This window comes from Leucobacter sp. 7(1) (assembly GCF_900163635.1).
GTDB lineage: Bacteria > Actinomycetota > Actinomycetes > Actinomycetales > Microbacteriaceae > Leucobacter.
Genome location: NZ_FUID01000028.1, coordinates 1 through 57,091, shown reverse-complemented (window position 1 = coordinate 57,091; position 57,091 = coordinate 1). Strand labels below are relative to the sequence as shown.

Here is a 57,091-nt window from a genome sequence, read left to right as displayed (position 1 = left end):
GGGTTTGGGAGTCTTTCGCGAGGCGCGTTAACCGGTCATAAATCTCATACGCCTCCTCCGCAGGCAACACCGCCCGAAGCTCAGCCATCCCATCATCAAGCTCCACGACCCGCACATGCCGACGCTTGAGGGCTTCTTGATGTCTTTGGGCGAGGGTTTTCACCGCGTACATCGCGGCAAGCCTGCGCGCGATCGGACGAAACCTGCTCGGCGTCTCACGGGCCCCGATCCGCACCGCGTCTTGCTCATACGCGCCCCGCCGCAGGGCAGCGTCTGCGAGCTGCTCTTCCACAGTGAGAGCATCCGGGGAGTCCGGGACAGAAACATCGGTGAAGATCGTGGCGTATTCCGCGATGATGCGCACATGCGGCAACGCAAGACTTCCACCATGCAGGGCGTCATGGGTTGCGGGGAGCGTATGCCGGGTTTGATAGGCCAGATCTAGGTCCCGGGCTGCGGTGTGTTCGCTGTGCTGGCATACCATCGCGACTTGAGCGCGGAGGGATCGGAACGAGAGCTCACTCTCCCCACCCCGGAACGCAGGCCGCGGGGTGGGGGTGCTGCCAGGGCAGGGTGCGGGTGATGCGGGACCCACGAGTGCGGGCGACGCGGGACCCGCGGGTGCGGGTGCTGCGGGTGTGGCACAGTCTGCTGGCGTGTCAATTTCGGCGAGAGATGGGGTCTCGGATGCGGTGTTCTCGGCGGCGGGCTCTGCACTGCAGTTCTCAACTCCCGGGATCACTGCTGCGCTACCCGTGCCTTCATCAGCGCTAGCTGCGGGTTCTGGCCCGAGCGCTGTCTCGTGAAGATCAGCGAGGAGACTGAGCCGTTCCGCGTCTCGGCGACGCTGCTGCGCTTCCCACTCCTCAAGGGCCGTGAGGAGCGCGTCCACTCGCACCAGGCGAGGCGGGAGCGTGGAACCGAAACTCGACCCGGCACCAGACTCACAACCAGAACCAGAACCAGACCCGGAATCAGAACCAGACCCGGAACCGGCACCGGACCCAGAACTGCCCCCAGAACCAGAACCAGAACCAGAACCAGCACCAGAATCGGAACCAGACCCGGACCCGGACCCGGACCCGGAATCACCAGTCCCGCCAGAACGAGATCCGGCACCGTTCGCAGCACCAGAACCACCTGCACCAAAACGGCCCGCACCCTCACCGGAACCGCGCAGACCTTTCCCGGGACCACCCGCATCGGGGGTCTCGGGGAAGGGTGCGTCTCCGGTGAGCGTCATGCGTCTATTCCAACACATGCCGCTGACAATCAGGCCTCGAAAACCGTTGAAAACACGCGGAAGTCGGGCCAGAAAGTGGGGCCGCGGAAAGAACCCCTGATGGACATACTACGTTTTGAGGAGGCCACATTTTAATAACAGTTCGAAAGTATGTTCGAGGGCCTTTTGTCAAATCCAGGGAAGCCTCGCACCCCCACACCCCGCATCCCCACACGGCAGCAGCCGCTAGAACAGCGCGGTGTCCCGCCAGACCCGGTGCGCCTCGATTCCAGGCTCAGAGAGCAAGGCCCCCGCACACGCCGCGCTGCATGCCACGAGCGTCGAATCGAAGTCGATCTCGCTCACGAGCACCCACTCGCGCCCTTCGGGCCACACGATGTTGGGGCTCTGCGGATCACCACGCTCGACCTCGGGAATCCACGGTGCCCGGGCTGACCAATCAGCTGCGGCGAGCGCTCGCGGTCCTACCGCAAAGCACACGTACTCGCGGTAGGGCAGCGACAGGCGCTCGCCGCGCGCAGCCTGCCGGGAAAGCACGCCGGACCCGGGCGGCTGGCTCACACAGGGAAAGAACAGCGCGCGCACCGCGGACGGGAACCCAAAATGACGCCGGCGTTCGCGGAAACTCAGGACGTGACTCATGACCCGCAATCCGAGGCCCAGCAGCGGGCGCGGGATCCAGCGTGGCGGATCCGGCACCCCAAAGAACCAGCCCACGCCCTGCGCGCTCACCAGACCGCCGTAGCCCTCCCACACGCCCGCAACCCCGGTGTCGGGAGTCGAGGTCTGCCGCGCAAGCACGCCGAGCACCCGCGTAAACAGCTCCGGTGGCAGCGTGCCCTCGCGCGGGGCCGAGTACCGCCAGCCGTCGGCGGCGAGCGCGTCGTTGGCCTCACCGTATGCGGCACCCAGCAGATCCCACGAGCGAGGAACGTCCTCAAGATCGCGACCCAGCGCAGCAGCAGTATCCGCCCAGCTCACCGACTCGGTCAGCAGCTCCGGGGCCGAATCCCAGTCGGCGGAAGCCACCTGTGTCTCCCAGTCAGCGAACGTCCCGGTCTCGGGCCGGTCCCGACTGAACGGCGGCAGGATCCGGATCACGACGTCGAAACCATCCGGCACGGTGTCGCGCAGGCCATCTGGCCCGTCGCCCAGTCGGCCGGCGAGCCATGCTCCGACGCGACCCGGCACCCACGGGAACGCCTCGGTCACGGGAGCAGGATCACCTTGCCCGTGGTGGCCCGCCCCTCAAGCGCGCGATGAGCGGCAGCGGCCTCGGCAAGCGGGAAGCGTGCGCCGATACGCAGGTGCAGCTGGCCCGCGGCGATCGCGGCAAAGAGTTCCCCGTACCGCCAGGCCCGCTCCTCGGGGCTCTGCAAGAAGTGTCCGAGCGAGGGTCGGGTCACGGAAAGCGAGCCCCCTGAATTGAGTCGCTGCAGGTCGAACGGCGGGACCGGTCCGCTGGCCGCCCCGAAGAGCACGAGCTCGCCACGCACGCGAAGCGCCCGGAGCGAGTCGTCGAAGGTGTCCTTGCCGACCCCGTCGTATACAACTGCTGCCCCGACGCCGTCGGTGAGATCCCGCACCGCATCGGCGAAGCCCGCGTACGGGAGCACCTCTGCCGCGCCGGCACCACGGCTCAGCTCCTGTTTCTCGGGCGTCGACGCGGTCGTGATGACCCGAACCCCGCGCGCGGTGAGGAGCTGAGTGAGGAGGAGCCCCACGCCGCCCGCGCCCGCGTGCACAAGCACCGTGTCTCCGGGCTGCGGGTGCGCCGCAGAGGTTGCAAGATAGTGCGCGGTGAGACCCTGCAGCGGGATTGCGGCCGCGGTCTCCGCGTCGATCCCCGCGGGCACGGGCACTGCACGTGCGGCCTCGACAACAAACCGCTCCGCGTACGTTGCCTGAGCCTCGGTGGTTGTCACGAGATCACCCACCGTAAAGCCGGCGACCTCCGTGCCGACGGCGAGCACCCGACCCGCGGCCTCCTCTCCCGGGGTAAAGGGGAATGGGACGGCGTAGATCCCGGAGCGCTGGTAGGTCTCGATGAAGTTGACCCCGACCGCCGCGGTTTCGACGAGCAGTTCTCCCGGTCCAGCTGCAAGTTCTGCGGCCTCGCCGATCTGCAACACGTCGGGGCCGCCGGTGGTCTGGGCAATGATTGCGCGAGTCATGTTCTGAGCCTACGCGGCGCGACGTCCAGTTCCCAGTGGGGTGCGGGCGGCCGTGCGGGAACGGCAACGCCCCGTGGGGGCCGCTCGGGGAGAGCAGCCCCCACGGGGCGAGGGTGTCGTGGCTACGCGGCGGCGCGCACCTTCCGTACGGCGAGCCCGGTGAGCACCAGACCGAGCGCCCCCCACAGCACCAGCAGCACGGCGGCTCCCCCCGCTCCGGCGCCACCGGTCGCGACGGCTTGGAACCCGGCGAGCGCCGCACCGACGGGGCTCGCGTCGCCGAGCGCCGCGAGGGGGCCCGGCACTGTCGACACGATTCCCACGGCGAACGCCACGACAAGCAACACGAAAGCGATGAAGCGTCCGACTCCGCCGAGGAGCGCAGACAGGCCCTGCACGAGCAGCGTGAACGCGATGCCGGCGAGCAATGCCAGCCCGAAGAATCCTGCGGCCTGAGCGAAGTCGTAGCCGAGCGCGATCGGCAGCGCGATCCCGGCGATCGCGCCCTGCGCGGCACCGAGACCGATCGCGGGCAGTGCGCTTCGGAAGGTGATCGCACCGATTCCCCGCGCCGCGTTGCGCGTGCGTCGCCACAGCGGCGCGAGCACGAGGAACGCCGCGAGTGCGCCCGCCCACAGGGCGATACCCGCGAAGAGCGGCACCCCGGAGGCGTTGAACAGCTCATCGCTGCCGCCCTCGGACTTCACCGGAGTCAAGGCGGTTTCGGCGATCTTGTCGCGCTGAGCTTCGGTGTAGTTCGGGATCCCGCTCACCGCGGTTCCGAGCCCCTGGGCGAGCTCGGACGCCCCGGAAGCGGACTGGCCCACGCCGTCGGCGAGCTTCGCGGCCCCGTCGGCAAGTTCCGGGGTGTTCGCGGCGAGCTCCGCCGTGCCCGAGGCGAGCTCCGCCGTGCCGGATGCCAGGCCGGACGCGCCCTGGGCGATGCCTGACGCACCGCTTGCGACCCCGGACACACCGGTGGCCAACTCGGAGGCACCAGCGGCGAGCTGCGAGGTCCCCGCGGACACCCCGCCGACCCCGGCGGCGAGCTCCGCAGCGCCCCCAGCGAGACCCTCGGCACCGGCCGCGAGCTCTGCGGCACCCCCGGCAAGATCCTGCGCCCCGGACGCGAGGCCCGCAGCGCCCCCAGCGGACAGCTGGGCGCCTGTCGCAAGCTCGCTCCCCGCCTGCTGCAGCAGCGTGAGGTTTCCGCCGATCCCGGCGAGCTCACCCCGTGTCTTCGCGATCGCGTCGAGCGCTTGCTTCTTCGTTGCCTCGTCCGGCATCGGAATGGTGCCGTCGGAAATCGCGTTCTGCACCTGGAGCAGGGTGGCGTCCAGCTGCCCACCACCAGCCAAGACCTGACCGACGATCGCATTCACGTTCCCGGTGTACTCCCCGACCCCCGCGGCGAGCGTCTCGGCACCCGCGGCATACTCCTGGGCTCCGGCGGCGTAGCCAGCGATTCCCGGATTATCCGCCCCGTCACCGCTCGCGAACACCCGCAGCCCGCCGGCGAGCCCGGCGGCACCGGATGAGAGCTCGTTCGCCCCACCGGCAAGCGCCCCGGTTCCCGCCGCGAGCTCGGAGATCCCGCCTGAGAGCGCGCTCGCACCCGCGGACAGCTGCGCGGCACCGCTCGACAGTTGCCCGGCACCGTCCGACAGCTGCCCCGCGCCACTCGACAACTGTCCGGCACCCGCGGAAAGCTGCTGTGTGCCATCCGCAAGCTGCTGCGTGCCATCCGCAAGTTGGGTTGCCCCGTCGGAAAGCTGGGTCCCGCCATCGGCGAGTTTCGTCGCGCCGTCGGCGGCGTCGCTGAGGCCACCGTGCAGCTCGGTCATGCCGACGAACACGCTGCCAACAAACTGCTCGCCGAGCTGCTGGTTGAGCACCGAGGTCGCAGTCTGCGTCACGATGCCGGAGAGCGCGGTGTCGATGAGCCGACCGCGGTCGCTCTCCTGAATGTCGATGTTCGCCTGGGTGGCCTTGTCGGGGTCGCCAGAAAGCGAGGTCGCGGCGGCCGAGAAGTTCTTCGGAATCGTCACGACGGTGGCGTAACGGCCGTCTTTCAAGCCCGCGTCGGCGTCGTCTTCGTCGGTGAGAACCCAGGTGAAGTTGGTGTCTGCGTCGTCGGCGGCCTTCCCGGCCTCACCGATGAGCTCGCCCGCGAGCACACGACCGAGCGGCACCAACTGGCCGTCGATCTCCACGGCCTTGTCGTGGTTGACGACGGCGGCTGTCACGGAATCCAGCCGTTCGGTCGGGTTCCACAGCCCCCACAACAGCACGCCCGCGACGGTGAGTGGGACGAGGATCAGGCCAAGCAGCGTGGTCCAGCGCACGGGCTTGCGGCTCGAGATGCGGATCAGTGCGGCGCTCATCGGGCACCTCCTTCGGAAATCAGCGTGGTGCCAGGGCGCCCGATAGCGGGTTCGGATGCCGGATCAGGTGCCGGATCGGAACCGGCGTGTGTCGCCGCGACGGGCACCCCGGGGCGCACGTACTGCGTGCCCGCGGGGAGCACCCGATCCGCGATCTCCCGCGATCCCAGCACGACCACGGTGAGCTCAGGGGCTGCTCCCCGGTCCGCGAGTGCGAACTGTGCGGCAAGCGCGGAGCGCATCCCGTCGACCTGGGCGAGCGGCAGCGGACCCTCGGCGGCGGAGCGGAGGTCAAGGAGGAGCACGGCGGGACGATCCTGCAGTGCGTCACGCAGCGATGCCGGATCGGCCCAGCCGGCGCGAGCGCGCAGTGAGGAGGCCCGCTCGGGCAGCAGGAGTCCCGCGACCTTCAGCGTGCCACGCGTCACGGGGGCACGACCCGCGACCGCGGTCGCGAGCGCCAGGCTTGCGGGGTCCTGCGGATCCAGCAGCAAGGTCTCCCCGGCGGCCACCCGGAGGTCCGGCAGGCGTACGCTCCCGGCCACCTGGAGGGCGTCGGACGCCATCACAGCCTCGGGCATGTCGGCGGGCCATTCGGCGTGCGCGATCTCCCGCGCCAGTCCCTCACCCTCGACATCAAACGAGGGCAGGATCCGGCTCAGCCAGCGCGGCATCCGCCACGCGCGATCACCGAGCAGCGCGAGCACCGCTGGCACGAGAGTCATACGCACGATGAACGCGTCGACAAACACGCCAACGGCGAGCCCCAGCGCAATCACCTTGATGCTCGGGTCGCCCTCAGGCACAAAGGCGGCGAACACGGCGAACATGATGAGGGCCGCGGCCGTGACAACCTTCGCGCTGCCCACAAAACCACGCTGGATCGCGGTCTGCGCGTCTGCCCCGTGCACATACTCCTCCCGAATGCGGGCGACGAGGAATACCTCGTAGTCCATCGCGAGTCCGAACAGCACGCCCATCAAGATGATCGGCATGAAGCTGAGCACTGGGCCGGCGGAGTGCACGTTGAGCAGATCCCCCAACCAGCCCCACTGGAACACGGCGACGACCGCGCCGAACGCGGCACCCACCGAGAGCAGGTAGCCAAGCGTCGCCTTAATGGGCACCCACACGGAGCGGAACACCATGGCGAGCAGGATCAGGGACAAGCCGACAACCAGGATGCCGAACGGCAGGAGCGCTTCGCCCAGGAGGTGCGACACGTCGATACCCACGGCCGTAAAGCCGGTGACCGCAAGGCTCACGCCGTAGCGGTCGAGCCATTCGTCATGGTGCGCCCGCAAGTCCGAGACAAGCTTCTCGGTGCTGAGCGACTGCGGACCGTCCTCCGGCACCACCTGGATGATGCCGGTGTCGGCGTTCTGGTTCGGGGTCGCGAGCGGTACGTCGGCGACGCCCGGGATCGCGCGCACCTCGTCCGCGAGATCTTCCATGAGGCCCAGCGGATCCGTGCTCGTGATGATCGAGCCGGTCAGGATCAGGGGACCATTCGCGCCCTCCCCGAAATGCTCGCCGGTGAGCTCGTAGGTGACGCGCGCCGGATCCTCTTTCTCGAGGGTTTCCGCGCCAGGGAGGGCGAGTCGCAGGTCCATCGCGGGAATCGCGGCCGCGCCGAGGCCGACGAGCACAACAAGGATCGTGATGATCGGCTTCACCGTGGCGATACGGACCCAACGGGCGAAGAACCTGTCCGCGCGGCTCTGGGTGGGCACCGGGGCCGCGGCCGCGGCGGGTGCCGGATCGCTGCCTGGCGCGGTGCCCAAGGCCCCAGCACCCGCCGCACGCAGTGCCCGCTGCTTCTTGGGCAGGATCTTTTCGCCCGCCATCGCGAGCACCGCGGGCGTGAGCGTGACGCCGATCAATACCGCAATGGCCACACCGGCGGCGGCGGCAACACCGAGCGCGGTGAGGAACGGGATTCCCGCGACGGCGAGGCCGAGCAGCGCGATGATCACTGTCAACCCCGCGAAGACAACCGCGGAGCCGCTTGTCGCGGTCGCGCGCGCGATGGACTCGGTCATGCCGAGCCCCGAGCGCAGCTGTTCCTGGTGACGGCTCACGATGAAGAGCGTGTAGTCGATTCCCACTGCGAGGCCCAGCATCAGCGCCAGCATGGGGGTCGTCGACGTCATGTCCGCGAAGGCTGTCGTCACGAAGAGTCCCGCGATTGTCACGCCCACGCCGAGAATCGCGATGAGCAGCGGCATGCCTGCCGCGACGAGCGAGCCGAGGGTGAACAACAGCACGATGAACGCGATCACCACGCCGATTGCCTCAGTAATCGTGAAGCCCGGGATCGCGACCGAGAACAGGTCACCGCCGTAGGAGACCTCTGAGCCGGCGGGCAGCGTCTCGTCGAGTTCCGCTGCAACGGCGATAATGCCGTCGCTCGTTTCGACGGGGGCGTCGCTCTGGGTCGCGTCGATCTGAATGGTGAGCAGGGCGGCCCGACCGTCGTCGCTGAGGCCACTCGCGCCCTGCTCCGCAAAGGGGTAGGAGATTCCGTTGACCTTTGGGAGGTCCGCGAGCTCGTCTGCCGCCGCGACGATGTCCTGCTTCACGTCTCCCGCGTCGACTCGCTCACCCTTCGGGGCCACGACGATAATTGTGGCGCTCGTGCCGCTCACCTCAGGGAAGGTGCGGCCCAGGGTGTCGATCGCTTCCTGGGATTCGGTGCCCGGGATCGTGATCGGCGCGTTTGCCCCCTGGGAGAAGAGGGCGGCGCCCACGCCCAGCAGCGCGAGTACGGCGATCCACAGGATCAACACGAGCTTTCGTGCGCGCGCGGCCCACAGGCCGAGCGAGTAGAGCAGGGTCGACATGCGGTGAGGCCTTCCGGTCGCGGACAGATCGCGGAACACGCGGAAATGGCGACGCGAGCGCATCGCCGGCCCCCATGCACAGCGTCGATACACCAGTGTATCCGACTCGATACAGTAGTGTATTCAGGAGACGCTCAGCGACCGCGCGCTGACCCCGCTCCCGCGCGAAAGGCAGGTGATTCGGTGACAACACCACCCCCCGAGACACCCGTGAGTTCGCGCCGCCAGGAAACCCGCACCCGGCTCCTCGACGCCGCCGTTGAGGTGTTCGCGGAGGACGGCCTCCAGGGTGCCGCCGTCGAAACCATCAGTGCGCGGGCCGGGTTTACGCGCGGAGCGTTCTACTCAAATTTCGAGAGCAAAGAAGAACTGTTCCTCGAACTGTTGCGGCGCGAGTTCGACCGCCGTGCTGCGGACCTCGCCGAAAAGGCGCTCGCACTCGAACCCACGCTGCGGGAAAACGTGGGCTGCGTCTCCCCCGATCAAGCCGCAAGCTACATCGTTGAGTTTTTCGCCCCCGCGCCCGACGCCACCGCCTGGTTCGTGCTCGAGGCCGAGTTTCTGCTCCTCGCGATGCGGGATCCGTCGATCGCGCCGGGGCACCACGAGTTCATGGACCGGTTCTACCAGAGCATTGCCGGCAACGTGGAGCGCGTGCTCGCGGCGGCCGGCCGCCGCTTCGTGATACCAGTCGAGCACACAATGCCCGTGCTCAGCAGCGTCTACGAACACGCACTGCGCACGAACGCCCTCTCGGGCTCGACGTCCTCGACGCCGTTCGAGCAGCTGGGCGGCCGCCTCGCTGAGCTTATCTTCGCCTTGACCGAGGAGATTTAGCCTCAACCCTCAATTTGCGCGCTCGCACGAATCTTGCGATACAGCGTAGCCCGGGAGATCCCGAGCAGCTCCGCAGCCCTGGATCGGTTTCCCTCCGCAACCAGCAGCGCCCTGCGGATCGCGTCCTGCTCGGCACGCTCCATCAGACCCTGCTGGGGCCGGCCGGGCAGGTAGGAAGGAAGGTCCGCGCGCTGAACGCACGCCTGATGCTTCTGCGAGACCGCATGAATCGCTGCGGCTCGGAGCTCCGGGAGGTTCCCTGGCCAGGTGTGATGTCGCAGGGCAGTCAGTGCAGAAGTAGAGAGGGTGGCACCTGGTGCTGCCCCGACCCGAAGAGCGAAACTCGCCCAGAGCTCAGCCAGGTCCGCTCCGCGCGTGCGGAGCGCGGGAACCTTCACCGCGTGCGCATCGAGCATAAACCCGATGAATGCGGCGGCCTCTGACTGGCCGGCTGCGATAGTGAGCGCGATCCTGTGTGGAAAATCTGCCGCTCTCACCAGCGACCGGAGTCCGCCGAGCTGCCGCGATTCAAGTGCATCAATTCGAGTCACGATCACGCGCTTTCCTGATCTCACGAGGGCACCTGCCTGCTCAAACCAACGCGCGGGGCCCAACGTGACCAACGCTTGCGCATCGATCACCCCCAACGCCGTCCCCACGCGTGATTCGTTCAGTGCCTCGCCGGCTGCGAGCGAAGCCTTCCCCACCCCGGCTTCCCCAACCAGCAGCAGTGGGCGGATCCCCGCTTGGGCGCGCCGAACCGTGTCGACTAGTGTCCGCCAGGACGGCGAGCTCCCAGCGAGCGGGATGGGCTGCCCCGGTGAGCTTGCGGGAGTACCGCCGCCCGCATCAACGGGGAGACCGATCCGAATCAACCGGTTCTCCTGCCCCAGGTGCTGCTCTACGCGCAGTTCCACGACGCCAAGACTCGTCTCGGCCCGTGCTCTGCCCCTACTGTCAACGTGCCGTGAGGCGAGCTGAATCGTGAGCAGATCGTCCGAGCTGAAGCGACGCGCGGCGCTGTTTTGCATAACGGTCCCGTGCGAGGTAAACCCGATAACGGGTTCATCCCTGAGGCCTGAGCGGCGAAGGAACTCATAAATGAGATGGTCCGCGCCTGGCTGTAGCTGAGCATTCATCGCCCAAGCCAGCCTTCTGGTGGGAAGCGCGACGTTCTAGCGCTCCGCACTTCCAGCCCACAACACACGCCCACGTCCGCCACGGCGCCCTCTCTGCCCGCTACTCGCCCGGCGTCGCTTCGGTCCGGTCGAAGACGCGTCTGAATCGCATGAGTTGCCGGTCTCGCCATCCCACTCGGTCAGACCACTCATGTTCCGGGAGGAGTTCACGACGCTGAGCGACCACGTGCTCGACGAGCTCAGACGTCCACGGGTCGTCTTGGCCACGCTCTGCCCCCATACGGGCGTACGCCTGGCCCATTTTGCTGACGTGCGAGGCGATTCCGCCACGTGTGTTCAGGTCGGCTGTCTCGAACGGGCCGATAAACGCCCACCGTCGGCCGAGGCCCTGACTCATCACGGTGTCGATGTCTGCGACGTTCGCCACTCCGTCCCTCACCAAACAGTATGCCTCCCTGAGGACGGCACCCTGCAGCCGGTTGAAGATGAAGCCCTCAGCTTCCCGCTGCACACGCACCGGAAAGAGTGACGCCCCGCGGTACAGGGCTTCAGCACTGGCTACAATTTCCGCTCGCGTGCCGGAGGCCGGCACCACCTCGATAACCGGGATGAGATAGGGGGGATTCCCCGGATGCCCCACGATGACCTGCTCCGCGCGGTCGAGGCCCTCTGCGATCAGAGACGGCAGGATCGCGGAGCTGGAGCTTGCAAGCACCGTTGTGTCGCTCACGGCGGTTGAGATTGACGCGAAGAGGGCACGCTTCACTTCCAGCTGCTCAGGGACACACTCCTGGACGAGCTCGGCACCCGACACCGCAATGACGACGTCTGCCACGATGTCGACGCGAGCGAGAGCCTCGTCAACGGAGACGTCGAGTAACCCCTCGCTTGCAAGTGCCTCGTATCGTGCCCGGAGCTCTCCTGCGGCGCGTTCACGCGCTTCGGGAAACGGGTCCCAGAGCCGCACGGCAGCACCGCCAGCACTGAACACTACTGCAAAGGCGACCCCGATCGACCCGGCACCGAGTACGGCGACCCGCGCGCCCTTCAACTCAGCTCCGGGAATGATCGGTCTCCGGTGAGGGCGCGGCGAAGCAGACCGAGCGCGTCGCGCTCGGTCATCTCGCGTGGATTGTTTGCAAGGAGTCGCGTGGAGAGCATTGCCTGCTCCGCAATCACCGCGAGGTCCTGTTCAGTCACCCCAAGTTCGCTGAGGTCCGCGGGCACTCGCAACGCCGCGAGCAACGCGTCGATCCGCTCAATGCCAGCGATAGCCTGCTCGAGCTCCGCGGCTGTTGAGTCAGCAACACCAAGCAGGCGCCCGAGTTCCGCGAACACCGAAACACGCGCGGGCAAGTTATAGCGCATCACATATGGCAAGAGGGCTCCAACCCCCAACCCATGTGGAGTGTTCGTAAGCCCCCCGATCGGACTCTGTAGGGCGTGCACCGCGGCGGTTCCCGCAGTGTTCAGTGCCATCCCCCCGCAGAATGCTGCAAGCATCGTGTCTGCACGTGCGTCCCGATCGAGCGGGTCAGCGGCGATGCGCTCTACTGACTGGTTCAGCAATTGCAGGCCATGCCGACAGTAGATGTCAGTCAAGACGTTTTTTCCAACGTAGAGATGCTGCTGCATTTCCTCAGGCGAGGGGTTCTTCGCAAGATCCGTAAAGGTCTCCACCAGATGCGAAAGCGCGTCTGCCGCAGTCGCCGCGGTGAGCCCCGGCGGAGCGGAAAGCGTGAACTCCGGGTCGATCACCGTTGCCACGGGTTCTAAGCGGCTACTCGCAACACCAACCTTGACTCCCCGCTCAGCGTCGAACACCACCCCGATACACGAAACCTCAGCACCGGTTCCGGCCGTAGTTGGGACCGTGATAATCGGAAGGACCGGCCCCTGTACGAGGTTCTCCCCGTAGTAGTCTCTGATGTCCCCGCCCTGGGCAAGAACCAATGCGGTGACCTTCGCCATGTCGAGGCAGCTTCCCCCGCCAATTCCGACGACCACGTCAATTCCCGCGTCGCTGTACGCGGCGGCGGCCTGCTGAATATTCTCCCGAGGCAGCTCAGGAGAGACCTCGGCATACACACGGACCTCGAGCCCAACATTTTCAAAGGCAACGACCACTTCTGAGAATTCTGGAGTTTTCGCCATCCTGGCATCAGTGACGATCAACGCACGCCGACCGTGCTGAGCGACGAGATACGGCAGCTGCGCACGCTGGCCCGGCCCAAATATGACGGAGTGCGGTTGGCGCAGCAGGCCGAGGCCAAGCTGATTCGTGTTTTCAGTGGTCATGCGAGAGCTCCTTCGGTGTCGATATTCAGTGCCATGTAGTGCGGTTCAAGGAACTCGTAAATCCCGCCCTGCCCCGCTTCCCGCCCCAGGCCCGAGGTTTTCGTACCACCGAACGGCGCGGCTGGATCGGCCATGATTCCGCGATTGAGGCCAACCATCCCGAACTCCAAGCGCTCGCCGAGTGTGATCGCTCGTGAGATGTTGCTGGTAAAGAGATACGCTGCGAGCCCGTACGGGGTGTCGTTCGCCAGGCGCAGCGCTGCAGCAGCGGAGTCAACGGTATATAGCGCGGCGACCGGCGCGAACAGTTCCTCGTTACTGAACTTGTGCCGCTCTTCGTGGAACTCAACGATGGTCGGCTCAAAGAAGAAGCCGTCGCCAGCAACGGGCGCGCCACCCAGCAGCACGCGGCCGCCGACCTGCGTGAAACGCTCGAGTAACGCCACAACCCTGTTGCGCTGTCGCGCCGAGATGAGAGGGCCCACCTCTGACCCTGGGTCGAACCCGTCCCCGACATTGAGCGCCGCCGCCGCTGCGACAAACTTCTGCGTGAACTCTTCGGCGATCTCACGGTGCAGAATGATGCGGTTCGCCGCAACGCAGGCCTGACCGGCGTTACGAAACTTGCACAGGATTGCTTCGCGCACCGCAAGGTCGACGTCGGCGTCTTCGAGAACAATAAAAGGTCCATCGCCACCGAGCTCCATGGCCGAGTTTACGACGCCAGGCGCTGCCTGAGAGAGCAGCAGCGCCCCCACCTCTGTCGACCCAGTAAAACTCACTTTGCGCAGCCGTGCATCGGCCATAATTGCACCGGAGACCTCGCTGGTCTCCCGTGTGTGGATAAGGTTCACGACACCAGCAGGGAAACCAGCGTCGTGTAAGACCTGGGCAAAGAGTGCCTGCGTGAGGGGGGTGTCCCGCGCGGTCTTCATCACCACGGTGCATCCGGCACCGAGCGCCGCCCCGGCCTTCCGTGCGCTCATGAGCAGCGGAAAATTCCACGGGGTCACGAGATAGCTCGGCCCAACTGGGCGATGCCCAACGATCACGCGGTAGCCACCATTTGATCCCTCGGCATAACTGCCTCTCAAGTGCGCAACCTGCTCGGCAAACCACAGGAAGAACGCCGCGGAGAGGGCAAACTCGCCTCGCGACTCGCTGAGCGGCTTCCCACTCTCCAAAGTCATCGTCTCGACGATCAACTCCTCCCGGTCCAGCAGGAGCCGGTGGGCCCGATGCATGAGATCCGCCCGGGCCCGGGGCGGCCAGTTCGCCCAGCTCTCTTGCGCCGCATGCGCGGCGGAGAGGGCGCGCAGCGCATGCTCGACTCCCCCACTCGTCGGAGCCGCGATAGTGGCACCCGACGCGGGATTCACCACGGGAAAACTGTCTGGTGTGGTCACCCATTCCCCTGCTATCAACAGGTCGAGCGGGATGGCGCTTCCTCGGGGAGCTGCGCTACGCGTGGTCATGGGTTCTCCTTGTGGATTCGGGACGTGAGTCGTGCCCAATGAAAGCTAATCGTAATATAAGCATCTCGTATTACGATAGTCTGAGATGCGTAGGATGTGCTGGCTCCTTGACCAGAGCTATGCTGATCGTCACGCTGAGCGCTCGGCTGTGTCTGACCCATGCCCGCCTGGAGGAACAATGACGTCACCTCGAACTCGACCCGCGCAGATTGACTTTGCAAAGGAGGCAGTACTCTTCGACACCGCACAGCCGGCGCGATCGGCTGCCGTTGCCGCCAGACAGTACATTGTTGACAGCTGGGTGCGGTCTAAATCCGCTCTCGGCATGCCCGACCGGATCACGAGCGTCCCCGTCGTGGCGGAGGAAGAACTGGACGACACGCTGCTCGATGTGCTGCACACCCCAATGACGAGCTTCGCGCGCTCGCTCGACGGCACCGGGGTTGGTTTGCTCCTCGCTGATGCGCACGGTCGCATCCTCGAGCGCTGGGCCGGCGGCTCCACCGGCATGAAGCACCTGGACAGAGTCGGTACTGTTCGAGGCTCCGTGCTTTCGGAGAGCGTGGTGGGGACGAACGGTGTCGGCACAGTCCTCGCGACTCGCCGCCCCACTCAGATTGTCACGAATGAGCATTTCTCTGAGCTCTACCGGGCTGCGATCTGCACTGGTGCGCCGATTTTTCATCCCGTCACCCAGGAGTTGCTTGGAGCGGTGACGCTGTCCTGCGACACCGAGCAGCAAACCCAGCTGCTCCAGGCGCTGATCCAAACGCTGACCATGAACCTCGAGCATCATATGCTCACATTCGAACAACCAGGAACCAGGCTGTTGCTTGATAAGTTTCTCCGGATGTCGCGTCAGGGCGAATCGCCGCTCCTCGGATTCGACTCCGCTGGACTGCTCGTGCAAAACGCTTCCGCGGCACGATTCAGTCCGGAAGACCTGCTCGCGATCCAGCAGGCCGCCGCAACAGCTGACGCACGCGGCCACTCTCACAGCGACACCTCGGCTGGCCGGATCAAACTGCTGGTCGAGCAGTTCCCCGGTGCCGGGACCGTCCTGGTTCGGGTGACTCCGGATACCCCGCCTCGCGCGTTTGCGAGGCACACACCTACCCCACCGGCCCTGCCCCTTATCGGGAAATCCCCTGGATGGCGCGAGACGCTGCAGCTCGTATCGCGCACGCGCACAAGCTCGCGTCCACTGCTGATTTCCGGCGAGGCTGCCAGCGGGAAGACGTCGCTCGCTCTTGGCGTTGCATACGACCCGGTTCGACCACTGCCCAATGTCGCCATTTTCGAGGCCGCAGCGCTCCCCGTACTGGGAATGCACCGTTGGTTCGAACGCCTCGAACACCACCTCAGCACCCACCAGCGCGTCATCCTCAGAAATATTGACGCACTCGAGAACACCACGCTCGAAACGGTGCGCTCGCTGATCTCTTCGCACGCACAGGCGAGTCGAATCGCGCTGACTGCGACGGTGCAGTCCCCGGGCGCCGCAGAGGCTCTCGCCCTCAACTTTGGTGCCCACCTGATTCCGGTGCCCCCGCTCCGCACCCGCGAGAATGACATCGCGGCGCTCTGGGAACGGTTTGCCGACGCTGAACTCCCCGGCTCCCACGTCCGCCCTTCCTCGGACGCGCTCACCGTAATGCGCAGGCACTCCTGGCCAGGGAACCTCCGCGAACTCCAGACTGTCGTCGCCGACGTCGTAGCTCGCAAACGATTCGGCATCGTTGAGCCGGAGGAGCTCCCCGTCTGTTTCCGCACGCCACGATCTGCGGGCTTGATCGAGCAAGCTGAAGCTGAAGCGATCAAACGAGCGCTGCACCAAGCTGGCGGGAACCGCGTGCGCGCCGCGGAGATCCTTGGGATATCCCGTGCCACCGTCTACCGGAAAATGAAGAGCTACCGGCTGTCTTCTTAGGCCACTGTCAGGGCGGCGGGGCTGGAGAATTGTTGTACGGCGGCGGCTACGCGGGAGAGGACACCACATCGGCCTGCCTCCCCTTGCGCTCGCGAAGCGCGGTGCTTACGGCTGGGGCGAGCGCTCGCACGAGCACCACGATCAGCAGCACCGCGGCCTGTGCGATGAGCTGCCAGGAGTCTGGCCAGCCAAGGGCCCGGAATAGCTGACCCAGCTGGGTAAGGAACAGTGCAGCAACCCCGGAGCTCACGACGCTCGCCAGCCCACCCGTCAACGCGGTGCCGCCAAGCACGACCGCGGCAACGGTCGGCAGCAGGTACGAGTCGCCAAGGAAGAGCGCTGGAGTCTTCGTATACGCCGCGAGCAGAATACCCGCGATGCCATAGAGCCCGGCCGCGACACCGTACCCGAGCACCTGGTAAGACCCAACGGGTGCCCCGACCACGCGGGCAGCAGCTTCACTGACTCCGACGGCCGTGAGCCTCCGTCCGATCACCGTTTGGCCACCGATGAATCCGGCAATCGCCAGCACGACGAGCGCGATCAGGAGCGTGTTCGGGATTCCCAACGTGCGGTCGAGCGACATCCGGTTCAGTACCGCTGGCGCGCTCGCGGGCGTTCCCTTCGAGATCGCAAATACAACGCCGAGCAACACGCTGTTCATCCCGAGCGTCACAACCAGCGGCATCACCCGGAAGAACACGACGACGGCACCGCTGATCAGCCCGAACACCAGAGGCACAGCAATACCCATGAGCACCGCTGGCAGCACATCCCACCCATAGGACTGCGGGAGCTTCGTCACGAGGACAGCTCCGAGCGCGATCATGCCAGGCACGGAAAGGTCTAGTCCGCGCTGCTGCACCACGAGTGTCTGACCAGCCGCGGCGATGGCCAGCACCGCCGCAAATGGCAGCATACTCAAGAGGGGCGCTAGGCCAAGGCTGCCTGGCGCGATGAGCGGACTCACCGCGAACAGCGCCAACGTTGCGATCCAGATCGCTGAGTATCGACCTGAGAGCGCCCTGGTCATCAGCTGGCCACGGTCCGAACCTGTCTTCGTGTGCATGGTCAACTCCTCGTCCTGCGCAGCTGCGCATAAAAGATTGCGGCACCGACAGTGATCAGGCCCGGCAGCAGGTATGACCAGGCCTGCGTCAGCCCGAAGAACGGCATCGCATTGATCACCTGCTGCACGAGCACCGCGGCAACCACGATCCCGATAAACGATCCGCGGCCGCCGAAAATGCTTGCACCAGCGAGCACCAGGACAGTGACGGACGACAGCGTGTACGCGAGGCTTGGCCCGCCGTCACCGATTCCAACCTGAGCCATCATGATGAGCGCAGCCGGCAGTACAAGCAGCGAGGAGAGCACATAAGAGAACAGCTGCACTCGCCGCACGGGAATGCCGAGCCGCTCGGCCGCGTCTGCGCGCGAACCGTAGCCCCGAAGCTCAATTCCCCACCTGGTACAGCGCAAACTCCACTCGAGGAACCCCGCAACCGCGACCGCAACAATGAAGACCACCGGGACCATCCCGATCTTGAAGGTGACGATGTCGGTGAGCGCAGAAGAAATTAGCCCGCCCGGTGTTGGGCGAAGTGCGAGGAAGGCCCCCTGCAGACCCATATACGTTGCCAGAGTTACCACAATGGGACTGAGTGTGAACCGCGATGTGAGGAAGCCATTCAGGAACCCAACGCCAAGCGCACCAATGAGAACGAGCCCCAGCCCGAACCAGATGTTTCCGCCGTCAATGATCCAGAAAGAGCCGGTGACGACGAGAAACCCCATGAGCGGCCCAACGGAAAGGTCGAATCCGCCCCCGAGCACGGTGACGAGCTGCGCCGACCCGACCAGGATGAGCGGCGCGACCAGAAAGAGCAGGTTCGCGATATTGAACGCGGAAAAGTAGGCGGGATTTGACGCGCCCACGGCGATCGCAAGCACCGCAATCACCAGCGCAAGCACCGCTGCAGGCGATTGATCGCCACGCAGCCACTTCGTGAGCCGTGGACGCCGTCCCTTGCGCCCGTTCCCGATTACCTCAATGCGCGAGGTCGTAGCCGTCAAAGCGGCGCGCGCGATGCCCTCTTCGCTCACATCAGTTGCTGCGAGTTCCTTTACGATCTGACCCCGAGACATGATCAGGACACGATCACAGAGTCCCTCTAGCTCCACTCCGTCGGAGGAGAGAATAACCACAGCTGCCCCCTGGTCGGCGGCATCGCGCAGAATCTGGTAGATCTCGACACGAGCACCAGCGTCGACGCCCTGAGTTGGCTCCTCGGCAAGGATCACCCGTGGCCCGGCGAGCAGAGCGCGCGCGAGCACTACCTTTTGTTGGTTCCCGCCCGACAGCGACTTCACTGGCGTTCGCGTCGAGGGGGTCTTGATCCCCAGCTTCGCGATCTGTTCCCTAGCCACTTTTGCGCTCCGCGATTCGCTCACTACCCCGGCACTCGAAACTGTCCCAAGAGTCTGCGCAACGATGTTCGTGCCGACCGAGAGCGGCAAGAACACTCCCTCGCCGTGACGGTCAGCAGGGACATACGCGATGCCAGCACGCGATGCGTGCACGTTGCTCCCCCGTCGAACCGGTGTGCCCGCGACGGATACCGTTCCCGCGGAAGCACTGAGTCCCGCGAGCGCGCGGATGAGTTCGGCCTGTCCGTTACCCTGCACTCCAGCGATCCCGACGATCTCGCCAGATTTCACCGTGAGATTGATATCGGTGAAGGAAGCGGACTCCAGCCCCTCGACAGTCAGGCGCTCGGAGTTCCCGATACTTCCGACGACACTTCCCTTCGGCGGAAACACGGCCTCAAGGGCGCGACCGATAACGAGCTCAACGATTTCGTCTTCGCTCACCGAATCGGCCGGGAAGGTGCCACGGATCGCCCCATCTCTGAGCACCGTCAGGCGATCCGAAATGCGCTTTACCTCGGGGATCCTGTGGGAAATGTACACAACGGCCGTACCCGAGGCTGCGAGCTCACGCACCCGGCCGAACAACCGCTCAACAAGATCAGCGTTCAGATGTTCAGTTGGCTCATCAAGGATAAGTACCTTCGGAGCGAGCGCAAGCGCTTTGGCGATTTCAACAATGAATCGCTGCTCGACGGGAATGTCAGCAACGCGGGCTGTCGGGTCAATGGGCACGCCCCATGGCTCGAGCTGCGTTCTGGCCCACTCTGGGGCGCGCCGTATGCCGCCGACGCGCTCGTAGCCAACGCCCACCGCCATGTTCTCCGCGACCGTAAGGTCGGGGAGAAGCGCGGGGTCCTGGCGCACGATTCCCAAGCCGAGCTCACGCGCAGTCTCCGGAGAGGCTTCCTCGAGCTGCACGCCTCCGATCAGGACGATCCCCTCGTTCGGCGCGAGTGCCCCAGAGGCCACGGCCATGAGCGTCGACTTCCCCGCCCCGTTCTCGCCGACGAGGGCATGCACTTCGCCTGCGGTTACGCTGAGCGTCACGTTCTTGAGCGCGTGCACACCGGGGAAGCGACGCTCGATCCCCCGCATTTCGAGCAGCGTGCTCGGTACCGCGTCGGAAGCCGTGGTGTGTGCAGGCGCGTAGCTCGGCCTTGTAGCTTCAATCATGATGTGTGTTCTCCTGCCTGGGCTGGCGACCCGAGAGGTACTGGCTTGCTACTGGGCAAGGTAACCACCGTCGATCACGAGCTCTCCGCCCGTCATGAAGCTCGACTCGTCGCAGGCGAGGAACAACGCGCCGGACGCGATCTCCTCTGGCGTGCCAGGACGCCCCATGGGTGTCTGACCAATCACGAACTCGTTGACATCGGCGGCCTGATTCTGGGTGAGTGGTGTCCAAATGAATCCTGGGTGCAGGGAGTTCACTCGGATGCCAGACCTCGCATACGTAATTGCCGCGTTTTTTGACATATTCCGAACGGCGCCCTTTGAGGCGTGATACGCGTGTGCACCGCTAACCGCGGCATTGCCCCAGATTGAAGACACGTTGATGATTGACCCGGTTCCGCGCTCAGACATGTGCGGGATCACCTCGCGCATCCCGAGGAATGGGCCCGTCTGGTTCACCGCGATAACTCGGTTCCAGGCATCGAGCGATAGCGTGCCAACTGGCTCATACTCAATCATCCCGGCGTTGTTGACGAGAACATCGATGTTCCCGGACGCCTCAATGACTTCCGCGACGAGCCGTTGCCAGCCGAACTCATCAGCCGCGTCATGCCGACGATAGTGAATTCCGGACGCATCAAACGTCTCGTTCTCTGCGCGAGCGGTCGCGTACACCGTTGCGCCCTCGCTGGCGAACCGTTCGGCGATTGCGCGCCCGATCCCCCGCCCTGCTCCGGTAACGATGGCAACCTTGCCGTCGAGTCGACCCATGTCCCTGTTCTCCTTGACTAGTCACTACGCTGTGACGCGGCGCGAGGGGTGCTGGGGTACAACGCGTCCCCCAGCACCGGTGCTCGCAACACCGCGCGTCCTACTGGGTCGTTAGTTGAAGAGCTCTTCGAGGCGCTCAACGCTCAGCCCCGACGAGAGAATCGCATCAGCTGGCAAGCTCGGCTCGCAGCGCGGCTGCATCTTCGGATCCGTCGAGTCCTCGATGATCTCCAGGCTGAACGTCGACGGGTCGTTGTTCACAATCCCGTTGTGGGCGGCAAGCCCCTTATTGAGCGCGGCTTTCACGACCCAGTTCCTGGATGACATCGTGGCGATTTGGTACGTGGAGTCCGCTGATCCGTACTCCCCCCACAGGCACGCAAACTCATTTGAGTCGTTCGCGCTCCAGACGGGAATGTCCTTGCCAGCGGCTTGGAACGCTCGGATCCCACCGACTGAGCCCCCGCCGTAGTCGGCGATGATACCGTCAATGTCGCCGTGCGCGGTGATAAGCCCGGCGACGACCTGCTGGGTCTTCCCCGGCTCCCAATCCGTTGAAACAGGGCCGTCCTCGTTCAACAGCTTGACGTCAGGAAAATCCTCGAGAGCACGCACGGCACCCTCGTATACGCCCTGTGAGTAAGAGTTCCCAGCGATGCCACCGAGCATCACGACGTTCCCCTTACCCCCCATCTTCTCCATGGTCCACCGCGCGAGCCCCTCGCCGTATGTGCCAATGTCCTCCGACACGAAGTCGACGTAATCTACACCAGGCTCGCCCCCTGGCGACCCAACAAACGGAACAAAGCTCACACCCTGCGCGGTCGCCTGCTTGATCGTTGGAAGCAGCGCTTCACCCCCATCAACAAAGCTGACAATGACGTTCACGCCCTGTGCGACGAGTGAGTTGATGTCAGAAATCGCTTTCTGCGTGTCACCCTGAGCGTCTGTGTAGAGCACCTCGGTGACGTTGTCGCAGTTCGCGGCCCAGTCCTCAAATATTGCCCTCGTGATAAGGCGCCACGAGTTCCCGCCAAAGCCATCTGCGAGCGCCACCTTGATGGGCTCGGTGCCGCAGTACTCTGTGATGTCACTAATTTCGGCTTCGACCCCAACCTTGCCGAGCTCCTGCCCCTCGGGCACCACCGTCCCGTTGGCTGCGCTCCCATCGGCAGGCGCGTCCCCAGAGGCGCAACCGGCGAGCGCGAGTCCAGCTACGGCGAGTAGTGCCGCGCTCTGAAGTACCTTTCTCCGAATCATGCGTGTGTACACCCTTCTTGTGTGATCGCGCAAAGGCCCGTGAGGTGGGCGTCCGCGCCCACCGCGCTCACCACTGAACGCTGATTCGGGCACGGTTTGCACTGTGGCTGAGGTTGAGCGCTGCCCGGCGCCTGAAATGGCAATGGGATTGGGCTGGACTCATCGAAAGAATAGGCAGCCGTCGCAGCCGGGAGCGCAGGCTGACTCACTATGAGACACCACAGTCTCATTTTGAGACCCTTGCCGCGTACGCCACCCATTCAGGCGCGAAGCTGGTGCCGTTCCAACACAGTGATGCACCACCCGTGCGGCCCAGTTCAAAGGAGATCTCTGATGCCCTCACCTCGCCCTACCGACGCTCTCGGGGAGGTTTACGCCGAGTGGGCCGTCGAAATGGATCGATACCCTGACATGTCGATCGAGCTCCTCAGGATCATCTTCGATGATTGGCAGCGTGTCACGGCAGAGCCAGAAGACGTCACCTACCGTGAGACCACGATCGGCGGCGTGCCAGGCATTCTCGTGACACCGCTGGCGAGTAATCCGCAGGAAGTGTTGGTGCTGTTGCACGGCGGAGGGTTTGCGCTCGGCTCATCGCGCAGCCATCGCAAGCTGGCTGGTCATCTTGCCCTTGCCACCGGGGCCACTGCATTCGTCGCAGATTTCCGGCTCGCCCCCGAACATCCGTTCCCCGCGGCGATCGATGACGGAGTGGCGATCGTTCGCAGCCTCCGTGAGTCCGGGGTTCGCGCAGGTGACATTACCCTCGTCGGCGATAGCGCAGGTGGCAACCTCGCACTTGCAACGACCCTCCGGTTGCAGCAGCTCGGTGAACCGCTCCCTGCCCAGGTCATCACGATGTCCCCGTGGCTCAACATGGAGAACACGGGTGCCACCATCGAAACGAATAACGCGACCGATTTCCTCATCACCCGCGGCGGGCTGCAGGCCAACATCGACCGCTACATCGGAGGGGCCACAGCACCCACTGATCCACTCGCGAATCCGCTGCACGCGGACCTCAGTGGGTTCCCGCGGCTCTACATCTCCGCCGCAGATACCGAATCGTTGTTCGACGACAGCGTCCAGCTTGAATCTCGGGCTCGTGCCGCGGGTGTCGACGTCACCTTCTCCGTCGGGAAGGGCATGCAACACGTCTTCCCGTTCCTCGCGGGCCGCCACCCGCGTGCAGACGAAGAAATCGCGCTCATTGCCGACTGGTATCGCGCTGGCCGGTAGCCCGGCATCGCTCTCCACACCCTCGATCGAAAAGAGTTACTCATGTCACACAGCACTCCCACCGACTACGACGCCCTGGTCATTGGTGCCGGCTTCTCCGGTCTCGCGATGCTCCACCACCTGCGCGAAGCCGGCCTGAAGACGCATGTCATTGACGGCGCCGACGGTATCGGCGGCACGTGGTGGATCAATAGGTACCCGGGCGTCCGCACCGACAGCGAATACAGCTACTACTCCTTCTCCTTTTCCCAGGCAGTTCGTGAGGAGTGGGTGTGGAAGCAGCGCTACCCCTCTGGAGAAGAGGTCCTCGCCTACCTGAACTTCGTTGCGGATCACCTCGATCTACGCAACGACATTGAGCTCAACACCTTTGTTGAACGCGCGGTGTACCGCGAGACTGAGAATCTATGGGAGGTGAGCTACCGCGATGGCAGGACGGTCTCGACGAGGTTCCTCATCAGCGGCATGGGGGTGCTCTCTCAGCCAGTCTTCCCCGCGATTACCGGTCTCGATTCCTTCGCGGGCGAGAAGTACCACGCGGCACGGTGGCCACGTGAAGGCGTCGACTTTTCGGGCAAGCGCGTCGGCATCATCGGGCTTGGTGCGTCAGGAATTCAGATTGTTCCCGTGGTGGCCCCGCAGGCGAAGGAGTTCGTGGTGTTCCAGCGCACCCCCAACTACATCGTCGAGACCTCGAACGACGCTGTGACAGCCGATCAGATGCAGCACCTGCGCGACAATTACGACGCGATCTTCGAGAAAGCCGCAAGACACCCCTTCGCTGTGGCGATGGAACCAGCCGAGTACAGCGCGCTCGAGGTCAGCGCAGAGGAACGGCAGCGGATTTTCGAAAGCAAGTGGAATGAGGGAGGCTTCCACTTTGCGAACGAGTGCTTCACCGACCTCGCTTCGGACCCGGAGGCCAGCGAGCTCGCAGCTGAATTCATCCGCGGAAAGATCCGCGAGACGGTGCAGGACCCCGAGACCGCCGAGCTGCTATGCCCCAAGACTTACAGCTTTAACGGGAAGCGCGTGCCCACCGGTCACAATTACTACTCGACGTTCAACCTCGATACTGTCCGCCTCGTAGACACACTCGCGACCCCAATCACCGAAATCACCGAGCGCGGTGTGGTCGTTGATGGCACGGAGTATGAGCTTGACGTCCTTATCTTCGCGACGGGCTTCGACGCGATGACTGGCACACTCACGGCAATCGACATCGTCGGGCGTGACGGCCGCACGCTCAGCGAGAAGTGGGCGGACGAAGGCCTCAAGTCGAACCTGGGAATTTCAGTCCACGGCTTCCCGAACTTTTTCATGTCACTCGGAGTGCAGACCCCATACGCCAACCTCGTCGTCCCGATCCAGATGGGCGCGCAGTGGCTTCAGAGCTTCCTCATGTGGGCCAAGGAGAGCGGCATCGACCGGCTGGAGGCTACTCCGGAGTCGGAGGAGACATGGCGGGATGAGACTGAACGCGCGGCGAAGGCAACGGTGATGTACGAGGAGGGCAAAAAGGCCGGAGCCTGGTTCATGGGAGACAACATTCCTGGCAAGCGCGAGGAAGTCAATGTGTACATGGGCGGTCACGGAACCTACCAGGACTTCTGTCGCGCCGAGGCCGAGGCCGGGTACCCGACATTCCAGTTCCAGACCTCGCCGGTCAGCGCTTAGGCACGGAGGAGGAGAGCATTGGGAAGACTGGTTGGCAAAACGGCACTTATCACCGGAGCCGCGATGGGCATGGGCCGAGCAACCGCTGAGCTGTTCGCGGCCGAGGGCGCCAAAGTCGTCCTCACTGATGTCAATACGGCCGAGGGACAGAAAGTCGCAGACGCAATCAACGCAGCTGGCGGCCAGGCCGCGTTCATTCCACTGAACGTTTCAGACGAAGCACAGGTCTCGGACACGGTGGCGCGGGTGATCAGGCAGTGGGAGCGCATCGACGTGTTGGTGAATTGCGCCGGCGTTATCGGTCCAGATAAACAAACCCACGAGGTCACCGAGGCCGAGTGGGACGCGCTCTTTGCCATCGATGTCAAAGGGGTGTTCTTTCTCACGAAGCACGTCGTCCCGCACATGATCGCGAGCCGGGCAGGCAGCATCGTGAACTTCTCCTCGATCTACGGTTTGATCGGGAACGACGAGTATTCCCCGTATCACGTCGCGAAGGGAGCGGTCACGATGATGACCAAACAGGACGCCGCGAGCTATGGTGTGCACAATATCCGTGTGAACTCGGTGCACCCCAGCACCGTGCTCACCCCGCTAGTCGAGGGCGTTGCTGCGGCGTATGCGGGCGGCCTGCCCGCATACGAGCGTCACATGACGGCGAATCAGTCACTGAAGCGGCTCGGCCGCCCCGAGGACGTCGCCTACGCCGTCCTGTTCCTTGCGTCCGACGAATCAAGCTGGGTGACCGGGGTTGCCCTCCCAGTTGACGGCGGGTACACCGCCAGATAGCGCGTCACTCTTTCTCAGATATGCTTCGGCGACGTCATGTGCGACCCGTCGCCGAAGTCTTTAGGATTGTAGTTGAAAGAGCACGACCGCTATGACTGGTCGATCTCAGGACAGAAAGTGGAATTATGTCGGGCACCATGGTGACACGCCACGCAGCCCCGCTCCGGGAGCAGGTTGCCGATGCGATCCGCACCGAGATTATTGACGGCGCACTCGCGCCGGGCGAACGGCTATACGAGAAGGCGCTGTGCGACCGGTATGCGGTCTCGCGCACCGTCATTCGCGAGGTCCTTCGGCAGCTCGAGTCTGAAGCCCTTGTGACGGTCCGCCCCGGCCACGGACCGATGGTCACGGTGCTCACCCCCGCTGACATCGAGGCCCTCTACGAGGTGCGCCAAGAACTTGAGGGGCTCGCCGCCGAGTTTTTTGCTCGCCGCGCCACTGCTGAGCAGGCACGCGAGATGCTTGAGCTGGTGTCCGGTATGGAGCAGAGGTATCTGCACGGCACGCTCGAGAGCCGCGGGGAGAGCAAAAACGAGTTCTACCGGTTACTCCTCGATGGCGCCGGCAACCCGGTACTGACGAGTCAGCTGGCCGGGATCCACGCACGGATTGGAATCTTCCGTCATTTTTCCTTCGTGGATCCCGTCCGCGTGAGCATTTCATACCCCGAGATCGTCGCGATCGCCAACGCTGCCGCACGCGATCGCAACCCCGGAGCCGCTCGAGCGCTCTCGGTTCGACACATTGAGCACGCGAGCCAACTTGCGGTCCTCGAATACACCAAGCGGTTCTCAGGCACCGGTCTTGTCGACGGCGCGACCCACGGGCTTCGCGAGCAGGACTAGCCTCGCAGCTGGACCGTAGCCTCCTCGTCGACCTGTAGCTCGTGCGACATTACGTCGGCGACGAACACGACCCCATAGTCACGACGGGCACCGGCGAAGCTCACGTATCCAGCCAAAACGTCAGCGCGAACTTCTGCGGCTGCCCGTTTGAACGGGTCCCCATATCCGCCTCCACCGCTCAACCGATGCCCCAAAAACTCGCCTGCTCCGAGGCCGATGCTGCCGATCAATGGGGCATCCGCAATGTCGCCAGACGCGGTCACGATGTAGGGCTCTGATGCCGCAGCATCCCCCCCACCGACTACACCGCGTGGCGGATTCACGCTGCCGTCCGTAACGTAGTACGCGGTGAGTGGAGCGTGTGAGGGTCCGTACTCGAGGATTGTCCCAGGGGCACCGCGCCACTCTCCCGCCCCCCCAGAGTCCGGACGGACGCGTAGCTGACGCACGTGAAGCGGGTACTTCTGCTCGTCGACTTCAACGCTGTCGCGCAGCATAAGGCCATTCGTCACCGAGTTTCCGTACGTCAGCCACCCGTCGTGCCCCGGACTCGCAGGCCCGCCTTGGCTCCCGAGAAACAGCTGGTTAATGTAGTCAACCGGCTCGCCTCCGCGATGATCCTTCCCCGACACCACGGCGAACCCGGCGCCCAGACCACTCGATCCCTCTGCTTGTCCCTGTCCCGGCCACTGCTCAGCGATAATACGCTGCGTTGTCATCACCAAGCGCTCTCCGATGTTCGTCGTTGCGACGGACGTCGAGTGCGGGAATTTCGGCCGCCCGACGATGCAGTTGTCGCGAAGCAGCACTTCGATGCACCGAAAGCTTCCCGCGTTGCGTGGAACAGACGCGTCAAGACAGTTCAGTACGCCCGTCATCGAGTTGTTGATCGCGCACGTCTCTGACTCGTTGATCCCGCCGTCAACACAATCGATATTGTCGCGCAGATCGATGACGATGCGTCCTTCAGTTGGGAGCACGTCAACGGTCACATTGATCGGTACGCCGTCAGGTGCGAGGTCTCCGACAGGGTCGTGCACCCCTGTTCCCTGAGCCCGCCCCGGGGCCATCTGCCCGATCGTGTCGCGCATGAGCAGTTCCGAATAGTCGAACCAATCATCGATGAAAGCCCCAATACGGTCCGCGCCATACTTGTTCGTCAACTCCTGAAGGCCCCGCTCGCCGATGCGCGCGGCCCCCACCATCGCGAGATAGTCGCCGTACCACTGCCCAGGAACCCGGATCCGGTTTCGGCACATTGTGATGATGTCCTCGATATCGCTAAAGTCACGCTGCACCTGAGTCGCCCTGAACACCAGAGCGCCCTCCTCATATACGTCGCGCGCGAATGGCATGTAGGTGGTCGGAACGGAGTTACCGATATCCGCTTGGTGCGCCTTCGCGAGCGCCGTGAACATGTGCTTGCCCCCGACGAACACCGGTACGAGCAAGGTGTGGTCCGCCGCGTGTGTATTCCCCGCGTAGGGGTCGTTGTGCAAGAACGCGTCACCCTCGCGAAGGTCGGGATGGATCTCGGTCATCGCCTGCCCGAGCCGGTCGCTGCCGATAACGTGCACCGGCAAGCCCTCAGCCGTGGCAAGCAGGCGGTTGTCGCCGGTGATGATGCTGCACGAGAAATCACGCGCCATATTCAGCACAGCCGAGCGGCCCGCACGCAACAGCGTGTTTTCCATCTCTCGAACGATCCCGTCGAGACGGTTCGCAATGACGGACATCTCGACTATGTCTGTTTCGTACACCTGGCTCATGACTGATCTCCTGTTCGATCGGTGTGGGACTGGGCAGTAAGTCTGTAGTCACCAGAGGGTAGGACTTCGAGTGTTTGTTCCGGGTAGATCACGATGGTGGTGATGTCTTCCCGAATGATCGCTGGGCCGGCGACGCTGCCACGAGTCTGCACGTCCGCCGCATCAAAGACCGGGGTGTCCTGCCATCCAAGACCCTCGAAATACGCTGGTCTTGACACCGCAGCGGCGTCCCCAGTCGCCGAGACGAATCTGTTCTCCGCCGCTCCTGCCAAGACACGCACTCTGGCTCGCGCCCCCCACGAAATGATCTCAACGTGTTCGCCCGGCTCATGAACCCCAAAGACGCGTTCATGCTCGCGGTGGAAGGCGTCCTCGATCGCCGCGGCATCCAGCTGGCTCAGCTCCGACTTACTCCCGAGTGTGATTGTGAGTTCCCAAGCTTGCATCGGGTACCGCGCCTGCATGTAGTAATCGGTCGTCGCTGCTGCAATAGTCTGAGCGTCGAGCGTCGCAAAGAACTCGCTCGCTGAGTCGCCAACGCTACCGACCGCGTTGTTGTCGACCGTGAACTCGGCCTGATCGGTGCTCATGAAGGTGGGGACATCGAACTCACTCACGATGTCAGACCCCAGCGCGCCGTATGCGCTCATGGCCCCGGCCGCTTTAGGAAGAATCACGGCACCAGCTCCGAGCTCGCGCGCAATCAATCCCAGAGTGAGTCCCGAGGCCCCACCGCCAGCAACAACGACGAGTTCGCGCGCATCGATCCCACGCGCGACGGTCTTCTCCCGAATCGCCGTCACGATGTTGTCAACGGATATGTGCAGCGCAGCTCGGGCCGCTTCCTCGACGGACATGCTCGTCTGTTCCCCGATCTCGCGCAGCGCAGCCCTTGCGCCATCGATGTCGAGAGCGAGGCGGCCGCCGAGAAAGTTTGAGGAGTCCAGATACCCGAGGACGAGCGCCGCATCCGTCACAGTCGGTTCGCTCCCGCCGCGTCCATAGCAGACGGGCCCCGGCTCGGAGCCGGCGCTCAGCGGCCCAACTCGCATCATTCCACCGCCATCGACCCACACCACTGACCCGCCACCCGCGCCGATGCTCTCAATATCAACCGATCGGGTGCCGGTGATATCGCCCACCCACTTCCCACCAAGCCAGGTGTCGTTGGTGCGCGCAATCTCTCCGTGCTCCACCACGGCAAGATCGAAGGTCGTCCCGCCCATGTCTGTCACCAAAATCGTGTGACCAGCTGCGCCGCCGGGAAGATTCCGATCCGCAACGTCGATCGCAGCGAGCGGTGCCATCGACGGACCCGAGCCAATCGAGTAGACGGGCTGCTCCGAGATCCGGTCGGCGTGCCACCCACCGCCGTATGAGGTAGAGATGAGAAGCGTTCCTGCGAAGCCCGCCTCGTCAAGATCATGCTCGAGATCAGCAAAGAACTGCTGCATCGCCGGCTTCAGCGACGCATCGATCGCCGTAGCTGAGGCACGGCGATATTCGCGGATGCTCGGGTTCACCTGGTGCGACAGGGTGAACGGCACACCCGGCAGGTGCTCACTAATGAGTTCTCCGATACGAAGCTCGTGCAGGGGGGAGGCAATCGACCAGAGCAAGCACACCGCAATCGCCTCAACGTCTGCCTCACGGCAGGCTCGAAGTGCTGCGATCACCGTCAATTCATCGAGGGGGAGATACACCTCGCCGTCGCTCGTCACCCGCTCTGCAATCTCAAATGTTAGATAGCGCGGCACAAAGGCCCTGCGGTAATGCAGCCGCCGAAACGGGTCCGGTTTTCCACCCTCGCGCAAGAGCAGCACGTCGGGGAAGCCAGCGGTTGTGAACAGGGCGGTGCGCGCCGACTGCCCGGTCACCACAAGGTTCGTTGAACGCGTCGTTCCGTAGTTAATCTGGGCTGAACTCCGAATGAGAGCTTCAACGCTCAGCCCGATCCTGCCGGCAATGTCTTCGAGGCCGTGCGCAATCGCACGGTACGCGCGGTCGCGCGTTGTCAACGCCTTCGACATATACACCTTGTTGTCTGGGTCGCGAACAACCACATCTGTGAAGGTCCCGCCGGTGTCCACTGAGACTCGATACACGTCTGCTCCTTGTCTGGATACGTGAGATCATCAGCGACCTCATCGTCTGCGGAAACCACAGCGTATTCTCGCCAGACAGGGTTCTCAGCGGTATGTGCGCACACTGTCTCATATTGAATCACCCGGATGCCAGTCCGAGGCACGGCTCCAACTTCGTCACCCCCCCCCGATCTACACTGCTGGCTCACGGCGGCTCCCAGGCACCACCCACGTATCGATGGCGCTCTATGCGAGCTAGAATCGACACTGTGCTGCTTTCAGATCGTGACATCAATGCCGAACTCGAGTCCGGCCGAATCACCCTCTCCCCGAGCGAGGCCTCGATGGTGCAGCCGTCGAGTGTTGACGTGCGGCTTGACCGCTACTTCCGCCTCTTCGACAACCACAAGTACGCGGTCATCGACCCGTCCGAGGAGCAGCCGGAGCTGACCCGCCTCATTGAGGTTGACCCTGAGGAGGGTTTCATCCTCCACCCCGGCGAGTTTGTCCTCGGCTCGACCTACGAGCAGGTGGGACTTCCCGATGACATCGCGGCACGCCTCGAAGGCAAGAGTTCGCTCGGCCGCCTCGGACTGCTGACGCACTCGACCGCCGGCTTCATCGACCCCGGCTTTGAGGGCCACGTCACGCTGGAACTCTCGAACGTCGCGACGCTGCCAATCCGGCTGTGGCCCGGCATGAAGATCGGGCAGCTCTGCTTCTTCCGCCTGACGTCACCGTCCGATCGCCCCTACGGTGCGGGCGCGACGTTCTCACGTTACCTGGGCCAGCGCGGCCCGACGGCCTCGCGCTCGTTCCAGAACTTCCACCGCGCCGATGTGACGTCGACGGCGGCGGGCGCCCCCGGCGCGTAGCGCTCGCGGCGGGTCACACCCGCTAGCGCGTCGCCTTCGAGTCACGCGCCGCCTGTGCCGCGAGCATGTCGTTGTAGGCGTGCAGCTCGGCCTCGCCTGAGCGATCCGCGGCCCGGTCCTTGCGCTTCTGCTCCTTCGTGTCGCTACGCGACCACTGCACTGCGACCACGAGGGCAAGCGCGAGCGTCGGAAGCTCGCCGATGCCCCAGGCGATGCCACCGCCTGCGGCTTGATCCTCGATCGGGATCGCGCCCCAGGTCCGGCCCATCGCACCGTACCAGTCGGCGAGCATCAGCCCGTCGCCGGTCATGATCGTGACCCCAAAGAAGGCGTGAGAGGCCATCGTCGCGAACAGCGTGACGAGTCGCAGCGGGTATGGGAAACGATACGGGACCGGGTCGACACCGATCATGGACAGGCTGAAGAGGTACCCGGCGATCAGGAAGTGAATGATCATCCACTGGTGCCCCAGGTGCTCGGAGGCTGCCCAGCGCGCGATCGGCGTGAAGTAGAACACCCACAGCGATCCGGCGAACACCACTGCCGCAACGGCCGGGTGCGTGATCACCTTGGAGTACGGCGTCTGGATCGCCCACATGATCCACTCACGCCCACCCCAGGACCCGTCCGTGCGCTTCTCGATTGTGCGCAGCGCGAGCGTGATCGGTGCCCCGAGCACGAGGAGCAGCGGGATCAACATCGTCAACATCATGTGGCCGAGCATGTGCACGCTGAACAGGTACTGCTCGTACGCGTTGAGCGCACCGTTCGTCGTGTAGAACAGTCCGAGCAGGCCCAGGAACCACGCGATCGTGCGCCCGATGGGCCAGGAGTCCCCACGCCGTTTGAGGCGGACTACACCCGCGATGTAGAGCGCCAGGCCGAAGACGCACACGAGCACCCAGGCGAGGTCGAACTTCCATTCCGTAAGGTAGCTCATCGGGGTGAGCTCAGGCGGCAGCGGATCCCCGGTGAGCCACTCCGCGGGGCTGATGTCCCCGCCCTGATCGCGCGCGGGTTCGAACGAGACGGGTGTCGCGGTGCGACCGAGCGCCCCGGCGATGCCGCTCGCCAGGCCCATCACGGCGAGTTCCGCGAGCACAAACCAGATGAAGGCGCGTTGGCCGGCGACGGAGTCAGCGATGCGCGGGATCAGTCGCGTGCGCTGGATCGCGCCGAACACGCCCAGGGCCAGGAGTGCCCCCGTCTTCCACATCAGCAACTGGCCGTAGCCGGTGCCGAACAGCGCATCCAGGTTTCCGACGCGCATCCAGCCGCTGACAACGCCGGAGGCCGCGACACCCACAAACGCAAACAGGGCCAGCGTGGAATACCTGGCGGTCAGCACGGAGAGGCGTTGCCTGTCAACAACGCGGGCGAGGAACACAAGCGTGAGGAGCCCACCCAACCAGACCGAAGCCCCGATCAGGTGCACCAGCAACGAGTTCACGGCCTGACTGTGGTTTGAGGAGCCCGCGGCGTGCCCCTGCAGCGCGAGCGGCAGCGTTGTTGCCAGGGCGGCGAGCAACACGAGCAGAGTGAGGCGTCGGTCCCGGATCGCGAAGGCCATCACTGTCGTCGCGGCAGCGAGCAGCAGCTCAATCAACCAGAGCCGACCCAGCTCAATCTCCGTGACGAACTGTGCCAGTCCGGCACCGAAGGCCGCATCTCCAGAGAACGGGAGGCCGGAAAGATCCACATACGTCACAAGCAGCGTCGCGGCGCTGGCCACGGTCAGCATTGCTGCGGATCCGGCCGCCACATCGAGGGCGGTTCGCGCCTCGGCGCGGTCGCTCGCGAGCGCCCAGATCGCCATGACAACCGAACCGATCAGCCCCGCCATCGCCACGTTCACGAGGGTCCGAGTCAGGGGCACCGCGTATCGCACAAACGTGCCCGGATCAGCGAGTGCGCGCTCGTTGGCTGCTCCGCCGATCGCGAGCCCAAGGAACAACGCGGCGATTGTCGCCGCGAGGAGGAGAGCAGGGGCGAATACACGGAGAGAACGAGGCACGCACCTAGCCTACGGCCTGGTCGATGTGCATCAGATCAGCACGCTACGGCTCAGACACAGACACCCCCGGCGCCGAGGCGCCGGGGGTGTCTGTACGGTGGGTGAAATTACTTCACGGCAGCCTTCAGCTTCGAGCCGACCGACACCTTGACGCGCTTGCCCGCGGGGATATCGATGGTCTCGCCCGTGCGGGGGTTGCGGCCCGTACGTGCAGCCGTGGTTGCGGTCTCGAACGAGATCCAGCCGGGGATCGAAACCTTCTCGCCACCGGCGACGGTCTCGGAGACAGCAGCGAACAGCCCGTCCAGCACGCTGGAAACTGCGGCCTGGCTCTGGCCGGTCTCAGCGGCGATCTTCGCGACAAGCTCGGTCTTGTTGAGTGCCATGTTGTGTCCTTCCAGGGCGACGACAGCAAATGGCCGAGCCCCTGATCTGGTTCAGGTGTCCCCACCGATTTGGAGGGTCCGATCGGTTGATCGCTACGAATCTACCTCAGTTTGGCGGTTTTCTGCGGATCTTCCCGCGGCAATTCCGCGCGGCGTGTCGTCAGGGAACGCAAAAGCGGGCGCGAACCCCGAAGGATTCGCGCCCGCTGAGAGTCCGCTGTTACCAGCTCGACTTGGTGATGCCGGGCAGCTCGCCACGGTGTGCCATGTCGCGGAAGCGCACACGGGAAACACCGAACTTCGACAGGACGCCACGGGGACGGCCGTCGATGACGTCGCGGCTCCGCACGCGCACGGGCGACGCGTTGCGGGGCAGCTTCTGCAGGCCAACACGTGCAGCTTCGCGGCTCTCTTCGGTCCCGTTCGGGTCGACGAGGGCCTTCTTCAGCTCGAGGCGCTTCGCGGCGTAGCGCTCAACGATGACCTGACGCTGCTTGTTCTTTGCAATCATGCTCTTCTTAGCCATGTTTAACGCTCCTCTCGGAAATCAACGTGCTTACGGACCACGGGATCGTACTTCTTCAGCACGAGGCGGTCGGGGGTGTTGCGACGGTTCTTCTTGGTCACGTACGTGTAACCGGTACCTGCCGTCGAACGAAGCTTGATAATCGGACGTACGTCCTTATCCTTAGCCATTAGATCTTCACCCCACGCTTCTGCAGATCAGCAACGACGGACTCGATGCCACGGGCATCGATGACCTTGATGCCCTTAGCCGACAGGGTGAGCGTCACCTTGCGGCCGAGCGAGGGCACGAAGTAGGTCTTCTTCTGGATGTTCGGATCGAACCGACGCTTGGTGCGACGGTGCGAGTGCGAAATGTTGTGTCCAAAGCCGGGAACGGCTCCGGTCACCTGGCACACTGCTGCCATGATGTTTCCTCTCATACCGTGAGACCGGACGGCCTCACCCAAGATTTCTTGTCTGCGAGGGCACGCGCACGCGAAGTGATTCGCAGCGAGCCTTGCTCCCCCGCGGTCTGTGCACTGGGACGGCGCACAGCCAAGGGGAAAGTCTACCCGCCTCGGCACTCAGTCGCAAGCCGGGCGTGTTGGCGTAAGTGACTAGTGCAGAATCGCCCCGAGCAGCGCGGCGAAGAGGAGCCCGCCGACGCTCGCGAGCAGTGTCCCGAGACCGCCCTGGCGAGTGAACATCGACGGCACGCGCTCCGTCAGCCAGCGTGGGTCCGCACCAATCGCAGCCAGGGTCTCGACCGGCGCGCGATCATCAAACACGGCAATGTCGGGGTATGCGGGATCCAATACGACCGCCGCAGGGGTGCCACGGGTGAGGCCGTAGCGCGACGGAACCACGGCGTACACGCTCCGCGGGGCACCCTGCGCAGGCAAGACGTGCAGCAGCGCAAGGCGTGCGGGCTCCGGGGTTCCGGGCCACAGCATCGTTGCGGACTGCGCGAGCGGTCGGCCGTACACCCGATGCACCCGTGCCGGCGCGGGCTCGCCGGGGACCTGCCCGGCCGCCATCGCCTGTGCGCGCTGCACAACTGTCCGGTCGATGGCGGCGTTCATGCGCTGCGACACGACAAGGTTCGCGATCACCGCACCGAGCAACAGGAGCGTCACCCACGGCCCCATCCGAGAACCGGTCCCAAACGACCAGAGGATGGCACCGAGTAGCGCCCCCAGCACGGCGCCGACGACGATTCCGTACAAGCGATGCTGCGTCCAGTCCATGGCCCCATCCTCGCACGCTGTGCAGCGCGTTCCCCGAACAGGTGCCGCATTCGACCCCGCCACTTCCCTGTGTTCGGGCCGTGCGAATAGGCTGTGCGCATGGCAGCAACGCAGGAGCCTCGGGCCGCGATCCGGTATGTCGCGATTGGCGATAGTTTCACCGAAGGGGTTGGCGACGAGCGGCCCGACGGTTCGGTACGCGGCTGGGCGGACCTTGTGGCGCAGGGACTCGCCGACGCCACGGGCGCTCCCGTGCAGTACGCGAATCTGGCAATCCGCGGCCGCCTCCTGGGACCGATCATTGCCGAGCAACTCGATCCGGCGCTGGCCCTCGCCCCCACGCTCGTCAGCTTCAATGGCGGCGGCAATGACATGCTGCGCCCCGGCACCGACCTGGCCTGGATCGCCGCCGAGACCGAGTCGGCACTGCGCCGGATGCAGGACGCCGGTGCCGAACCGCTGCTGCTCGCGGGTGCCAACCCGACCGGCGGGCTGCCCGGAGGTGGGCGCGTGCGTGCGAAGGGAGACGAGCTCGCACGCGTGGCAGGCGGGATCGCAGAACGCCTCGGCATCCGATACACAAACAACTGGGCGGACGCCGATCTCGCGGGGCGTCAGTACTGGTCCCACGACCGTCTGCACCTCGCGCCGGTGGGCCACCACCGGGTCGCCGCGAACGTCCTGCGCACGCTGGGCTATGCCGCCCCTGAGGACTGGGTGATGGAGGCCGCGGCCGTTCCCGCCCCCTCCGCCCGCGATCAGCTCCGATACACCCGCGAGCACGTGGTCCCGTGGGTGCAGCGACGCCTCACCGGCCGGTCAAGCGGCGACGGGCGATCCGCCAAGTTTGCGAGCTGGAGCTGGGTGGAGCCGCGCCACACAAGCTAGCGGGTGCGCGGCCACCGCCGCCCCATGTTCATCCCAGGGGATGACACGTGTCGTACCAGGGGATGATGCGCCCGGTTCACGGGCCGACAACACTGGAACAATCGACCGTTTTGTCATGCCTTGAGCGAGCCGCATCCGCGCGGTCCCCGTCGCGCTTCGAGGCCCACACCGAAAGGCACCATGTCCTTCCTCACCCGTACGAGTCTCGCCAACCGGCTGATCGTGGGGCTCATCACCCTCGCCGTTGCGGTGCTCGGCCTCTTCTCGATGAGTTCGCTCAAGCAAGAGCTGATGCCCTCGATGCAGGTGCCCATGGCATTTGTGTCCGTGCAGTCGCCCGGCCTGGCACCGGAGGAGCTCTCCCGCGCCGTCACCGAACCTACAGAGCAAGCGCTCAGTGCGGTGCCGGGGATCACGCGGGTGACCTCAACAACCTCGAGTGGTGCCGCGGACATCATGGTCGAGTGGCCGTTCGACGGCGATGAGGAGACTCTGCCGAAGATCCGTGCCGCGGCGGAGGCGCTGAAGCCCACCTTCCCGCAGGGCACCGAGGTCACGGTCTTCTCGGGCGGTGCCGATGACATGCCCGCGATGGTGCTCAGCGCGGGCACCTCCGGCGACCACGACGCGTTCAGTGATGCGCTTGCCCAGACCGTAGTCCCGGCCTTGCAAGGTGTCAACGGCGTGCAGAAGGTGACGCTCGCTGGCGGCGAGGAGCAGCGGATCCTGATCGACCTGCGGCCCGCAGACGTGACGCGTTTGAAGGTGGATCCCGCACAGATTGCTCCCGCACTCGAATCACACGGTGCCGCAATTCCGGCCGGACAGGCTGATTCTCCCGAGGGCCCCCTCTCGGTGACCGTCGGCGCCGCCCTGACCTCCGTCGAGGAGATCGCCGCAATCCCGCTGACCGTGGAGAACGGTGTGGTGAGCCTCTCCGACTTCGCGGACGTCTATGCCGAGACCGTGCCCGCCGAGTCGATCTCCCGCGTCAACGGCAAGCCCGCCCTGACGCTCCAGATCACCCCCGGCCAGGGGGCGAACGTTGTCGATATCTCCCACGCGGTGAATGCCGAGCTTGACCGTCTCGCACCCACCCTGAAGGCCGAGTTCGTCACGCTGTTTGACCAGGCCCCCTTCATCGAGCAGTCGATCCACGATCTGTCAGTCGAGGGCGGCCTTGGGCTGCTCTTCGCGGTACTCGTGATCCTCGCGTTCCTCGGCTCATGGCGTTCAACGATCATCGCCGCGGTCTCAATCCCACTGTCGCTCCTCATCACCCTGGTGGGCCTGTGGTGGAGCGGCAACACCTTGAACATCCTGACGCTGAGTGCGCTCACGATCGCGATCGGTCGCGTGGTTGACGATTCGATCGTGGTGATCGAGAACATCTCGCGTCGTCGCGGCGCGGGGCACCTCACGGTAGAGGGCGTCGTCGCCTCGGTGAAGCAGGTCGCCGGCGCAATCACCGCGTCCACACTCACGACTGTCGCCGTCTTCCTGCCCATCGCGTTCGTGTCGGGCATGGCCGGGCAGCTCTTCCGCCCGTTCTCGATCACCGTGTCGATCGCGCTTCTGGCCTCCCTCGTGGTGGCGCTCACGATCGTGCCGGTGCTCGCGTACTGGTTCATTCGCGGCAAGGAGCGGCGTGCGGACGCCGCGAACCCCGCGAACCCCGCGGCCGAGTCTGCGCTGGATCCCGCGGCGGATCCGACGCTCGCCACCTCCGGCGAGGCGAGCGACGACACCATCGAGCTCAGCCGTCCGGTTCCGGCAATCGCCGATGGGGGTGAGCACTCGGACCTCGACGAGATCCATACCGCCCCGGATCGACTGCAGCGCACCATCATGCCCGCGCTCAACGCCACGCGTCGCCACCCCGTCATCACCCTGGTGTCCTCGGGCCTGATCCTGGTGGGGACGCTCGCGATGGCGACGATGATCCCGACCGATTTCCTCGGCTCGTCCGGAAACGAAAGCCTCCAGCTCACGCAATCTCCGCCCGAAACGGGGAACACCACCGACCTCGTCGCGCTCGCGGAGCCCGTCGAAGCCGCGCTTGACAAGGTGCCTGGCGTGCGCGATGTGATCACGACGATTCCCGTGAGCGTTGCGGGGACCCCCACTCAGCTCTCCTATGACGTCCAACTGGAGGACGGCGCAGAAGCCGAGCAGGTTGGCGACAAGGTGCAAGACGCGCTCGACAAGCTGAAAGACGTCGGCGAGGTCCAGCTCCTCACCCAGGACGCGTTTACCGGCGGTGCCGGCGGATCCGGCATCGCCCTCCAGATTCGAGGCAACGATCCAGCCGCGCTGCGCGCGGCGAGCGAGCAGCTGGAGAAGCAGCTCGCGGACGAGCCTGGAGTGCAGTCCGTCACCAGTGAGCTCGCGGGCGAACAGCCCGTGGTGCGCGTGCGCCTGAACGAGCTGCAGGCCGCGAACATCGGTTTCGATCCCGCGTCCGTGGCGCGCGCCGTGACCGAGGCGCTTGAGGGCCAGAACGTGGGCCGGATCATGCTGGAGGGGCGCGACCGCGACATCGTGGTGCGCACCCCGGGTACGGAGCGCACCGCCGAGCAGCTCGGTGACATCATGCTCCCAGTGACCCCGCAGCAGACGATGCAGGCACAGAAGATCGCCGCCGACGCCCTCGAAGCGAAGGGCAAGGCCGAAGCCGAGGAACAGCGCCTCAAGGCGAACGCCGAACTCACCCAGCAGATCAACGAAGCCGCCGCGCAGCGCAGCGAACTCGCCGCGCAGATCGGGCCGCTGTCCGAGCAGCTCGCACAGCTCATGGCCGCGCCGATCGTGCCCGAGCCGCCGTTGTCCCCCGAGGACGACTCGATGCTGCGCGCCACGCAGGAGCGTGCCGAGCAGATCGGCGCCCTGCAAGAGGCGATCGCGGGTGCCCAGGGCGGCGTCTCGGGGCTGGATGAGCAGCTCGCTGCGCTGCGCCAGGGACAGACGGACGCGGCCACCCAGCTCGCGGACGCGCAGGCCGCCGAGGCCGAGCAGAAGGCCGCGACTGAGCTCACCGGCACCGCGATCCCGCTCAGCGCGATCGCGGAGGTCTCCGAGGAACTCACCGCTCCCGTCATCAGCCGGGCCGACGGCGAACGCCAGGTGGCGCTCACGGTCACTCCGAAAAAGGGCCAGCTCGATCAGGCATCCGCCGCGATTGACCGCGCCATCGCAACAACAGATCTCCCGGCAGGGGTGAGCTTCGAACTCGGTGGCGTCAGCGCGGAGCAGGACGACGCGTTCGCGCAGCTCGGTGCCGCGATGCTGGGTGCGATCATGCTGGTACTGCTTGTCATGGTGGCGACATTCCGGAGCTTCCGCGGCCCGTTCGTGCTGCTCGTATCGATCCCGTTCGCGGCAACCGGTGCGATCCTCGGACTGTTCGTCACGGGCACGCCGCTGGGCCTCCCGGCCCTCATTGGTCTCCTGATGCTGATCGGGATCGTTGTGACAAACGCGATCGTGCTCATGGACCTGGTGAACCGACTCCGCTCCGCGGGCGCGGATCTCGATGAGGCTGTGGAACATGGTACGCGCCTGCGCCTGCGCCCCATCCTCATGACGGCGGCAGCGACGATCTTCGCGCTGATCCCGATGTCGCTTGGCCTGACCGGCGGCGGCGTGTTCATCTCGAAGCCACTGGCGATCGTCGTGATCGGCGGGCTCATCTCCTCGACGCTGCTCACGCTGATTCTGGTGCCGATCCTCTACACCCTGGTGGAGCGTCGTCGCGACAAGAAGCTCGCCAAGCGCGCGGGCCGGCGCGAGCGTCGTGCCGAGCGGCAGGCGGAACGCGCGGACATGCGCGAGACGCAGCGGCAGCTGGCGGGCACGGGCCAGGCACGGACCCCACGTCCGTCGCGTGCCGAACGCAAGCGCGCGCGGAAGGACGGTGGCGACCCCGAGGAGCCGACCGAGTTCACCGAGCTCGCGTAGCTGTGGGGGCGGCGACGCCGCCCCCACCCCACACCCCGAAGCCGTCCGGGCACCGAATCTGGTGCCCGGGCGGCTTGCGTGGTATGCGGGGTCACTTCACCCCGCGACAGTGCGACAGCAGGCGCCTACTGCGCGATCTGCGCGATGCGGCTCACTGCACGCGCCAGGCTCGGGCTTTGATCCATGGCGCGATGCACGTCCCAGTGCTCACTCGCAAACTCATTGATCATGCTCACGTACAGTGGACCAACTTCGCCGTTTCCTGCGGTCATCCCTTCGCGCACGTGCCGTTTGCGAGACCCTGCGCACACTCGCAGCACCTCCTGCTTGGCGTGTGCGAGTTCCTCCGGGTTCCGGGTGAGTTTCGCCTGCGAGATGCTGAAGAACTCCGCGAAGCCCACAGTGTCCGCGAGCAGCCAAGCTTCGGTCATGGAGTGGGCCAGTCGAAGGTGGAAGCGCTCGGAGGTGACTCCGATATCTGCAAGTAGGCGATTCCGCAGCTCTACGGGACACCGCGAGTCGGTATCCCTGAACACGACCCAGGGCGCATGTCGTGCCGCACGATTGTAATTCTTCAGAAGGCGATCGAGCTTTGTCCGTCCGCCTTTGTCATGCACGGTCCCCGGCTCGTGGCCCGCTGCCCGCACGATTGCTTTGGCGGTCTCACGGTCAGAGACCCCCTCAACCACCAACGTAATCTCCACTAGCGGGTGCGCCCCACCGCAAGGAAACCGCTCAGATCCTGGCGTGACACCAGTCCGTGCACGATGTCCGAGAGCGGCAACTCGGCAGCCAGCTCGTCGCGCACCTCAGAGATATCCGAGAGCAGCTGGGCAACTGTGCCGTCAGGTGTGACCTGCAGGACCAGCACTTCGGAGGGTCGCACACCCTCGTCATCGAGGAGCTCCGGAGCGTGTGTGGACAACAGAACCTGGAGTCCTCGATCCCGCTGCGCGGTTGCCAACACGGTCGGGAGCTCACGGACAATTGCCGAGTTCAGCGAGAGCTCGGGTTCTTCGAGGAGAAGCGCACCACCATTCGCCGGCGCGCTGACGATGGTCCACAGGAGCCCGATGAGCCGGAGCGTGCCATCGGAGAACTCCACCTCAGTGTGCCGAGTTGGATTCGCCCGCCAGTTTCGGTACCCCGCGTCAAGGTGTGGTCGGCCCGCAGCATCGACAGAAACCTGCAACGATTCGAACTCGGGCACCGCAGCTTTGAGGGCAGTCTCAATACGCCGCAGCCACGCTTTTCGTGTTGCAGCGGGGGTCTGGTTAATCTGGGCAATGAAGTCGCCCCCGTGAGGATCCTTGTGGAAGCCGCTTCCTCGCGCGGGCTCGCGGATGACTTGCGGTACGAGGTGAAAATACCGCACCTTGGCGAAGTACTCGGCGACCACGCGAAACGATTTATTTGCAGTAACTTGCTCAAGGTGGGTCTGGGTCAACCGCACGGCGTCGTCGTGGTCATGGATATCTGGACGGGACAGCAATACTTCACCGTCGCGCTCCACAGTTTCCTCGTCCACGATGGGGCGATTGCGCCCGCTCCCTTCTCCCCGAATGGAGAGCCGGTACTTCCAGGCAACCCCCTCGTCCTCCAGGTCGATATCGAGAATCAGGCGGCCCTTGGCATTCGTACGCGCGAATAGACTGCGCACTTTGCCGATGCCGCCGCGGGATTCCACCGCGGCCGTGAGGCCTCCTTCTCCGGGAGTCGCGACTTCACCCAGAAAACGGAGAATATCGAGCAGGTTTGATTTGCCTGAGGCGTTCGGGCCGACGATGAAGAGCCTCGAGTCCAGCGGGAAATCAATGGACTTGAAGTTTCGCCAATTGCTGGCACGCACACGCACAATTCTCATCGATGCTCCGATCTGAGTTGGGTCTAGCCTATTCAAGGTTCGGAGCGTTCGCGAGTGTCCCAGCCAGTCTGACTTCGGCCCGCGAAGAGAGCTACTCTGCGGGCGCGACACCGCGGGCACGGCACCGCTCGCACAGCCCGAAGAGATCAACAACGTGCTCGATCTCCGTGAAGCCGTGCTCGGCGCCCACGCGCTTGGTCCACTCCTCAACGACCGTCGCCGAGAGCTCCCGCGTATCCCCGCAGCTGCGGCAGATCAGGTGGTGATGATGCCCCTGGGTCGCGCAGGATCGGAACAGGTTCTCGCCCTCGGGCGACTGCAGCGAGTCGGCCTCACCCGTTTCGGCGAGGCTCGCGAGGTTGCGATAGACGGTTGCGAGACCGATCGTCGATCCGGCGTCGCGGAGCACCTGGTGCAGCTGCTGCGCGCTCACAAAACCGTGAGCCTCCGCGAGCGATGCACGCACCGCTTCACGCTGCCACGTATTGCGCTTGGGCTGCATCTCGCACCTCCTATGCCGGGTTCCTGTCCCCCACCGTAGCGAACTCCGCCGTGCGCCGCGAAGCCTTGCGGATCACAGCGCGCACGGCGACCGCGAGCAGGAAGATTCCGGCAAGCACAAGACCGACCGCGCCACCGGCGGCGATACCCAACTCCCGCGAGAACCACAGGCCGAGCAGACCGCCGCCCACCCCGATGCCGGCCGCGATCGGCGGGATCCATTCGAGGCGATCCGTGAGTGCGCGGGCCGTCGCTGCCGGTCCGATAATGACGGCCACCCCAAGGATCGCGCCAACCGCGGGCATCGAGACCACCACAGCCGCTGCGATCACCCCGGTCACGATCAACTCCACGGGCCAGCTGCGGAAACCCGCTGCCGCAAACCCCACAGGGTCAAAGGTGTGGAACAGGATCCGCCGCCAGCTCACCGCGAGCACCCCCAGCGTGAGCACGAGTACCGCCGCAGTCGCCACGACGTCGCCGCTCGCCACGCTCAGTGGTGAACCGACGAGCAACGCCTCGACGGGGATGCCGAGTCCGGGATTCAGGCTTGCGAGCAGTGTGCCGAGCGCAAATCCGAAGGACAGCACAACCCCACTCGTGACCTGGCGGCCCTGACCGCGAATCCGGCCGAGCAGTGTCATGAGCAGCACGAGCACCAGGGCGAATAGGGCCTGTCCGAGCAACAGGTTCCAGCCGGCGATGGCGAACACGACGCCACCCGGGAACGTTGCGTGGCTCAGCGCCACCGCGAAGAACGAGCGCCGGCGGAGCACCACCAGGGTGCCTGCGAGCCCGGCGAGGAGCCCGAGCAGAGTGAGTTCGAGGGCCGCAACCGCGAAGTAGCTCATGCGCGCACCGCCTGTCGTGGGTGGGCGCGGGCGCGCCGGATCGACCGCACCGCCGCTGCGACACCGTACGCCGCGACAAGCAGCAGCACGACCACGGCACCCGGAGACACCGTCGCACCGGCCTCAACGGACCACTCGAATGACAGCCACAGCCCCGCGATGCCCGCGAGCAGCGGGATCACAATCGCGAGCGGAATCAGCAGGGCGAAACCGCGCGTGAGAAGCCGAGCCACGGCCATCGGGACGGTGAGCAGCGCGAGCACCATGAGCACGCCGAGCGCTTGGACGCCAGCCACCACGAGCAGTGCCACGGCGATCCCGAGCGCGATGTCCGAGCGCAGCGGGCGGAATCCCGCCGCCTCTGCGCCCGCGGCATCGAAGGCGCGGAAGAGCTGGGCCCGCCAGGTCAGAGCCACCACGGCAAGCGCGGCGATCGCGACCGCGAGGATCTGCCAGAGCTGCGCCGAGGTCACGGTGAGGAGGCGTCCGAACAGGAGCTCCTGCAACTGCGATACATAGCCCGATTGCCGGGAGACAAGCACGATCCCTAGGCTGAACAGCCCGGTCAACACAACGGCGATCGCGGCGTCGGCACCCACCCCTGCCCGGTGCTCCAGCACGGTGAAGAGCACCGCGGAAATGATCGCCGCGAGCACCGCACCGGGCAGCACGCCCGCGGATCCCCCGAGCGCCGCACCGATGACGAGCCCCGGGAATACGGCGTGCACCAGCCCGTCGCTCACAAACTCCATCTCGCGGAAGCTGATGAACAGGCCCACGACGCCCGCGGCGATTGCCAGAATCACGACGGTCACGAGCGCGCGCCACATGAACGGTAGCGCGAACACCTCGGCCGGGTGGTGCGCGCCCAGCACGGTGGCGGCCTCAATCACTCCGCGCCCTCCCGGGTTGTCGTGACCGTGTGCTCGTCAAGCTCGACGGTGGTGCCGTGGAAGGCGTGTTGCACGGCGTCGAGCGTGAGCGCCTCATCGAGCGGCCCGAAGCCCGCGGGGTGGCCCGGCTCGTTCGGCGCGTGGCCGCTCGCAAGCAACAGCACGTGAGTGCAGGCCTCCTGCGCGATCTCAAGATCGTGCGTCGAGACAACAATCGAGCGTCCCTCAGCGCGCAGCTCGCGCACAAGCTGCAACAGCACCTCGCGGTTCTCCCGGTCGAGCCCGTTGAACGGCTCGTCGAGGAGCAGCAGCTTCGGATCCGACACGAGCGCGCGCGCGAGGATCCCGCGCTGCTGCTGCCCGCCCGAAAGCTCCCCGAAGCGACGCCCGGCGAAACCCGCGAGACCGACACGTTCGAGCGCGTTCGCAACGGCGCCCCGCCCCGCCCGCCCAATGGGGCGCATCGATCCGCGGGAGCGGTAGAGGCCCATCGTGACGACCTGGCGTAGGGTCACCGGGAGGGTCGTGTCGCGCGTGTCCGCCTGGGGCAGCGAGCCGACGAGGCGGCGGGCGCGATCCGGCGTTGTTCCGAGCACCGACACACTGCCCGCGGTGAGATCGGCGAGGCCCAGGATGCCGCGCAATAGTGTCGACTTGCCCGATCCGTTCGGGCCGATCAGCGCCAGCGCCGCCCCCTCGGGCAGGCTGAGCGTCAATTCGTCAACGCGCGTCGTCCCGCCGTAGCCAAACGCGGCGTCGGTAAGCGTCAGTGCCGCGGTCACGACTGCAGTGCTGCGGGCAGTGCGCTCGCCTCCTGGCCCCACGCGTCGAGAATCAGTCGCGTGTTGTGAACGGTTGCATCAATATAGCTCGCGCCGTCTGAGTCCGGAGCACCCAGTGAGTCCGCGTACAGCGCCTCCGCATCGATCACCTGCACGCCAGCCTCCTTCGCAATCGTGCGCGCCAGCTTCGGGCTCATCGAGGATTCGACAAACACCGCGGTGACGCCGCGGTCCTGAATCGCGGCAACGAGGGCATCGATGTCCGCGGCGCTCGGCTCCGCGTTGTCCTCGAAGCTTGGCAGAATCGCGCCAGCGAACGCAATGTCGTAATCGTGCAGGTAGTACCGGAGAGAATCGTGGCCGCTGACAAGCACTCGACTCGCCTCGGGGACCGCCGCGAACTGCTCAGCCACCCAGGTGTCCAGCGCTGCCAACCGTGCGGTATACGCCGCAGTGCGCTCTTCGATGCCGGAGGCGTCTGCCGGGTCGAGCCGGGCGAGCTCGGCGCCGATGTGGGCCGCCATGTCCGCCGCGTAGCGCGGGGAGGTCCACAGGTGCGGGTTCGTGGGGCCGTGATCGTGATCCGCGTGCTCATCCGAACCGTGATCGTGAGATTCCTCGGCATGATCATGGTCCGCGTGCTCGGGTTCTGCGTGATCCTCTGCCGCGTGATCGTGACCCTCGTGATCATGGTCGGCATGATCATGCGCGGGCTGCACACCGCTCGCAGCCTCGGCCTCACCCTCCGCGGTGATCTCAGTGGCCTCATCAATGTCAATGCCGTCGGCGGCCGTGACGATCTCGCCGCTGAAGCCGGAGGCCTCGACCGCGTCATCGATGAAGGTTTCGAGCCCCGCGCCGTTGACGATGAGCACGTCGGCCTCGCTCAGGGCAAGGAGGTCCGCGGGCGTCGGATCGAAGTGGTGGGCCGAGCCCCCGGGCGTGAGCAGCCCCCGCACCTGCACATCGGTGCCGCCAATTTCGCGTGCGAAGTCAGCGAGCTGGGTGGTAGTCGCAACGACCGCGAGCCCCTCGCCGGCGGCGGCTGAACCGTGGTCGGCTGAGCAGCCCGAGAGGACGAGTGCGGCACCGGCGGCGAGCGCTGCGGCGGCGCGCAGCGAGTGTCGTGAGCGCTGGGTGGTGCGGGGGAAGCGTGGCATGAGCAACTTTCTAAATGAGAACGACTATCACTATAGCCGCTCATGAGAACCATTCGCAACAGTGCCCAGTAGACTGTGACCATGACGTCGCAGCCTCGCGTAGCCCCCGCAGTCGCCATGTGGGCAGGCATCGTCGGGGCGGCCGTCCTCGCGATTCTCTTCTTCTGCAACGCCGTGCAGCGGCCCCCGCATTCCCCGACGGAGTGGGAACGCGCGCAGGTCCAGGTTCTCGAAAACTCCAACCACAACGAGCCGTTGCTCACCCCGGTCCCCCACACCATCACGTTGCTCGAGCGCACCAGCGATGGTGATTTCTTCTACGCCGCAAAGAATAAGGTCGGCAGCATCATGCTCGGCATCGTCAACGCCCGGGGCGAGGGCACCTCCTGCGGAGCAGTCGGCACCGATCCGGAACCAGCGGTTTCATGTGGATCCTGGGGTGGCGAAGGCGAGGCATACATTGCCGCCTGGGTACAGCGCGCACCGCAGTCCGCCACCGGCTTCCGCCACGAACTGCGTGAGTTCGCAACCGAGGCCGAACTTCAGGCGTACCTCGACCTCAAGATCGAGGCCGCATAGCGAGAGCCCCGCGGAGTCCACGTGGCCCCGGGCCCCGGGCCCCACAGTGGGGTCACGACCAGACCGGAGATTCACGCTCCACGTGGTACATCGGGGCAACAATCTCCTGCGCAAGCGTGAATCTCCGCGATTTCGGTACAGGCGGTTCCACTCAACTCGCCCCCCGAAATCTGGCCACCCCGTACCCGAGAGCCCGCCACCCGGCATGCACTCGCGCGTAGGGTGGAGGCGTGAGCGCTTCCCTCTCCGATTTCTCCGCACACGTCCTCAGGGCCGAGCTCCGCGCCGGCACCCTCTCAGCGCGCGAGGTGACCGAGCACTTCCTCGACCGGATCGCGGAACGCGCTGACCTGGGGGCGTTCATCACCATCACCGCCGAGCAGGCCCGAGCGGCGGCCGCAGCTGCGGACGAGCGCTTCGCCGCGACCCCCGCAGCCGAGCGGGGCCGACTCCCCGCGCTGCACGGCATCCCACTCGCGCACAAAGACCTCACTGACGTCGGCGGGGCTCCCACCACGCACGGCAGCGCGGCGCTCCCCCACACCGTTGCGCAAGCCGACGCCCCGGGCGTCCACACGCTGCGCGGGGCGGGGGCGATCTCACTCGGCAAGACCCAGGTGCCGGAATTCGGGCTCACCGGCTACTCCGAGAATCTCATCGCGCCTCCCGCACGCAACCCCCTCGACCCGGAGCGCACGGCGGGCGGCTCTTCGGGCGGAAGCGCCGCGGCCGTCGCGGCAGGGCTCCTGCCCTTCGCCCCGGGCAGCGACGGGGGCGGCTCGATCCGCATCCCTGCCCTCGCCTGTGGCCTCGTGGGATTGAAGCCCGGGCTCGGCGCAATCCCCTCCGATGTGACGCGCGGAGTGCGCGACGAGTTCGGTGCACCACGTCTCACCGTGACTGGGCCGATTGCGCACACAGCCCAGGACGCAGCCTTGCTATTTGACGCGATGCGGGGATCCGGAAAAGCGGGCAGCATCGAGCCCGCGGTCACCGCCGTTGCGCGCGCCGAATCGCTGCGGGGCCTGCGGGTCGGAATCTCGGACGCGTCACCGTTTGCTTCGGCATATCCGACCCCACTGTCCCCCGAGGCCCGCGCGGCACACGAGCGCGCCGCGCAGCTCCTCTCGGGCCTCGGCCACGTCGTCGAAGACGCCGCAATTCACTACGACCCGATCTACCCGCAGGCATTCACTCGTGCGTGGACCGCGGGGCTCTCGCTCCTCGAACTGCCGGCTGGCGGCGCTGAGCGCCTCACGCCACTGACCCGCCTATTCCGCGAGCGCGCCCTCGCCCGTTCGGCCGAGGACCATGCCGTGGCAGCGGCCCAGCTGCACGCGTTTGCCGCACACGCGCGAGCGCAGTGGGCACGCTATGACGTTGTCCTCACCCCGGGTCTGGCCATGCTTCCGCCCCGGATCGGCGCTTTTACCGCTCTCTCCCCCGACGATGACTACCAGCTGCAGTGCGAGTGGGCGCCGTACACCTCGATGGTGAACGTGTCGGGTCTCCCAGCTATTGCAGTGCCAATCTTAACCACGGAGGCAGGGCACTCGTTCGGGGTGCAACTCATCGGTCGGCCCGGCACCGAGGAAACACTGCTGCAGCTCGCGGCGCAGCTGCTCGCCAGTTAGCACCCGACCCCGCCCGACCCCGCCCCGCCCCGGGAATACGTCCAACCCGGAAAGGGTTGTTTGCTACATACCCCAGTGGGGTATACACTGCTGTCATCCCCGGAACAAGGAGCATCATGAGCGCCACCCCCACTACCGCAGACTTCCAGGTCACCGGCATGACCTGCGGCCACTGCGAAATGTCCGTTCGCGAAGAACTCGAGGAACTCGCGGGGGTCTCCGGGATCACGGTCAGCGCCCAGACCGGCACATTGCGCGTGGAGACCGACGGAACGGTGAGCGATGAGGCCATCACCGCCGCCGTCACCGAGGCGGGCTACTCAGCCGAGCGCGTATAGGTCACGGCCATCGGGCACTTTCCCACTGGCTGTATACGCCCCCTGAGGCACTTGCTACAGTTCGCAACATGACGAGTCACGTGGAACAAGACCCCGATTGCGAGCCCGGCTTCAGTGCGGGTCACCCCGCACGCCCCAGCGCCGGAGATGAGTCGGGCGGCCACGCCCACGACCACGGCCTCCAGGGCGCGAGCACCGCGACCGGGAAGCACCGCAAGCGGCTCATCATTGTGCTGTCGATCACGCTCAGCGTGTTTGTCATTCAGGTCGTGGGTGCGCTGATCTCGAACTCGCTCGCGCTCCTCGCCGACGCGGGCCACATGCTCACCGACGCGACCGGGGTTGCGATCGCGCTGATCGCGAGCCTCATCGCCACGCTTCCCGCCACGTCGAAACGCACCTACGGCTACCTCCGCGTCGAGATCCTCGCGGCGCTCATCAACGGCATTGTGCTGGGCGTGATCGCGGTCGTGATCTTCGTGCAGGCTATTGCCCGCTTCGGCACCGAGGTCGAGATCGAGTCCGGGATCATGCTCTGGGCCGCGGTCTTTGGCGGTCTCGCGAATCTCGTCTCGCTCCTAATCCTGCGATCCGGCCAAAAGGAGAGTCTCAACGTCCGCGGCGCCTACTTAGAGGTTCTCGGCGACCTGCTGGGCTCCGTGGCTGTGGTGGTCGCGGCGATCATCATCATGCTCACGGGATGGACAACCGTGGATCAGATCGCCTCCATCGGCATTGCGCTCCTCATCTTCCCGCGCGCAATCAGCCTGCTTCGCGAGGTCGCAGCGGTACTCCTTGAGGGCACCCCAAAGGGCTTCAACCTCGACGCCACCCGCGATCACATGCTCGCGGTGCCCGGTGTCACCGAGGTTCACGATGTCCACGCCTGGACGATCACCTCCGGGGTCCCCGCGTTCTCAGCCCACGTGACGGTGACGGACGCAAGCTGGGACGAGCGCGGCTATCACGACATACTCGACGAGCTGCGCGCGTGCCTGCACGAGCACTTCGATGTCGACCACTCGACGATCCAGATCGAGCCAGCAAGCCACGGCGACACCGGCGCCCACCCGTAGTTCCGAGCTACAGGGCGCCCAGCAACGTGAACGATAGGAAGAAACCCGGCAGACACAGCACCACCGCGACGATGCCCCAAATCTTGGTGACCCGAGAGCCCTCGGCTGCGCCGAGCGCGGCACCCACGCCGGCGAGCGGCACACATACGAGGCAGGCGAGCCACATCCCGTACAGCCACATGAGCCACGAATAGCCCGTGTCTCCGCCGGTGACGGCGAGCGCCACCCAACACACCATCAGGGCGGCATAGGGAATCGCCACGCACCACGCGGCCCACATTCCTCGCCGGGTCATCGACCTCTTGGCAGGCGGCGCGGGTGTTGGATCAGGACCGGGCCGATTGTCCCGCCCCAACGGCTCAGCCATGTACTTCCCTCGCCGATCAGTCGAGCAGCAGCGCGGGTTCCTCAAGCACGGAGGCCACGTCCGCGACGAAGCGTGAGATTACGTCGCCGTCAACGATGCGGTGGTCGAAGGATCCGCCCACGGTCGTCACCATGCGCGGACGCACCTCGCCGTCCACAACCCACGGCTTTTCGCGGATCGTGCCCATCGCCATGATCGCGCACTCGCCCGGATTCAGGATCGGCGTCCCGAAGTCCATGCCAAACACGCCAATGTTGGTGATCGTGATCGTTCCGTGTGCCATCTCGGCGGGCTGGGTGCGCCCATCGCGCGCCGTGAAGGTCAGTTGCTCGATCGCCTTCGCGAGCTCGAGCAGGCTGAGATCCTGCGCCTCCTTGATGTTCGGCACCACGAGGCCACGGGGCGTGGCCGCCGCGATCCCGAGATTCACGAAGTTATGACGGATGATCTCGGTCTCGGTGAAAGTCGAGTTGATTTCCGGGTTGCGCCGGATCGCCCACAGCATCGCCTTCGCGAAAATCAGGAGCGGAGAGACCCGGACCCCGGCGAAATCGGAGGACGTCTTGAGGCGCTTGACAAACTCCATCGTGCGGGTGGCGTCCACGTCGGTGAACACGCCCACGTGCGGTGCTTCGAACGCGCTCGTCACCATCGCCTTGGCGATCTGCTTGCGCATGCCCTTCAACGGGATACGCTCCTCACGTACCGCAGACGGCTCAGGCGTCTCGAGGTTGCGGAACACCCGCGACTGCGACACGTGGCGCTCAACATCGGAGCGCAGCACCTCGCCCGAGGGGCCGGTGCCCTCGACCTCGGAGAGCGAGATGCCCAGATCCTTCGCGAACTTGCGGATCGGCGGCTTTGCGAGCACCGCACCCGCGCTCGTACCCGACGCGGCGACCGCTGCGGGCACGCCGCCAGCGGTGGGCAGCAACGGCTCCCCACCGCGGCGCCGGCGCGACTTCGCGGTGCCTGTCGTGCCGTACCCCACGAGCACCGCCCCGGCGGGCTCCTCATGCTCCACGCTCGCGGCCGCATCGGCCGCGATATCGCGAGCCTCGGACACCAGCTCAGGCGCCGGGGCTGCGGGTGCCGGATCGGCGGATCCGGCACCCGCGGCATCCGCGGCATCGGTAGTGACACGCATGATCGGCGTGCCGACCGGCACCGTCTCACCCGGCGCCGCGAGCAGCTCGGTGACGGTCCCGACAAACGGGGACGGCAGTTCCACGACGGACTTCGCAGTTTCGATCTCGCAGATCACCTGATTCAGCGCGACCTGATCGCCCGGGGCGACATTCCAGGACACGATCTCGGCCTCGGTCAGACCCTCGCCGACGTCGGGCAGCGGAAAGGACATTTCACTCATTGCGGCTCCTCCGTCGAGTTAATACTTGAGTGTACGGTCAACGGCCTCGAGCACGCGGTCCGCATCCGGGAGATACAGCCCCTCGAGGTGCGCCGGGGGGAACGGGACGTCGTAGCCCGATACCCGAAGGACGGGCGACTGGAGCGCGGTAAACGCGTGCTCGGTGACGGTCGCCGCAATCTCGCTGCCGAGACTCACACCACCCTGCGCCTCCTGCGCCACCACAAGGCGACCGGTCTTGCGCACGGACGCGATAAGCGGGGCGTAGTCGATGGGCGACAGGCTGCGCAGATCCACAACCTCAAGGCTTGTCCCCTCGGACTGTGCCACCTCAGCGGCCTGCAGCAGCGTCGTCACCATTGCGCCGTGGCCCACGACAGTGCAGTCGGTGCCGGTGCGGGCGATGCGCGTCTCGTGGAGACGCGCGAGCGGCGTTGTCGGATCGACCTCACCCTTCTGCCAGTACTTCGCCTTCGGCTCGAAGAACAGCACAGGATCCGGCGACTGAATGGCCTGCTGGATCATCCAGTACGCATCGTTCGGGGTCGACGGGGCCACCACGCGCAGGCCGGGGGTGTGCGCGAAGTACGCTTCCGGGCTCTCCTGGTGGTGCTCCACAGCACCGATGTGCCCGCCGTAGGGCACCCGGATCACGACGGGCATCGAGATGGCGCCGTCGTGTCGGTTTGTCAGCTTTGCGAGCTGCGTCACGATCTGGTTGAAGGCGGGGAAGATGAAGCCCTCGAACTGGATCTCACACACGGGACGGTAACCGCGCATGGCGAGGCCAATCGCGCTGCCGACAATGCCGGCCTCGGCGAGGGGGGTGTCCAGCACCCGGGCTGAGCCGAAGTCGGCCTGCAGCTTGTCGGTGACGCGGAACACGCCACCCAGGGGGCCGATGTCCTCGCCCATGAGCAGAACGCGGTCGTCAGCGGCCATCGCGGCGCGCAGGCCCTCGTTGATGGCGCGCGCAATCGGGAGCGTGGTGGGCTCGCTCAGCGTAGTGACGGTGCTCATGCGCCCGCTCCTTCCTGATCGGTGAATGATGCCTCGTAGCGTGCCAGCCAGGCGCGCTGCTCCTCGATCCGGGGGTGCTCCTCGGAGTAGACGTGCGCAAACATCGAGTCGGGCTCGGGCGGCGGCAGCTGCAGGATCGCGTCGCGCGCGATCTTCGCGTCCCGGTCGGCCGTCTCGCGGACCTCGGCGAAAAACTCATCCGTGACGCCCAAAGACCGAAGGTGCGCTTCGAGCCGGACCACCGGATCCCGCGCTTCCCAGTGCGCTAGTTCTTCTTCTTCGCGGTAGCGCGTGGGGTCGTCACTGGTGGTGTGCGCGCCAATCCGGTACGTCAGCGCCTCGATGTAGCCGGGGCCGTGGCCCGTGCGGGCCAACGTGAGGAAGCGGCGAGCCACAGCGTACGCGGCGAGCGGGTCGTTGCCGTCGATCTGCACGGCGCGGATCCCGAAACCGAGCGCGCGGCGGTACAGCGGGGTGCGCGACTGGCGCGCCACCGGCACCGAGATCGCCCACCGGTTGTTCTGAACAACAAACACCTCGGGGGTCTGGTAGCTCGCGGCGAAGATCATCGACTCGTTCGCGTCGCCCTGGCTCGTGGTGCCGTCGCCGTAGAACACAAGCGTGGCATCCCCGGTCGCAGTGCCCGCTTCGCCCGCGTCGAGCGCGGTGTCCGCGGCGGCCCGCTTGGCGTCAAGCACCTGGCCCAGCGCATAGCCCGTGGCATGCTGCGTCTGGGTGCCAAGGACCAGGCTGTACAGGTGGAAATTCCCGTGCGCCGGATCAGTCACGTCCCAGCCGCCGTGCGTCAGGCCGCGGAACTGCGCGGCAAGCTGCACACGGGGCACGCCGCGAATGTGCGCGATCGTGTGCTCCCGGTACGCCGGGAAGATGTGATCCTGCGGTTCAGCTGCACGGCCGATACCCGCCTGGCAGCCCTCCTGACCAATGCTCGGCACCCAGAGCGCAAGCTGGCCCTGCCGCTGCAGGTGCGTGCACTCAACGTCAAAGGCGCGGGTGGAGACCATGTCCCGGTACCACTGCTGGAACTCGGCGACGCCGACACCCTCGAGCTCCTCCGCATACTCTGCCGCGGTTGCCGACGGCGCGTAGTTGCCCGCGTCGTCGAGAAAGCGAATCGGTTCGGGATCCTGCAGGTCAATGGTGAGTGCGGACTGCGTCACGCGGCTCCTCCCAGCTGCGCGAGGTGGTCTCGCACGATGTCAATGATGACGGTGAGGCTCTCTTCCTCACCGACTGAAATTCGGACGCCGGATCCCGCAAACGGGCGCACCAGCGTGCCCTCGGCGGCGAAGGCTGCGGCGAGCGCGAGCGCGTCCGGGACACCGCCCGAAGCCCGCTCGGGGATCCACACGTAGTTGCCCTGCGCGTCCGGGACGTCGATCCCCAACTCGCGCAAGGCAGCGCTCAGTCGGTCACGCCGCTCCACGAGCGTGGCGACCTGCTCGGCGAGCACAGCACGCGCCTCCGGGGCGAGCGCGGCACGCGCGGCGCTCTCGGCGATGCCCGTCACGGACAGCGGGATCGAGACGCTCGCGGCGGCGCGGAAGATCGCGGGATCCCCCACGCCGTACCCGATGCGCAGCGCCGCGAGCCCGTACGCCTTCGAAAACGTGCGCAACACCACGAGGTTCGGGTACTCAGCGAGCACCTCCTCACCGCGCACCGCGGCGGGATCCGTGACGAACTCACGGTAGGCCTCGTCGAGCACCACGAGCGTGTGCGCCGGGACGCGCGCCATGAAGCTGTCGAAGTCTGCGCGGCGCAGCGCCGGACCGGTGGGGTTGTTCGGGGTGCACAGGAGGATCACGCGGGTGCGCTCCGTGATCGCGGCAGCCATCGCGTCCAGGTCGTGCTCGGCCGTCGCCGTCAGCGGGACACCCACGGGCGTGGCGCCCGAAGCGAGCCCGAGAGCGGGGTAGGCCTCGAAACTGGGCCACGCGTACAGGTATTCGTCTCCCGCACCGGCCGCGGCGTGCACCAACTGGTACAGGATCGCGACGGATCCGGCGGCGAGGTGTACGTGATCGCCCGCGACGCCGAACGCGGCCCCAATCTGGGCACGCAGCTCGGGCATCGCGGCGGCAGCGTAGCGATTCACCTCGCTGCGGGCCGTGATCGCCTCGAGCACGCCGGGCAGCGGCGGGAACGGATTCTCGTTGCTGGAGAGCTTGAAGCCCGCCTTCGTGGGTGTTGCACCCTGCCGATACGCGGGTGTGGCGAGCACGTCGGCGCGGATCTGGACCGGCGTCGGGGCGTTGTCACTCATGAGTCCCAGTGTATCGAGGGGGTATTTCTTGGCGGGGATACAGTCGGCGGTGCGCCGCACACTCTCAGCCTGCATCGGGAACCCGTGACACACGTCATACCGATCGATGACACTGTGACACTGTGCAGATCATGCGCGTCACGAGAGCCTGAGGGGGACGCTACATCCGGCGTCGCGAACCGTGTCAGGAGCACCCGTGCGCACCGCAGGAAAGATCATCATCCGCACCCTCATCGTGATCGTGAGCGCCATCGCGCTCACACTCGCGGGCACCACCGTCGGCAATGCGATTGCAAGCTCACGCGAGGCCGCCCAGATCATCCCCTACGGTGAATCGGTCACCGTCGACGGAAAGCAGATGAATGTCCTCGTGCGAGGCGACCACGAACAGACTGTTGTGCTCCTCCCCGGCTTCGGGACCGCGGCCCCGGGGATCGACTTCGAACCGCTGATCGCGGAACTCGAGGACAGCTATCGCGTTGTGGTCATCGAGCCGTTCGGCTCAGGCCTCAGTGACGATACCGACGTGCCCCGCACGAGCGACAACTACGTGCGCGAGGTGCACGCCGCGCTGTCCGAGCTTGGGATCACCCGCTACGCACTGGCCGCGCACTCAATTTCCGGCGTCTACTCCCTCGTCTACGCCAACGCCTACCCGGACGAGGTCACCGCGTTCATCGGTATCGACAGCAGTGTCCCGACTCAGCCAGGCGCCGATGACGCACTCCCGGTCGGAATGCTCCGCGGCATGAAGACGCTCGGCCTCCTGCGCCAGCTCGACGCTGCAGGTCCGGACCCGCTCGAGGGCCTGCCCTACTCGGTCGAGCAGCGCGAGCAGAACCGGATCCTCACCCTCCGAAACGGAATCACGAACGCGTTCGTGAGCGAGGCGGAACTTACCGGGCAGAACTTCGCCGACGCGGCGGGGCTCCGATTCCCCGCGGACCTCCCGGTGCGCCTCATCGTTGCGGAGGGCGACGACGGCGAGGTCGCCGGGTGGCAGACGCTGCACGAGGAACAGGCCGCGCAGGTGACGAACGGCGCGGTGCAACTGCTTCCCGGAGACCACTACCTCCACCACCAGCAAGCCCCGGCCGTAGCGGCAGCGATCTCGGCGGTGTTGGGGTAGCTCGCCCGGGGGCGGCACCGAAGTCCTGGCCTGGAGCCCGGCGGGGTCCCGGCCAGGACTTCGGTGCCGCCCCCGCTCGGGGTGCGAGAATGGACACATGCGCTCCATCATCCGAATCCTCGTTAGCGCGTTTGCGCTGTGGCTCACGACACTCATTGTCGGCGGCAGCGGCGACCACGGAGTCTGGATCAAGCCCCTCGAGACCGACAACTATGGTCACCTGATCACCCTGCTGCTCGTGGCCCTCGTCTTCGGGCTCGTCAACGGCACGCTGGGCCGGATCGTGCGCTTTGTCTCGATCCCGCTCTACATCATCACGTTTGGCCTGTTCGGGCTCATCGTGAACGGGATCATGATCGCGATCGTCGCGTGGCTCTCGGACCTCGCAGGCTTCGGCCTCCAGGTTGGCGGGTTCTGGTGGGGCGTGCTCGCCGCGCTCGTGCTGTCGCTCCTGTCGGGCCTCATGAACAGCCTGCTCGGCACCCGGAAGAAGCGCGGGCGGTAGTTCGCAGACGGCGGCTACTCGCTGCGGCTCCCCAGCTGCCGCAGCAGCATTCCTCCAACAAGCAGACTTGCCGCGAGTGGCATTCCGAAGTAGAGAATGACACGACTGAGCGTCGCCACCAACGCACTCAGCAGAGGCGTACTCGGGTTCAACGCAATCAACACCTCGGTGGATCCGAAGCCGGATAGCAGGCCGACGCCGAACACGATCACCGCCCACACCATCATCCGCTTGCCAGTCTCGGCGTGGGTTCGAGTTTCGGACATGATGCCTCCCAGCGCTATGCACTTCGCTTCAGGCACCTGCGCGTTGGAATACCTGGTAAGGCGAGGCGCCTCTCACAAACGGTCTGCCCCACCCCACTCGGCCTCGATCGTACACTGATCTCCAAACACCCTCCGAGAAATGCTCTGCAGCATCGGAATGAACGAGCGCGCTAGGTGTACCCGGCCAGGACGTTGGTAGCGGCGAGCCTGGTTGAAATCACGAGAACCTC

The 57,091-nt window shown here is 65.6% G+C and carries 49 protein-coding genes; 15 read left to right on the top strand and 34 right to left on the bottom strand.

Going from position 1 to position 57,091, the window contains the following annotated elements; translation table 11 throughout:
• The 5 genes from FM113_RS17885 to FM113_RS06870 form a co-directional block, all read right to left on the bottom strand.
• Window positions 1-892, bottom strand: an 892-nt coding sequence (locus FM113_RS17885) for a DUF222 domain-containing protein (RefSeq protein ID WP_140393300.1), incomplete at its 3' end; no start/stop codon positions are given.
• 576 nt (window positions 893-1,468) lie between these two features.
• Window positions 1,469-2,455, bottom strand: coding sequence for a hypothetical protein (locus tag FM113_RS06885; protein WP_087012884.1), 987 nt, complete (start codon window positions 2,453-2,455; stop codon window positions 1,469-1,471).
• Window positions 2,452-3,417 carry a quinone oxidoreductase gene (locus FM113_RS06880; protein WP_087012883.1) on the bottom strand — a complete coding sequence of 322 codons (966 nt, stop codon included), beginning with the start codon at window positions 3,415-3,417 and terminating at the stop codon, window positions 2,452-2,454. Before FM113_RS06880 ends, FM113_RS06885 begins: the two co-directional genes overlap by 4 nt.
• A 122-nt stretch (window positions 3,418-3,539) precedes the next feature.
• Window positions 3,540-5,801, bottom strand: coding sequence for a YhgE/Pip domain-containing protein (locus tag FM113_RS06875; RefSeq protein ID WP_087012881.1), 2,262 nt, complete (start codon window positions 5,799-5,801; stop codon window positions 3,540-3,542).
• On the bottom strand, window positions 5,798-8,644 hold the full coding sequence (locus tag FM113_RS06870) for an MMPL family transporter (protein ID WP_087012879.1): 2,847 nt from the start codon (window positions 8,642-8,644) through the stop codon (window positions 5,798-5,800). The genes FM113_RS06875 and FM113_RS06870 overlap by 4 nt, the downstream gene beginning before the upstream one ends.
• 183 nt (window positions 8,645-8,827) lie before the next feature.
• Between FM113_RS06870 and FM113_RS06865 the strand changes: the two genes are divergently transcribed.
• Window positions 8,828-9,481, top strand: coding sequence for a TetR/AcrR family transcriptional regulator (locus FM113_RS06865; RefSeq protein ID WP_254908910.1), 654 nt, complete (start codon window positions 8,828-8,830; stop codon window positions 9,479-9,481).
• Between the two features lie 2 nt (window positions 9,482-9,483).
• On the opposite strand, the gene FM113_RS06860 is transcribed toward FM113_RS06865, so the two are convergent.
• The 4 genes from FM113_RS06860 to FM113_RS06845 all read right to left on the bottom strand — a co-directional run bounded on the left by FM113_RS06860 (window position 9,484) and on the right by FM113_RS06845 (window position 14,393).
• On the bottom strand, window positions 9,484-10,398 hold the full coding sequence (locus tag FM113_RS06860; protein ID WP_176387103.1) for a helix-turn-helix domain-containing protein: 915 nt from the start codon (window positions 10,396-10,398) through the stop codon (window positions 9,484-9,486).
• A gap of 322 nt (window positions 10,399-10,720) precedes the next feature.
• The gene (locus tag FM113_RS06855; RefSeq protein ID WP_217895969.1) at window positions 10,721-11,671 is read right to left on the bottom strand and encodes a 3-hydroxyacyl-CoA dehydrogenase; all 951 of its coding nucleotides are present in this window, start codon (window positions 11,669-11,671) and stop codon (window positions 10,721-10,723) included.
• The gene (locus FM113_RS06850) at window positions 11,668-12,918 is read right to left on the bottom strand and encodes an iron-containing alcohol dehydrogenase (RefSeq protein ID WP_087012871.1); all 1,251 of its coding nucleotides are present in this window, start codon (window positions 12,916-12,918) and stop codon (window positions 11,668-11,670) included. Before FM113_RS06850 ends, FM113_RS06855 begins: the two co-directional genes overlap by 4 nt.
• On the bottom strand, window positions 12,915-14,393 hold the full coding sequence (locus FM113_RS06845; protein WP_087012869.1) for an NAD-dependent succinate-semialdehyde dehydrogenase: 1,479 nt from the start codon (window positions 14,391-14,393) through the stop codon (window positions 12,915-12,917). The genes FM113_RS06850 and FM113_RS06845 overlap by 4 nt, the downstream gene beginning before the upstream one ends.
• Window positions 14,394-14,571: 178 nt before the next feature.
• Here FM113_RS06845 and FM113_RS06840 point away from each other — a divergent pair, with 178 nt between their 5' ends.
• Complete coding sequence (locus FM113_RS06840; RefSeq protein WP_176387102.1) at window positions 14,572-16,323, top strand: sigma-54-dependent Fis family transcriptional regulator; 1,752 nt, start codon at window positions 14,572-14,574, stop codon at window positions 16,321-16,323.
• Between the two features lie 46 nt (window positions 16,324-16,369).
• Here FM113_RS06840 and FM113_RS06835 read toward each other — a convergent pair whose 3' ends face one another.
• The 4 genes from FM113_RS06835 to FM113_RS06820 all read right to left on the bottom strand — a co-directional run bounded on the left by FM113_RS06835 (window position 16,370) and on the right by FM113_RS06820 (window position 21,960).
• Window positions 16,370-17,392: an ABC transporter permease gene (locus FM113_RS06835; protein ID WP_087012865.1), complete on the bottom strand. Its 1,023-nt coding sequence runs from the start codon at window positions 17,390-17,392 to the stop codon at window positions 16,370-16,372.
• 2 nt (window positions 17,393-17,394) lie between these two features.
• On the bottom strand, window positions 17,395-19,929 hold the full coding sequence (locus FM113_RS06830) for an ATP-binding cassette domain-containing protein (RefSeq protein ID WP_087012863.1): 2,535 nt from the start codon (window positions 19,927-19,929) through the stop codon (window positions 17,395-17,397).
• 48 nt (window positions 19,930-19,977) lie between these two features.
• Window positions 19,978-20,700, bottom strand: coding sequence for an SDR family NAD(P)-dependent oxidoreductase (locus FM113_RS06825; RefSeq protein ID WP_087012861.1), 723 nt, complete (start codon window positions 20,698-20,700; stop codon window positions 19,978-19,980).
• 111 nt (window positions 20,701-20,811) lie between these two features.
• Window positions 20,812-21,960, bottom strand: coding sequence for a substrate-binding domain-containing protein (locus tag FM113_RS06820; RefSeq protein ID WP_087012859.1), 1,149 nt, complete (start codon window positions 21,958-21,960; stop codon window positions 20,812-20,814).
• Between the two features lie 333 nt (window positions 21,961-22,293).
• Between FM113_RS06820 and FM113_RS06815 the strand changes: the two genes are divergently transcribed.
• The 4 genes from FM113_RS06815 to FM113_RS06800 all read left to right on the top strand — a co-directional run bounded on the left by FM113_RS06815 (window position 22,294) and on the right by FM113_RS06800 (window position 26,513).
• Window positions 22,294-23,199 (top strand): alpha/beta hydrolase, encoded by a 906-nt coding sequence (locus tag FM113_RS06815; RefSeq protein ID WP_217895968.1) that lies wholly within the window; start codon window positions 22,294-22,296, stop codon window positions 23,197-23,199.
• 42 nt (window positions 23,200-23,241) lie between these two features.
• Entirely contained in the window at window positions 23,242-24,876 is a 1,635-nt protein-coding gene (locus FM113_RS06810) for an NAD(P)/FAD-dependent oxidoreductase (protein ID WP_087012855.1), read from the top strand.
• A gap of 18 nt (window positions 24,877-24,894) precedes the next feature.
• Window positions 24,895-25,665, top strand: coding sequence for an SDR family NAD(P)-dependent oxidoreductase (locus FM113_RS06805; protein WP_087012853.1), 771 nt, complete (start codon window positions 24,895-24,897; stop codon window positions 25,663-25,665).
• A gap of 125 nt (window positions 25,666-25,790) precedes the next feature.
• Window positions 25,791-26,513 (top strand): GntR family transcriptional regulator, encoded by a 723-nt coding sequence (locus FM113_RS06800; RefSeq protein WP_087012851.1) that lies wholly within the window; start codon window positions 25,791-25,793, stop codon window positions 26,511-26,513.
• Here FM113_RS06800 and FM113_RS06795 read toward each other — a convergent pair.
• Both FM113_RS06795 and FM113_RS06790 read right to left on the bottom strand, forming a co-directional pair.
• On the bottom strand, window positions 26,510-28,282 hold the full coding sequence (locus tag FM113_RS06795; RefSeq protein WP_217895967.1) for a hydantoinase B/oxoprolinase family protein: 1,773 nt from the start codon (window positions 28,280-28,282) through the stop codon (window positions 26,510-26,512). The genes FM113_RS06800 and FM113_RS06795 overlap by 4 nt on opposite strands.
• Window positions 28,279-30,387 (bottom strand): hydantoinase/oxoprolinase family protein, encoded by a 2,109-nt coding sequence (locus tag FM113_RS06790; RefSeq protein WP_087012849.1) that lies wholly within the window; start codon window positions 30,385-30,387, stop codon window positions 28,279-28,281. Before FM113_RS06790 ends, FM113_RS06795 begins: the two co-directional genes overlap by 4 nt.
• Window positions 30,388-30,635: 248 nt before the next feature.
• On the opposite strand from FM113_RS06790, the gene dcd reads away from it, so the two are divergent.
• Window positions 30,636-31,241, top strand: a complete 606-nt coding sequence (dcd, locus tag FM113_RS06785; protein ID WP_087012847.1) for a dCTP deaminase — start codon at window positions 30,636-30,638, stop codon at window positions 31,239-31,241.
• Between the two features lie 22 nt (window positions 31,242-31,263).
• Here dcd and FM113_RS06780 read toward each other — a convergent pair whose 3' ends face one another.
• The 6 genes from FM113_RS06780 to FM113_RS06755 all read right to left on the bottom strand — a co-directional run bounded on the left by FM113_RS06780 (window position 31,264) and on the right by FM113_RS06755 (window position 35,395).
• Window positions 31,264-33,255, bottom strand: a complete 1,992-nt coding sequence (locus tag FM113_RS06780; protein ID WP_087012845.1) for a cytochrome c oxidase assembly protein — start codon at window positions 33,253-33,255, stop codon at window positions 31,264-31,266.
• A gap of 107 nt (window positions 33,256-33,362) precedes the next feature.
• Window positions 33,363-33,641, bottom strand: coding sequence for an HU family DNA-binding protein (locus FM113_RS06775; protein ID WP_087012842.1), 279 nt, complete (start codon window positions 33,639-33,641; stop codon window positions 33,363-33,365).
• Between the two features lie 220 nt (window positions 33,642-33,861).
• On the bottom strand, window positions 33,862-34,167 hold the full coding sequence (gene rpsN / locus FM113_RS06770) for a 30S ribosomal protein S14 (protein ID WP_087012840.1): 306 nt from the start codon (window positions 34,165-34,167) through the stop codon (window positions 33,862-33,864).
• A gap of 2 nt (window positions 34,168-34,169) precedes the next feature.
• Complete coding sequence (gene rpmG / locus FM113_RS06765; RefSeq protein ID WP_087012838.1) at window positions 34,170-34,337, bottom strand: 50S ribosomal protein L33; 168 nt, start codon at window positions 34,335-34,337, stop codon at window positions 34,170-34,172.
• Window positions 34,337-34,573, bottom strand: coding sequence for a 50S ribosomal protein L28 (rpmB, locus tag FM113_RS06760; protein WP_087012835.1), 237 nt, complete (start codon window positions 34,571-34,573; stop codon window positions 34,337-34,339). Before rpmB ends, rpmG begins: the two co-directional genes overlap by 1 nt.
• A gap of 192 nt (window positions 34,574-34,765) precedes the next feature.
• The gene (locus tag FM113_RS06755) at window positions 34,766-35,395 is read right to left on the bottom strand and encodes a hypothetical protein (protein WP_087012834.1); all 630 of its coding nucleotides are present in this window, start codon (window positions 35,393-35,395) and stop codon (window positions 34,766-34,768) included.
• Window positions 35,396-35,494: 99 nt separating this feature from the next.
• On the opposite strand from FM113_RS06755, the gene FM113_RS06750 reads away from it, so the two are divergent.
• On the top strand, window positions 35,495-36,283 hold the full coding sequence (locus tag FM113_RS06750; RefSeq protein WP_087012832.1) for an SGNH/GDSL hydrolase family protein: 789 nt from the start codon (window positions 35,495-35,497) through the stop codon (window positions 36,281-36,283).
• Window positions 36,284-36,463: 180 nt separating this feature from the next.
• On the top strand, window positions 36,464-40,240 hold the full coding sequence (locus FM113_RS06745; RefSeq protein WP_087012830.1) for an efflux RND transporter permease subunit: 3,777 nt from the start codon (window positions 36,464-36,466) through the stop codon (window positions 40,238-40,240).
• 125 nt (window positions 40,241-40,365) lie between these two features.
• On the opposite strand, the gene FM113_RS18430 is transcribed toward FM113_RS06745, so the two are convergent.
• The 7 genes from FM113_RS18430 to FM113_RS06710 all read right to left on the bottom strand — a co-directional run bounded on the left by FM113_RS18430 (window position 40,366) and on the right by FM113_RS06710 (window position 46,291).
• Window positions 40,366-40,671 carry a hypothetical protein gene (locus FM113_RS18430; protein WP_254908909.1) on the bottom strand — a complete coding sequence of 102 codons (306 nt, stop codon included), beginning with the start codon at window positions 40,669-40,671 and terminating at the stop codon, window positions 40,366-40,368.
• A 272-nt stretch (window positions 40,672-40,943) separates the two neighbouring features.
• On the bottom strand, window positions 40,944-42,104 hold the full coding sequence (locus FM113_RS06735; RefSeq protein ID WP_087012827.1) for an AAA family ATPase: 1,161 nt from the start codon (window positions 42,102-42,104) through the stop codon (window positions 40,944-40,946).
• 91 nt (window positions 42,105-42,195) lie between these two features.
• The gene (locus FM113_RS06730) at window positions 42,196-42,606 is read right to left on the bottom strand and encodes a Fur family transcriptional regulator (protein ID WP_087012826.1); all 411 of its coding nucleotides are present in this window, start codon (window positions 42,604-42,606) and stop codon (window positions 42,196-42,198) included.
• 10 nt (window positions 42,607-42,616) lie between these two features.
• Window positions 42,617-43,456, bottom strand: a complete 840-nt coding sequence (locus tag FM113_RS06725) for a metal ABC transporter permease (RefSeq protein WP_087012824.1) — start codon at window positions 43,454-43,456, stop codon at window positions 42,617-42,619.
• Window positions 43,453-44,349, bottom strand: a complete 897-nt coding sequence (locus tag FM113_RS06720) for a metal ABC transporter permease (protein WP_254908908.1) — start codon at window positions 44,347-44,349, stop codon at window positions 43,453-43,455. The genes FM113_RS06725 and FM113_RS06720 overlap by 4 nt, the downstream gene beginning before the upstream one ends.
• Window positions 44,346-45,131: a metal ABC transporter ATP-binding protein gene (locus FM113_RS06715; RefSeq protein WP_087012822.1), complete on the bottom strand. Its 786-nt coding sequence runs from the start codon at window positions 45,129-45,131 to the stop codon at window positions 44,346-44,348. The genes FM113_RS06720 and FM113_RS06715 overlap by 4 nt, the downstream gene beginning before the upstream one ends.
• Window positions 45,128-46,291: a metal ABC transporter substrate-binding protein gene (locus FM113_RS06710; RefSeq protein WP_087012820.1), complete on the bottom strand. Its 1,164-nt coding sequence runs from the start codon at window positions 46,289-46,291 to the stop codon at window positions 45,128-45,130. The genes FM113_RS06715 and FM113_RS06710 overlap by 4 nt, the downstream gene beginning before the upstream one ends.
• A gap of 81 nt (window positions 46,292-46,372) precedes the next feature.
• On the opposite strand from FM113_RS06710, the gene FM113_RS06705 reads away from it, so the two are divergent.
• From FM113_RS06705 to FM113_RS06690, 4 genes are all read left to right on the top strand, one after another.
• Window positions 46,373-46,870: a hypothetical protein gene (locus tag FM113_RS06705; RefSeq protein ID WP_140393299.1), complete on the top strand. Its 498-nt coding sequence runs from the start codon at window positions 46,373-46,375 to the stop codon at window positions 46,868-46,870.
• Window positions 46,871-47,100: 230 nt separating this feature from the next.
• Window positions 47,101-48,504 carry an amidase gene (locus tag FM113_RS06700; RefSeq protein WP_087012816.1) on the top strand — a complete coding sequence of 468 codons (1,404 nt, stop codon included), beginning with the start codon at window positions 47,101-47,103 and terminating at the stop codon, window positions 48,502-48,504.
• A gap of 116 nt (window positions 48,505-48,620) precedes the next feature.
• The gene (locus tag FM113_RS06695; RefSeq protein WP_087012814.1) at window positions 48,621-48,842 is read left to right on the top strand and encodes a heavy-metal-associated domain-containing protein; all 222 of its coding nucleotides are present in this window, start codon (window positions 48,621-48,623) and stop codon (window positions 48,840-48,842) included.
• 68 nt (window positions 48,843-48,910) lie between these two features.
• Window positions 48,911-49,918: a cation diffusion facilitator family transporter gene (locus tag FM113_RS06690; protein ID WP_087012812.1), complete on the top strand. Its 1,008-nt coding sequence runs from the start codon at window positions 48,911-48,913 to the stop codon at window positions 49,916-49,918.
• A gap of 7 nt (window positions 49,919-49,925) precedes the next feature.
• Here FM113_RS06690 and FM113_RS06685 read toward each other — a convergent pair whose 3' ends face one another.
• The 5 genes from FM113_RS06685 to FM113_RS06665 all read right to left on the bottom strand — a co-directional run bounded on the left by FM113_RS06685 (window position 49,926) and on the right by FM113_RS06665 (window position 54,961).
• Window positions 49,926-50,213: a hypothetical protein gene (locus FM113_RS06685; RefSeq protein ID WP_140393298.1), complete on the bottom strand. Its 288-nt coding sequence runs from the start codon at window positions 50,211-50,213 to the stop codon at window positions 49,926-49,928.
• Window positions 50,214-50,301: 88 nt separating this feature from the next.
• Complete coding sequence (locus tag FM113_RS06680; protein WP_087012808.1) at window positions 50,302-51,654, bottom strand: dihydrolipoamide acetyltransferase family protein; 1,353 nt, start codon at window positions 51,652-51,654, stop codon at window positions 50,302-50,304.
• Between the two features lie 18 nt (window positions 51,655-51,672).
• On the bottom strand, window positions 51,673-52,674 hold the full coding sequence (locus FM113_RS06675) for an alpha-ketoacid dehydrogenase subunit beta (RefSeq protein WP_087012806.1): 1,002 nt from the start codon (window positions 52,672-52,674) through the stop codon (window positions 51,673-51,675).
• Window positions 52,671-53,855 (bottom strand): thiamine pyrophosphate-dependent enzyme, encoded by a 1,185-nt coding sequence (locus FM113_RS06670; protein WP_254908907.1) that lies wholly within the window; start codon window positions 53,853-53,855, stop codon window positions 52,671-52,673. Before FM113_RS06670 ends, FM113_RS06675 begins: the two co-directional genes overlap by 4 nt.
• Entirely contained in the window at window positions 53,852-54,961 is a 1,110-nt protein-coding gene (locus FM113_RS06665; protein ID WP_087012889.1) for a histidinol-phosphate transaminase, read from the bottom strand. Before FM113_RS06665 ends, FM113_RS06670 begins: the two co-directional genes overlap by 4 nt.
• Before the next feature lie 196 nt (window positions 54,962-55,157).
• Here FM113_RS06665 and FM113_RS06660 point away from each other — a divergent pair, with 196 nt between their 5' ends.
• Both FM113_RS06660 and FM113_RS06655 read left to right on the top strand, forming a co-directional pair.
• Window positions 55,158-56,090 carry an alpha/beta fold hydrolase gene (locus FM113_RS06660; protein ID WP_087012804.1) on the top strand — a complete coding sequence of 311 codons (933 nt, stop codon included), beginning with the start codon at window positions 55,158-55,160 and terminating at the stop codon, window positions 56,088-56,090.
• Between the two features lie 97 nt (window positions 56,091-56,187).
• Complete coding sequence (locus tag FM113_RS06655; protein ID WP_087012802.1) at window positions 56,188-56,595, top strand: phage holin family protein; 408 nt, start codon at window positions 56,188-56,190, stop codon at window positions 56,593-56,595.
• A gap of 14 nt (window positions 56,596-56,609) precedes the next feature.
• Here FM113_RS06655 and FM113_RS06650 read toward each other — a convergent pair whose 3' ends face one another.
• Window positions 56,610-56,861, bottom strand: a complete 252-nt coding sequence (locus FM113_RS06650; RefSeq protein ID WP_087012799.1) for a hypothetical protein — start codon at window positions 56,859-56,861, stop codon at window positions 56,610-56,612.
• Window positions 56,862-57,091: the final 230 nt, after the last annotated feature.

Excerpts from the sequence above, each read along its gene's own strand:
- FM113_RS06880 (WP_087012883.1), bottom strand. The coding sequence starts at position 3,417 with ATGACTCGCGCAATCATTGCCCAGACCACCGGCGGCCCCGACGTGTTG.
- FM113_RS06875 (WP_087012881.1), bottom strand. The coding sequence starts at position 5,801 with ATGAGCGCCGCACTGATCCGCATCTCGAGCCGCAAGCCCGTGCGCTGG.
- FM113_RS06870 (WP_087012879.1), bottom strand. The coding sequence starts at position 8,644 with ATGTCGACCCTGCTCTACTCGCTCGGCCTGTGGGCCGCGCGCGCACGA.
- FM113_RS06850 (WP_087012871.1), bottom strand. The coding sequence starts at position 12,918 with ATGACCACTGAAAACACGAATCAGCTTGGCCTCGGCCTGCTGCGCCAA.
- FM113_RS06845 (WP_087012869.1), bottom strand. The coding sequence starts at position 14,393 with ATGACCACGCGTAGCGCAGCTCCCCGAGGAAGCGCCATCCCGCTCGAC.
- FM113_RS06840 (WP_176387102.1), top strand. The coding sequence starts at position 14,572 with ATGACGTCACCTCGAACTCGACCCGCGCAGATTGACTTTGCAAAGGAG.
- FM113_RS06835 (WP_087012865.1), bottom strand. The coding sequence starts at position 17,392 with ATGCACACGAAGACAGGTTCGGACCGTGGCCAGCTGATGACCAGGGCG.
- FM113_RS06830 (WP_087012863.1), bottom strand. The coding sequence starts at position 19,929 with ATGATTGAAGCTACAAGGCCGAGCTACGCGCCTGCACACACCACGGCT.
- FM113_RS06825 (WP_087012861.1), bottom strand. The coding sequence starts at position 20,700 with ATGGGTCGACTCGACGGCAAGGTTGCCATCGTTACCGGAGCAGGGCGG.
- FM113_RS06820 (WP_087012859.1), bottom strand. The coding sequence starts at position 21,960 with ATGATTCGGAGAAAGGTACTTCAGAGCGCGGCACTACTCGCCGTAGCT.
- FM113_RS06815 (WP_217895968.1), top strand. The coding sequence starts at position 22,294 with ATGCCCTCACCTCGCCCTACCGACGCTCTCGGGGAGGTTTACGCCGAG.
- FM113_RS06810 (WP_087012855.1), top strand. The coding sequence starts at position 23,242 with ATGTCACACAGCACTCCCACCGACTACGACGCCCTGGTCATTGGTGCC.
- FM113_RS06800 (WP_087012851.1), top strand. The coding sequence starts at position 25,791 with ATGTCGGGCACCATGGTGACACGCCACGCAGCCCCGCTCCGGGAGCAG.
- FM113_RS06795 (WP_217895967.1), bottom strand. The coding sequence starts at position 28,282 with ATGAGCCAGGTGTACGAAACAGACATAGTCGAGATGTCCGTCATTGCG.
- FM113_RS06775 (WP_087012842.1), bottom strand. The coding sequence starts at position 33,641 with ATGGCACTCAACAAGACCGAGCTTGTCGCGAAGATCGCCGCTGAGACC.
- rpsN (WP_087012840.1), bottom strand. The coding sequence starts at position 34,167 with ATGGCTAAGAAGAGCATGATTGCAAAGAACAAGCAGCGTCAGGTCATC.
- rpmG (WP_087012838.1), bottom strand. The coding sequence starts at position 34,337 with ATGGCTAAGGATAAGGACGTACGTCCGATTATCAAGCTTCGTTCGACG.
- rpmB (WP_087012835.1), bottom strand. The coding sequence starts at position 34,573 with ATGGCAGCAGTGTGCCAGGTGACCGGAGCCGTTCCCGGCTTTGGACAC.
- FM113_RS06755 (WP_087012834.1), bottom strand. The coding sequence starts at position 35,395 with ATGGACTGGACGCAGCATCGCTTGTACGGAATCGTCGTCGGCGCCGTG.
- FM113_RS06750 (WP_087012832.1), top strand. The coding sequence starts at position 35,495 with ATGGCAGCAACGCAGGAGCCTCGGGCCGCGATCCGGTATGTCGCGATT.
- FM113_RS06745 (WP_087012830.1), top strand. The coding sequence starts at position 36,464 with ATGTCCTTCCTCACCCGTACGAGTCTCGCCAACCGGCTGATCGTGGGG.
- FM113_RS18430 (WP_254908909.1), bottom strand. The coding sequence starts at position 40,671 with ATGACCGAAGCTTGGCTGCTCGCGGACACTGTGGGCTTCGCGGAGTTC.
- FM113_RS06735 (WP_087012827.1), bottom strand. The coding sequence starts at position 42,104 with ATGAGAATTGTGCGTGTGCGTGCCAGCAATTGGCGAAACTTCAAGTCC.
- FM113_RS06730 (WP_087012826.1), bottom strand. The coding sequence starts at position 42,606 with ATGCAGCCCAAGCGCAATACGTGGCAGCGTGAAGCGGTGCGTGCATCG.
- FM113_RS06725 (WP_087012824.1), bottom strand. The coding sequence starts at position 43,456 with ATGAGCTACTTCGCGGTTGCGGCCCTCGAACTCACTCTGCTCGGGCTC.
- FM113_RS06710 (WP_087012820.1), bottom strand. The coding sequence starts at position 46,291 with ATGCCACGCTTCCCCCGCACCACCCAGCGCTCACGACACTCGCTGCGC.
- FM113_RS06705 (WP_140393299.1), top strand. The coding sequence starts at position 46,373 with ATGACGTCGCAGCCTCGCGTAGCCCCCGCAGTCGCCATGTGGGCAGGC.
- FM113_RS06695 (WP_087012814.1), top strand. The coding sequence starts at position 48,621 with ATGAGCGCCACCCCCACTACCGCAGACTTCCAGGTCACCGGCATGACC.
- FM113_RS06690 (WP_087012812.1), top strand. The coding sequence starts at position 48,911 with ATGACGAGTCACGTGGAACAAGACCCCGATTGCGAGCCCGGCTTCAGT.
- FM113_RS06685 (WP_140393298.1), bottom strand. The coding sequence starts at position 50,213 with ATGACCCGGCGAGGAATGTGGGCCGCGTGGTGCGTGGCGATTCCCTAT.
- FM113_RS06680 (WP_087012808.1), bottom strand. The coding sequence starts at position 51,654 with ATGAGTGAAATGTCCTTTCCGCTGCCCGACGTCGGCGAGGGTCTGACC.
- FM113_RS06675 (WP_087012806.1), bottom strand. The coding sequence starts at position 52,674 with ATGAGCACCGTCACTACGCTGAGCGAGCCCACCACGCTCCCGATTGCG.
- FM113_RS06665 (WP_087012889.1), bottom strand. The coding sequence starts at position 54,961 with ATGAGTGACAACGCCCCGACGCCGGTCCAGATCCGCGCCGACGTGCTC.
- FM113_RS06655 (WP_087012802.1), top strand. The coding sequence starts at position 56,188 with ATGCGCTCCATCATCCGAATCCTCGTTAGCGCGTTTGCGCTGTGGCTC.
- FM113_RS06650 (WP_087012799.1), bottom strand. The coding sequence starts at position 56,861 with ATGTCCGAAACTCGAACCCACGCCGAGACTGGCAAGCGGATGATGGTG.